Annotated in this window: 43 protein-coding genes (1 of these 43 running past the window's edge); 34 read left to right on the top strand and 9 right to left on the bottom strand. The window is 43.5% G+C overall.

What is annotated here, in order from left to right; genetic code table 11:
- On the top strand, positions 1-649 hold the 3' portion of the coding sequence (gene folE2 / locus Pas1_RS07585) for a GTP cyclohydrolase FolE2 (protein WP_112294941.1). It extends 179 nt beyond the left edge of the window; only the last 649 of its 828 coding nucleotides appear in the window; its start codon lies off the left edge, out of view; it ends in the stop codon at positions 647-649.
- Positions 650-653: 4 nt separating this feature from the next.
- Here the strand turns inward: folE2 and tsaD are convergent, their stop codons facing one another.
- Entirely contained in the window at positions 654-1,718 is a 1,065-nt protein-coding gene (gene tsaD, locus Pas1_RS07580) for a tRNA (adenosine(37)-N6)-threonylcarbamoyltransferase complex transferase subunit TsaD (protein ID WP_112294940.1), read from the bottom strand.
- Between the two features lie 76 nt (positions 1,719-1,794).
- On the opposite strand from tsaD, the gene rpsU reads away from it, so the two are divergent.
- From rpsU to rpoD, 4 genes are all read left to right on the top strand, one after another.
- Entirely contained in the window at positions 1,795-2,007 is a 213-nt protein-coding gene (gene rpsU / locus Pas1_RS07575; protein ID WP_011903537.1) for a 30S ribosomal protein S21, read from the top strand.
- Between the two features lie 135 nt (positions 2,008-2,142).
- Positions 2,143-2,589 (top strand): GatB/YqeY domain-containing protein, encoded by a 447-nt coding sequence (locus Pas1_RS07570; protein WP_112208467.1) that lies wholly within the window; start codon positions 2,143-2,145, stop codon positions 2,587-2,589.
- Between the two features lie 5 nt (positions 2,590-2,594).
- Positions 2,595-4,526: a DNA primase gene (dnaG, locus tag Pas1_RS07565; protein ID WP_112294939.1), complete on the top strand. Its 1,932-nt coding sequence runs from the start codon at positions 2,595-2,597 to the stop codon at positions 4,524-4,526.
- A gap of 203 nt (positions 4,527-4,729) precedes the next feature.
- Positions 4,730-7,138 carry an RNA polymerase sigma factor RpoD gene (rpoD, locus tag Pas1_RS07555; protein WP_225971604.1) on the top strand — a complete coding sequence of 803 codons (2,409 nt, stop codon included), beginning with the start codon at positions 4,730-4,732 and terminating at the stop codon, positions 7,136-7,138.
- A 615-nt stretch (positions 7,139-7,753) separates the two neighbouring features.
- Here the strand turns inward: rpoD and Pas1_RS07550 are convergent.
- Both Pas1_RS07550 and Pas1_RS07545 read right to left on the bottom strand, forming a co-directional pair.
- Positions 7,754-8,257 (bottom strand): HEPN domain-containing protein, encoded by a 504-nt coding sequence (locus Pas1_RS07550; RefSeq protein ID WP_112294937.1) that lies wholly within the window; start codon positions 8,255-8,257, stop codon positions 7,754-7,756.
- Positions 8,258-8,274: 17 nt separating this feature from the next.
- Positions 8,275-9,198, bottom strand: coding sequence for a PDDEXK family nuclease (locus Pas1_RS07545; RefSeq protein ID WP_136625609.1), 924 nt, complete (start codon positions 9,196-9,198; stop codon positions 8,275-8,277).
- Between the two features lie 454 nt (positions 9,199-9,652).
- On the opposite strand from Pas1_RS07545, the gene Pas1_RS07540 reads away from it, so the two are divergent.
- Complete coding sequence (locus Pas1_RS07540) at positions 9,653-10,999, top strand: tyrosine-type recombinase/integrase (protein ID WP_112294935.1); 1,347 nt, start codon at positions 9,653-9,655, stop codon at positions 10,997-10,999.
- An 89-nt stretch (positions 11,000-11,088) separates the two neighbouring features.
- Here the strand turns inward: Pas1_RS07540 and Pas1_RS07535 are convergent, their stop codons facing one another.
- The gene (locus tag Pas1_RS07535) at positions 11,089-11,733 is read right to left on the bottom strand and encodes a flagellar biosynthesis protein (protein WP_112294934.1); all 645 of its coding nucleotides are present in this window, start codon (positions 11,731-11,733) and stop codon (positions 11,089-11,091) included.
- Positions 11,734-11,874: 141 nt separating this feature from the next.
- Between Pas1_RS07535 and Pas1_RS07530 the strand changes: the two genes are divergently transcribed.
- From Pas1_RS07530 to fabG, 15 genes are read left to right on the top strand one after another with little or no spacing between them, the layout of a single operon-like run.
- Positions 11,875-12,114, top strand: coding sequence for an acyl carrier protein (locus Pas1_RS07530; RefSeq protein ID WP_112294933.1), 240 nt, complete (start codon positions 11,875-11,877; stop codon positions 12,112-12,114).
- Between the two features lie 18 nt (positions 12,115-12,132).
- Positions 12,133-13,374, top strand: coding sequence for a beta-ketoacyl-[acyl-carrier-protein] synthase family protein (locus Pas1_RS07525; protein WP_112294932.1), 1,242 nt, complete (start codon positions 12,133-12,135; stop codon positions 13,372-13,374).
- Between the two features lie 15 nt (positions 13,375-13,389).
- Complete coding sequence (locus Pas1_RS07520; protein WP_112294931.1) at positions 13,390-14,112, top strand: beta-ketoacyl synthase chain length factor; 723 nt, start codon at positions 13,390-13,392, stop codon at positions 14,110-14,112.
- Complete coding sequence (locus tag Pas1_RS07515; protein WP_158525998.1) at positions 14,085-14,885, top strand: lysophospholipid acyltransferase family protein; 801 nt, start codon at positions 14,085-14,087, stop codon at positions 14,883-14,885. Before Pas1_RS07520 ends, Pas1_RS07515 begins: the two co-directional genes overlap by 28 nt.
- Entirely contained in the window at positions 14,860-15,120 is a 261-nt protein-coding gene (locus Pas1_RS07510; RefSeq protein WP_112294929.1) for a phosphopantetheine-binding protein, read from the top strand. Before Pas1_RS07515 ends, Pas1_RS07510 begins: the two co-directional genes overlap by 26 nt.
- A gap of 26 nt (positions 15,121-15,146) precedes the next feature.
- On the top strand, positions 15,147-15,662 hold the full coding sequence (locus Pas1_RS07505) for a COG4648 family protein (protein WP_112294928.1): 516 nt from the start codon (positions 15,147-15,149) through the stop codon (positions 15,660-15,662).
- Positions 15,655-17,331: an AMP-binding protein gene (locus tag Pas1_RS07500; RefSeq protein WP_112294927.1), complete on the top strand. Its 1,677-nt coding sequence runs from the start codon at positions 15,655-15,657 to the stop codon at positions 17,329-17,331. The genes Pas1_RS07505 and Pas1_RS07500 overlap by 8 nt, the downstream gene beginning before the upstream one ends.
- Positions 17,328-18,062, top strand: a complete 735-nt coding sequence (locus tag Pas1_RS07495) for a glycosyltransferase family 2 protein (protein WP_112294926.1) — start codon at positions 17,328-17,330, stop codon at positions 18,060-18,062. Before Pas1_RS07500 ends, Pas1_RS07495 begins: the two co-directional genes overlap by 4 nt.
- A gap of 41 nt (positions 18,063-18,103) precedes the next feature.
- Complete coding sequence (locus tag Pas1_RS07490) at positions 18,104-18,976, top strand: LpxL/LpxP family acyltransferase (protein ID WP_112294925.1); 873 nt, start codon at positions 18,104-18,106, stop codon at positions 18,974-18,976.
- Complete coding sequence (locus Pas1_RS07485) at positions 18,966-19,574, top strand: LolA family protein (protein WP_112294924.1); 609 nt, start codon at positions 18,966-18,968, stop codon at positions 19,572-19,574. Before Pas1_RS07490 ends, Pas1_RS07485 begins: the two co-directional genes overlap by 11 nt.
- Positions 19,555-21,861 carry an MMPL family transporter gene (locus Pas1_RS07480; protein WP_112294923.1) on the top strand — a complete coding sequence of 769 codons (2,307 nt, stop codon included), beginning with the start codon at positions 19,555-19,557 and terminating at the stop codon, positions 21,859-21,861. Before Pas1_RS07485 ends, Pas1_RS07480 begins: the two co-directional genes overlap by 20 nt.
- A complete protein-coding gene (locus Pas1_RS07475) occupies positions 21,854-22,402 on the top strand; it encodes a DUF3261 domain-containing protein (RefSeq protein ID WP_112294922.1) in 549 nt (182 codons plus the stop codon). The genes Pas1_RS07480 and Pas1_RS07475 overlap by 8 nt, the downstream gene beginning before the upstream one ends.
- A complete protein-coding gene (locus Pas1_RS07470) occupies positions 22,399-23,559 on the top strand; it encodes a beta-ketoacyl-ACP synthase (RefSeq protein WP_112294921.1) in 1,161 nt (386 codons plus the stop codon). Before Pas1_RS07475 ends, Pas1_RS07470 begins: the two co-directional genes overlap by 4 nt.
- Complete coding sequence (locus Pas1_RS07465; RefSeq protein ID WP_112294920.1) at positions 23,556-23,999, top strand: ApeP family dehydratase; 444 nt, start codon at positions 23,556-23,558, stop codon at positions 23,997-23,999. Before Pas1_RS07470 ends, Pas1_RS07465 begins: the two co-directional genes overlap by 4 nt.
- The gene (fabG, locus tag Pas1_RS07460; RefSeq protein WP_112294919.1) at positions 23,996-24,730 is read left to right on the top strand and encodes a 3-oxoacyl-ACP reductase FabG; all 735 of its coding nucleotides are present in this window, start codon (positions 23,996-23,998) and stop codon (positions 24,728-24,730) included. Before Pas1_RS07465 ends, fabG begins: the two co-directional genes overlap by 4 nt.
- Before the next feature lie 62 nt (positions 24,731-24,792).
- On the opposite strand, the gene Pas1_RS07455 is transcribed toward fabG, so the two are convergent.
- Complete coding sequence (locus Pas1_RS07455; protein WP_112294918.1) at positions 24,793-25,161, bottom strand: hypothetical protein; 369 nt, start codon at positions 25,159-25,161, stop codon at positions 24,793-24,795.
- Positions 25,162-25,275: 114 nt separating this feature from the next.
- Here Pas1_RS07455 and galE point away from each other — a divergent pair, with 114 nt between their 5' ends.
- Entirely contained in the window at positions 25,276-26,307 is a 1,032-nt protein-coding gene (galE, locus tag Pas1_RS07450; protein WP_112294917.1) for a UDP-glucose 4-epimerase GalE, read from the top strand.
- A gap of 26 nt (positions 26,308-26,333) precedes the next feature.
- Here the strand turns inward: galE and Pas1_RS07445 are convergent, their stop codons facing one another.
- The 3 genes from Pas1_RS07445 to Pas1_RS07435 form a co-directional block, all read right to left on the bottom strand.
- On the bottom strand, positions 26,334-26,990 hold the full coding sequence (locus Pas1_RS07445; protein WP_112294916.1) for a putative quorum-sensing-regulated virulence factor: 657 nt from the start codon (positions 26,988-26,990) through the stop codon (positions 26,334-26,336).
- Positions 26,991-27,094: 104 nt separating this feature from the next.
- Positions 27,095-27,604, bottom strand: coding sequence for a hypothetical protein (locus Pas1_RS07440; RefSeq protein WP_158525996.1), 510 nt, complete (start codon positions 27,602-27,604; stop codon positions 27,095-27,097).
- Between the two features lie 36 nt (positions 27,605-27,640).
- Positions 27,641-28,084 (bottom strand): DUF6641 family protein, encoded by a 444-nt coding sequence (locus Pas1_RS07435; protein ID WP_112294914.1) that lies wholly within the window; start codon positions 28,082-28,084, stop codon positions 27,641-27,643.
- A gap of 154 nt (positions 28,085-28,238) precedes the next feature.
- Here Pas1_RS07435 and Pas1_RS07430 point away from each other — a divergent pair, with 154 nt between their 5' ends.
- From Pas1_RS07430 to Pas1_RS07420, 3 genes are all read left to right on the top strand, one after another.
- Complete coding sequence (locus Pas1_RS07430; protein WP_112294913.1) at positions 28,239-28,547, top strand: hypothetical protein; 309 nt, start codon at positions 28,239-28,241, stop codon at positions 28,545-28,547.
- Positions 28,548-29,018: 471 nt separating this feature from the next.
- Positions 29,019-29,741 (top strand): hypothetical protein, encoded by a 723-nt coding sequence (locus tag Pas1_RS07425; protein ID WP_112294912.1) that lies wholly within the window; start codon positions 29,019-29,021, stop codon positions 29,739-29,741.
- Positions 29,742-29,987: 246 nt separating this feature from the next.
- On the top strand, positions 29,988-30,560 hold the full coding sequence (locus Pas1_RS07420; protein ID WP_112294911.1) for a tyrosine-type recombinase/integrase: 573 nt from the start codon (positions 29,988-29,990) through the stop codon (positions 30,558-30,560).
- Here the strand turns inward: Pas1_RS07420 and Pas1_RS07415 are convergent.
- Positions 30,553-31,422, bottom strand: coding sequence for a hypothetical protein (locus Pas1_RS07415; protein WP_112294910.1), 870 nt, complete (start codon positions 31,420-31,422; stop codon positions 30,553-30,555). The genes Pas1_RS07420 and Pas1_RS07415 overlap by 8 nt on opposite strands.
- Before the next feature lie 110 nt (positions 31,423-31,532).
- Here Pas1_RS07415 and Pas1_RS07410 point away from each other — a divergent pair, with 110 nt between their 5' ends.
- The 9 genes from Pas1_RS07410 to Pas1_RS07370 all read left to right on the top strand — a co-directional run.
- Positions 31,533-32,168 (top strand): hypothetical protein, encoded by a 636-nt coding sequence (locus Pas1_RS07410; RefSeq protein WP_136625607.1) that lies wholly within the window; start codon positions 31,533-31,535, stop codon positions 32,166-32,168.
- Positions 32,169-32,230: 62 nt separating this feature from the next.
- Positions 32,231-33,067 carry a hypothetical protein gene (locus Pas1_RS07405; protein WP_112294908.1) on the top strand — a complete coding sequence of 279 codons (837 nt, stop codon included), beginning with the start codon at positions 32,231-32,233 and terminating at the stop codon, positions 33,065-33,067.
- A 46-nt stretch (positions 33,068-33,113) separates the two neighbouring features.
- The gene (locus Pas1_RS07400; RefSeq protein WP_112294907.1) at positions 33,114-34,310 is read left to right on the top strand and encodes a hypothetical protein; all 1,197 of its coding nucleotides are present in this window, start codon (positions 33,114-33,116) and stop codon (positions 34,308-34,310) included.
- A gap of 1,048 nt (positions 34,311-35,358) precedes the next feature.
- On the top strand, positions 35,359-36,039 hold the full coding sequence (locus Pas1_RS07395) for an outer membrane beta-barrel protein (RefSeq protein ID WP_112294906.1): 681 nt from the start codon (positions 35,359-35,361) through the stop codon (positions 36,037-36,039).
- 36 nt (positions 36,040-36,075) lie between these two features.
- Complete coding sequence (locus tag Pas1_RS07390) at positions 36,076-37,581, top strand: sensor histidine kinase (protein ID WP_112294905.1); 1,506 nt, start codon at positions 36,076-36,078, stop codon at positions 37,579-37,581.
- Between the two features lie 116 nt (positions 37,582-37,697).
- Positions 37,698-38,309, top strand: coding sequence for a response regulator transcription factor (locus tag Pas1_RS07385; RefSeq protein WP_112294904.1), 612 nt, complete (start codon positions 37,698-37,700; stop codon positions 38,307-38,309).
- Between the two features lie 191 nt (positions 38,310-38,500).
- The gene (locus Pas1_RS07380; RefSeq protein ID WP_112294903.1) at positions 38,501-40,240 is read left to right on the top strand and encodes a ShlB/FhaC/HecB family hemolysin secretion/activation protein; all 1,740 of its coding nucleotides are present in this window, start codon (positions 38,501-38,503) and stop codon (positions 40,238-40,240) included.
- 177 nt (positions 40,241-40,417) lie between these two features.
- A complete protein-coding gene (locus tag Pas1_RS07375) occupies positions 40,418-57,346 on the top strand; it encodes an autotransporter-associated beta strand repeat-containing protein (protein WP_112294902.1) in 16,929 nt (5,642 codons plus the stop codon).
- An 88-nt stretch (positions 57,347-57,434) separates the two neighbouring features.
- Positions 57,435-57,671: transposase (locus tag Pas1_RS07370; RefSeq protein ID WP_148666458.1), on the top strand; the 237-nt coding region annotated here is incomplete at its 3' end.

Here is a 57,671-nt window from a genome sequence, read left to right as displayed (position 1 = left end):
TTTACCGGCGCATGTTAAAGGCACGCATATGTCCCGCTTTATTGCACTCTTGCAAAAGCAAGAGGCTGCAGTCGACAGCACTACTGCAGTGACCCTGGTTCGTGAGATGTTGCCATTGCTTAATGCGACCGAAGGTAGTGTGCAATTTACTTACACACACTTCGTTAAGAAGTCTGCTCCCGTATCAGGAGTTGAGAGTCTGATGGACTATGAAGTGACTTGGACAGCCCAGGCTCGTCAGAATGTAAGTGGCACTCTTGAAGCCCAGTTGCATTTGCGTGCAGTTGTTCCCGTTATGAGTCTGTGCCCTTGTTCAAAAGAGATTTCTGAATTTGGTGCCCATAATCAACGTTCGCACGTTACGATGTCAGTGGTACTGGATCCTCAAACCAAAATGACTGTTGAGGATTTGGTCTCTGCCGCAGAGAGCGAAGCCTCAAGTGAGTTGTGGGGTTTACTCAAGCGCCCTGATGAAAAGTGGGTTACCGAACATTCTTATAGCAATCCAAAGTTTGTCGAAGACTTGGTACGTGATGTGGCTGGACGCTTACAACAAGATCAGCGCATCCAATCTTTAGTGGTTGAGGCTGAGAACTTTGAATCGATTCACAATCACAGTGCCTACGCCAAAATTAGTCTGACGAAGTAAGGCTCTAAGCGTTTACTAAGTCCCAGCGGGGCTTGACATCAAACGATCCGGATTGAGTTGCTGCATTATTTTTTTGCAGCATGCGCAGTGCCCCTGCAAATGCAATCATGACACCGTTATCCGTACACAGTGCTATTGGTGGGTAGTGAACTGAAAAGCCATGCTTGAGTGCACTCGCATTAAGCGCATTTCTGAGTTGCTTGTTTGCAGCAACGCCACCAGCTAAGACTAAATCTTGACAACCCGTTTGCTCAATTGCTTTTTCGGATTTGCGCAGTAGCACAGCAACCAGGGCCTCAACAAAACCTCGTGCAAGATCCGCATGAAATTGTGCAACTTCATCCGCATTAGTGATGTGCTTTGCTTCGAATTGTTTGACTTGATTTAGCACTGCAGTCTTGAGTCCCGAGAAAGAAAAATCAAAATCTCCAGAGTGCAGCATTGGTCTAGGTAAATCAAAGCGACCTGTTTGCCCTTTTTCTGCGAGCGCAGAAAGAGCAGCTCCACCGGGATAATCTAAGCCCAAGAGTTTGGCGGTTTTATCAAATGCTTCGCCCGCAGCGTCATCAACAGTTTCTCCGAGTAGTTCGTATTGCCCAATATCTTTTACCAACATCAGTTGGGTGTGTCCTCCTGAAACCAGTAGGGCAACAAAGGGAAATTGGGGCGCCGATGGGCCCAAGAGCGGGGAAAGGAGATGCCCCTCAAGGTGATGCACTCCGATCGTTGGAATCTTGAGTCCTTGGGCTAAAGATTTTGCAAAGGCGCTACCGACTAAAAGGGCGCCTGCCAAGCCTGGGCCTTGGGTATAGGCAACCGCATCGATATCACCTAACTTGAGGCTAGCCTCGGTTAAGCTTTGGTCTAAAAGGGGTAAAACCCGACGAATATGGTCTCGGGAAGCCAATTCTGGGACAACACCCCCATAATCTCGATGCATAGCGACTTGGGAGTGCAGTCCTTGCCCCAAAATACCTAAGGAGGCAGGTTGGCCGCTTTCCCAGGGGGCAGTGTTGTATAAAGCCACCCCGGTCTCGTCACAAGAGCTTTCTATCCCTAAAACAATCATTTTTGGCCTGGTCGTGCTAGAATCCGTGATTCAGTTAATTTTCGATATTTTTCGAGCATATACGAGTTAAACCAGTATGACTACAGTCCGCCTTCGCGAAAACGAACCATTTGAAGTGGCTTTACGCCGTTTCAAACGCACCATTGAGAAAAACGGCCTCTTGACAGACTTGCGCGCACGCGAGTTTTACGAGAAGCCAACAGCTGAGCGCAAGCGTAAAAAAGCTGCCGCTGCCAAACGCCATTACAAGCGTATTCGCAGCCAAATGTTGCCTAAGAAGCTCTACTAAGCAGCTTTTCAGAATACTAAAGCTCTCTTCACCGAGAGGCTTTGAACCCGCTGACGGTGAAACGCAGCGGGTTTTTGCATTTTTAATACCAGAGCATTTACGATAAGAATTCATTTCCATTTAACGGACTTATTTATGAGCCTCAAAGACCAAATTACCGAAGATATGAAAACCGCCATGCGCGCCAAAGAAGTGACGCGTCTTGGAACCATCCGCTTATTATTGGCAGCTATTAAACAGCGTGAGGTGGATGAGCGTGTGGTGGTGGATGACGCAGGCGTTCTAGCGATTGTTGAGAAACTCATCAAGCAGCGTAAAGACTCCATCGAGCAATTTGCGAAAGCTGGGCGCGATGATCTGGTAGCAGTAGAGCAAGCAGAGATGATCATTTTGCAAGACTACCTACCCGAGCAATTATCTGATGCGGAGATTGGTGCTGCAGTATCGGCGGCAGTGACTGCCAGCGGCGCATCTGGCCCACAAGATATGGGCAAGGTGATTGGGATACTCAAGCCTCAGTTAGCAGGTAAAGCAGATATGGGCAAAGTCTCTGGTTTAGTTAAGGCTGCTCTCGCAAAGTAAGTTTCATGGCGCTCATCCCTCAATCTTTCATTGCCGATCTTTTAAATCGGGTTGACATCATTGATGTGGTTGGACAGCATGTAAAGCTGAAAAAGGCTGGCGCAAACTACCAAGGTTTGTGCCCCTTTCATCAAGAGAAATCCCCTTCATTTTCTGTTTCACCTAATAAACAGTTCTATCACTGCTTTGGTTGCGGAGCGCATGGCTCTGCGATTAGTTTCCTGATGGAATATTCAGGCCTTGGTTATGTAGACGCAATTGAAGACCTAGCACGCTCTGCTGGACTCACAGTCCCGCGTGAGGAACGGACTATGCAAGATGTGGCGCGCCAGCAGCAGGCGATGGCTTTAAGTGAGGTGATGAGTTCTGCAGCGGATTGGTATCGCGCTCAGCTCAAGAATGCTCCTCGCGCCATTGACTATCTCAAAGGCCGTGGTTTGACTGGCGAGATTGCTAAGCGCTATTCATTAGGTTATGCGCCCGATGGTTGGCAAGGATTAGAGGCGGTCTTTGGCCCCTATAGCAATGATGAAGTAGCCAAGACTTTATTAGAAGGGGGCTTGTTAATTCAGAGTGAGGCAAGTGAAGGCAACCAAACAGTGCGTCGCTATGATCGCTTTCGAGATCGCATCATGTTCCCGATTCGCAATCCAAAAGGCCAAGTGATTGGATTTGGAGGGCGCATTCTCGATCAAGGCGAACCCAAATACCTCAACTCGCCAGAGACTCCTTTGTTTTCAAAAGGTAATACGCTCTATGGTTTGTTTGAAGCCCGCCAGGCAATTCGTGCACAAGAGTACGTATTGGTCTGTGAGGGGTATATGGATGTTGTGGCACTTGCACAGCTAGGATTCCCAAATGCGGTAGCAACACTGGGTACGGCGTGTACCGCAAATCACGTTCGTATGTTGCTACGTCAAACCGATCGTGTCGTATTTTCTTTTGATGGAGACTCTGCAGGTCAACGCGCTGCTCAAAGAGCGCTTGAGGCTTGTTTACCTTTGATGTCCGATGATAAAGAGATTCGTTTCTTATTTTTACCAACCGAACATGATCCTGATAGTTATGTACGTGCCTATGGGGCGCCTGCTTTCGAGAAAGTCATTAAAGAGGCTGCATCGCTTTCCACTTTTTTCTTTAGGGTTGTTAGTGAAGATCACAATCTCACTACTCCTGAAGGTAGAGCGCAAACGCATCATGCTGCCAAACCCCTATTACTCTCGATGCCACCAATCGCCTTACGCACACAAATCTTGCGCGAGCTGGCTATTCGGACAAACACTTCACCTGCAGAGTTAGAAGCCTTCTGCGGATTGACAGCCATTTCTGCAGCACCTTCTTCGCAGAGCAGAGTACAACCACGTACCGAGCAAGGTAACTTCCCCAATCGCATGCAAGGTGCGCCATGGCAAGCAGGTAAGGGTGCCTCCAAAAGAGTGGCGCAAAATATTCCTCCACCCCAAGCGCCAACCGATTTAGCCGAACAAATTCTGCGAGTAGTTTTGCAGTTTCCGCATTTAGGCAAAGCATTGGATTCAAGTCAGCGCACTTTAGCAATTGAAGCGGCAGAACAGCGCTCATCGAATGCAATGAGCATGATGCGAGACCTCTTGACTCAATGCGACAGTGTCGAACTGATCCCTAGTGAGAGTGGTGGGACTGGCGAAGTGGGCGCCGGGGCATTCGCGATGTTTCAAGAGCAATTAGCGCAGAGTGAATTGGCACCTCTATATGAGGTATTGCGCAAACGGGTCATGGAGTCCGATTTAGATCTGGCTGGTGCTAGCGCAGATCTTGAGGGTGCTTTTAAAAAGCTGCAGACAAATCAGCTCAAAAAGGAAATGACTGAAATCACCAAAAAGCTATCTGATAGCAGCGCTACAGAGCAGGACCGAGCTCGTTATCGAGAATTGGGCGAAAAACTGAAATTCTCATAAGAATTTTCTGAAATTCCCCCTTTATTTTGCTGAGGAGTGGGGGTAAAAATGTCGTAATCGACTATAATCCTCTATTCCCAGGAAAAAACCGATTTAATTCAGTCACTTGCGCATTATTTTGATGAAATTTGGGGCAAGTGGCAAACGGGGCTGTACTTAATCAGTCGATATCAATCACCAGTAATGTAAGTAAGTACTAACAAATGCCAACTACTAAGACAAAAAAACCCGCTGTGAAAGCCATCGCCAAAAAGCCAGTTGCTAAAAAAGCACCGGTCAAAGCTAAACCTGTAGCCAAAAAGCCAGTTGCTAAAAAAGCACCGGTCAAAGCTAAACCTGCAGCCAAAAAGCCAGTTGCTAAAAAAGCACCGGTCAAAGCCAAGCCAGTAGCTAAGAAACCCGTTGCAAAGAAGGCGCCAGTAAAAACACCGGTCAAAGCTAAACCTGTAGCGAAGAAACCCGTTGCAAAGAAGGTGCCAGCAAAAGCGCCTACTAAAGCAGTTAAGGCAGTTCCAGCCAAGGCAGCAAAAGCTGAGCCAGCGGCTAAGGGTAAAAAAGTAAAAGAAGTAGCGCTTCCTGTGGCAGAGGTGGTTGAAGAAAAGAAAACCCGTGGCCGTAAGCCAAAGGCAAAAACTGCGCCAGTTGAAGGTGGTGAAGTTGTTCTGACTGATCGTCAAAAAGCCCGCGAGCGTAAAGCAAAAGAAAAGGCCCTCTTAAAAGAATTTGCTGCACAGCAGTTGGGTTCTGAGGAGCAGCAAGAACTCCGCCGCGCCCGTTTGAAGACCCTGATCAAGATGGGTAAATCCAAGGGTTACTTAACCCATGGTGAGATGAATGACGTGATGTCTGATGAGTTGTCTGATGCGGATGCGTTAGAGACTTTGATTGGTCTGTTGAACGATATTGGCATTACTGTTTATGAACAAGCGCCTGATGCAGAAACATTGCTTCTGAGTGAGAACACTGCTGCAGCTACTTCTGAGGAAGAAGCTGAGGAAGAGGCTGAAGCTGCTTTATCTACTGTGGATTCAGAATTCGGCCGCACTACCGATCCTGTTCGCATGTACATGCGTGAAATGGGTACGGTTGATCTCTTGACTCGTGAGGGTGAGATTGTCATTGCCAAGAAGATTGAGGCTGGCTTAAAAGACATGGTGATGGCCTTATCTGCCTGCCCAGTCACCATTGCGGAGATTTTAGATAACGCTGCCAAGATTACTTCCGGTGAAATGGAAATTGATCAGTTTGTAGATGGCCTGGTTGATCCTAATGCAGAAGATATCAAGTTGGGACCAGAAGAGCCAGAGATTGATCCTGATGCCGAAGAGGGTGAAGAGGGCGAAGGCGAAGAAGGTGGCGGTGGCGGTGGCGCTGCCACAGCAAATGCCAAGCAATTAGAAGAGCTGAAGCAAATCTCTCTAGAGAAGTTTGCAGTGGTTCGTACTCAGGCTGACAAAATGCGCAGAGCCTTTGATAAGGATGGCTATAACTGCCCAGCCTATATTAAAGCGCAAGAAAATATTCGTAATGAGATGTTAGGTTTCCGTTTGACTGCGAAAAGTGTGGAGAAGTTATGCGACACCATGCGTTCACAAGTTGATCAGGTTTGGAAACTGGAGCGCGGTATTGTGAGCCTCTTAGTGGATAAGGTTGGCGTTAATCGCGGTGAAGTCTTGAAAGAATTCCCTAAGATGTCAATGAACTTAGGCTGGACTACCAAGCTTCTCAAAGAGAACAAGCCTTACTCAGCGCTTTTAGAGCGTAACGTTCCTGCGATTCAAGAGCTACAACAGAAGCTGATTGATATTCAGACGCGCATTGTATTGCCACTTCCTGAGTTAAAGGAAGTAAACAAGCAGATGATCGCTGGTGAGAAGCGCGCTCGTGAAGCTAAGCGTGAAATGACCGTAGCTAACTTACGCTTGGTAATCTCCATTGCTAAGAAATACACTAACCGTGGCTTGCAGTTCTTGGATTTGATCCAAGAGGGTAATATCGGTTTGATGAAGGCGGTAGATAAGTTTGAATACCGCCGTGGCTATAAGTTCTCTACTTATGCGACTTGGTGGATTCGTCAGGCTATTACGCGTTCGATCGCTGATCAAGCCCGAACGATCCGTATCCCTGTTCACATGATTGAGACGATCAACAAGATGAACCGTATCAGCCGTCAGATCTTGCAAGAGACTGGCCATGAGCCAGATGCTGCAACTTTAGCGCTGAAGATGGAAATTCCTGAGGATAAGATTCGTAAGATCATGAAGATTGCCAAAGAGCCTATCTCCATGGAGACTCCAATCGGTGATGATGAAGATTCTCATTTAGGTGACTTCATTGAAGACTCAAATACCTTAGCTCCGGCTGAAGCAGCTTTGCATGACTCGATGCGTGATGTAGTGAAAGATGTCTTGGACTCATTAACGCCGCGTGAGGCAAAAGTATTGCGTATGCGTTTCGGTGTCGAGATGAGCACAGACCACACTCTCGAAGAAGTGGGCAAGCAATTCGATGTCACCAGAGAGCGTATACGTCAGATCGAAGCAAAAGCACTCCGTAAAATGCGTCATCCAAGTCGTAGTGACAAGCTAAAAACTTTCCTAGAGGAAGATTGATCGAAGCATTTACGGGCCTATAGCTCAGTTGGTTAGAGCAGAGGACTCATAAGAAAGAAGCCCTAGGGGTCTAGCAGTAAAGACCTCAATGTATTTAAGAGGTTAGTGGTCGATTAGGTGGTCAAAATTGCTTACACACCGCTTACACACCAGGGCATTTTTCATGGTGTGTAGTAAATGCGGTTTTAGTTTGGTTTTGAAGTAAAAAACACCAGCAGCAAGGTGTGTAGTAAAAACAGTTTTAGGGCCCATAGCTCAGTTGGTTAGAGCAGAGGACTCATAGCGAAAGTTGTGCCTTATGCGTGGAAACTGCATAAGGGATGGTGTCAAATTCGGAGAAAGCTAAATGTAGCCAAAAGCTGCACAAGCTAACGCCGAGCGAAGCTTAGTAGAAATACTTTGAACGTGTAGAGACTAGACGGCACCCATCTAAGTTCAGATGTTAAGTTTGAATATGATGAAGGCATAGTCCAGGGAGTAGTGAAAGCTACACAAACCGGAATCCTTTGGTCCCAGGTTCAAGTCCTGGTGGGCCCACCAGAAAAGCAAACCCTCATCAGCAATGGTGAGGGTTTTGTCATTTGAGCGTTACTTTAAGTAACGGTTTTAGTAAGGTTATCTACTTGCTGCTTTTTTCTTTGCTGGAATTATTGGCTTCTTATAAAGCTTACGGTTGCCTTTAATAATGAATTCTTCATGCTGTTTAGGTCTAATTTCTTTTGGCATAACAGTAAGGGTAAATTTGATAAGGTGAAGAATTGGATCTAATGCCTCAGTACCTATTTCAATTGGGTTTAGTAGGTTGGGGTATCTAAGCAACTTGAATGTATTGATTAGCTTAATTGTGTTTTGAGCTTCTGTTGGCAACTCATCAAATTGAAAATCATTAATCCTATTGCAAATTTTTATCAAATCGTGACCATCTTGAATTTCCTTATCTTGCTCTAGCCACCACCCCTTTAATACACATTCATAACCAATGTGTATTAAATATCCTGCAGAGTCATAGTGCTCAGGACTCCCTTTAAATAAAGTTGCCCCAGCACTTAGATGGTCAAGTCCATAGTTCACCATTTCCTTCGGTGAGATTTCTTCATCAGTTTTATATATTCTTACCATACCAGGTATTGATTTGTTTATTTTCTATCTTTAATCATATGTGCAGTTGCTTCAGCAAGCCAACCTTTTCTATGTGCGATGGCATAAGCGCTTGATTCATTGGCTCGCCATTCAGCCTTCCTTACATATTGTTTGGCACTTTGAATAATGTTCTCTTTAGTCCATTTGCCATGTTCAGTAACAAAGGTCATGTGTCTTGTAGCTATATCGGCTAAGCCATGCGCTAAAGCAAATCTATAGGTTTTTGAAGAGCCTTTCATCCATTCAGAGCGAGTTTTGTATTTCTTCGCTTCCTCTAAAACAGCATCCTCATCAAAAGCTAGCCCACTTTGGACTTTCTTTAACTCTGCCTTTGTAAGCTCTCTTTGCTTTAATTCAAGTGATTGCTTAGTCTTCTTTGCAATGCTCATGAGTGTTTGTGTAATTAGTCTGCCAATTTCATCAGCTTTTTTAACTTCCCACACTCGGATTTCTAGGAAGTTAATTTTTTGATTCTTAGCCCAATCCTTTTTGATCTTGTCGTTAGCTTGAATTTCAACTTTGCTCTTGGCATCGTTTCTCCAGCCATTTTTATGTTGTCTGCCATGGTATTCAATGATTAGATTAAATTTTGGAAGATAAAAATCAAATGGTTTACTGGCGACCTCTGGGTGATCCTTGAACCTTTTCTCTGCCTCATATGCGATATCGTGACTCATTAAGAATTGATGAATGATTGAAGGACCTATTGGCATGGCTAGAGCATGCATATGTGCTGTAGCTTCTTTCATCCAGTTGTTCTTTTTGGCTTTGTTGTACGCAGTAACTTCAGCTGAATTCCAAGCGGCTATTGAAGGAAATTTTCTTGCACTTTCAAGAACCCTTTCCTTGGTCCAATAATGGTTTGGCATTTTTCCTAGGGCCATATGAGCACAGACTTGATCGAGCAAGCATTTAGTCATTGCAGTTTTATAGGCTGCCGGTTGCGCCTCTTTCCATTTGCCTCTAGTGGGGTAGGGTGCTGCATTGGCTTTAAGGGAATCAAGTGTCCAATTAATCTTGACTACCTTCATATGGCTTGCAGCTTCTTCAAGCCATTTTTCTCGTAAAGCGGCTTTATAGGAGCCTAGGGAATTTGATTTCCATTCGCTACGAGTTTGATATTTGCGTGCCTCAGCCAAGACAAGTGATTTTGTCCAATATTTGTTTGGTGCTGATTTAGTGGCCATATTCCTATTCTAAGTCCCAAGCGTTACTTAAAGTAACGCTCAGCTCCCCCTCCAGCATTCCGCCATATCCTCCCACAAACCCTCAAATAATCCCCACTCTTAGCCACACTTTATTTTGGCTAAATTGGCCCCAGTAATTCATCCAATTAGGTTGTCCTAGCCTATTGTCAGAAGCTAAAGTATGTGTATGGCAATTAAAAAAGAAAGTACACATCAACTCATACACCGTAACCTAACCCTCTATCAGCGCGAGCATAGTGCCGTATGGCAATGCCGCTATAAGGTAGATAACAAGTGGATACGGGCTACCACCAAAGAGACTCAACTTGATTTAGCGGTCAATAAAGCCAAAGAGCTATTAGTAGAAGCAGAAATACGCAAGCGCTCTGGCATCCCAGTCGTGACCAAACGATTTAAAGATATCGCCATGTTGGCTATTGATCGCATGGAGCGAGACTTAAAGGGCGGCTTAGGCAAATCAATCTACAAAGACTACATTCGCATCATCAATGAGCATTTCATTCCCAGTCTTGGGCAAAGGCTCATTACCAATATTGACTACGATGCCCTGCAGCACTACTACGATGACCGAGAAGCTAGGTATGGCTTGGCAATATCAAACAGTAATCGCAAAACTCAAAATGCTGCATTTAACAGAGTATTCGATGAGGCTATCGTACGAGGTTACTTAACCGAAAGTAATCGTCCCAAGCTAGATGGTAAAACTAAAGAGAGCGTTCGTCGCCCAGCATTTGAATTGCATGAGTTAAGAGCGCTATTAAAGCTATTGGGACCATACATAGAATCAGGTAGAACTAAGGACGTGCGTGAACGTCGTGAGATCCTTAGAGACTATGTGGAGATGTTGGTTGATACAGGTGCAAGACCCGGTACGGAACTATTAAATATGAAATGGAAACAAATCCGCTTCATGATGAATCCCATTAGTACGGTGACAGATCAATTGGATGAAGATGGTGAAGTCATTGAAGTTCATAGCTTGAATCGTAGTTGTGAGATGACTGTTAAAGGCAAAACTGGGCAAAGACAGATTATTGGACGCTTACCTAGCGTTAGAGTTCTAGAGCGTATTGCCCTTCGAAACTATGGAGTGGCTAGCTCAATTAAAGATCCCCTGGCTGAGTTGATTAAGCCTACCAATGATGACTACATCTTTAGAACCAAAGAAGGTAGGGATTTAAGTGATGTTCTTAATCACATGTTTGATGGGTTCTTAGCTGACCATGGTTTATTGATTGATCCCAAGACCAATCAAAAGCGGGTGTTCTATAGCCTACGACATACCTATGCCACCTTAGCACTTACTCACGATATGGTGCCAATACATACTTTAGCTAAACAGATGGGCACTAGCGTCTTAATGATTGAGCGTCACTATAGCCACTTACAGGTAATACAGGCTATTGAGCAATTGCGTGGGGCTAATACTAGAAAACTGATTGAGGCGGATAACAAGGCTGCGGACAACTATCCAAGTAAGAAGCAGGCTGAACGGGAGCTTCGGGCTGCTTAGTTAGCGGGGATGTAAGCGTTACTTTAAGTAACGGCCAACTTTTGGGAGTCAGTTCAATTCTCTGGTGGGTTTTTATTAAGCCAATTCTATTAATTTAATTTTGACTTCAAGTCATTTATATATAGCTGAATTGATTTTTGAATTATTTCCATCCAATTGCTTTCCGTTGCCACTTGATAGCCATCTGCTGCTTTAACCGATATCTGCTGATTGGTTGTTCCTTTGGATGATTTAATAATTACATCGGTAGAAATTTCACTGCTCAAGGTGATCTGCCAAAATCCAGGGTTCATCCACGCCCAAAATTTTTCAATATTTACATCAACGATGTAGGTGTCTTTTGTAACCCCATCTTTATTAGCGACGATGCTGTAACCTTTATCTTCAAATGCCTGCCTAATTGACTTATCAGTTAGCGACTGAACTGTTTCCCCATCTTTTAGGAGCATATCCCCCAGAGCCTTTCCAAATCCGTTGCGCTTGCGGCCAATAGCTCTCATTTTAATTTGCTCTGTTTGATCTTCCGATGGATCAAGGGAGGGGATATCTGGGTTAGGCGGGCTTACCTGAAATGAGCGCTTATCCACGATAGAGTTTATATACACCTGCTTGCCATTAGATTGGGATGGCTGCCCCTTGGGTAGCTGAATATCGAGCGTGCTTCTACTTGTAGCGCAGCCACCAATTGCTAGTGCACTAATAACGCAAATAATTAGTTTAGATGTGATATTCACAAAAATCTCCCCCCAGGTTTCTTATAAGTATTATAGGTATCTAACTATCTTAGTTTTAAAGTGTGGTTAGGGTATTCCTATATATACCCAGATGAATCCCACTAAGATTTATAATGAGAAAAATAATAATTTCGGGAAAATATGAGCAATATCGCATTAGAAACCATGCAAACCCTTCTTCAAGAGCGCCTTGGCATTGATAGAGATAAGGTCACTCTTGGCGCTTCTTTGGAGGATCTTGGCATTGATTCTTTAATGCAAATTGAGTTGCTGTTCGATTTTGAAGACAAATACAAAGTCAAAATACCCGATCTAACAGAAAAGCCAAAAACCATTGGTGAATTAATTGCCATCATTGAGCCATTTGTTCCAAAGTCTTAAGCCACAGAAATCTCCATCATGAAGAGACGGGTCGCTATTACTGGCGTTGGACTAGTTGATCCGTTAGGCGATTCTATCGGCAGTTTTTTTGATCGCACTATTCGTGGTGAGTCGTCAATTCGCCACTACTCCACAAACGATATTCCTGGATCTATTTCTATCCCCGCCGTTCATTGTGAAAACTTTAACGGCGATGCGATATTGGGTAAGCCAAGAACCATCTCTATGGATAAGTTCTCTCAGATGGGCTTAGTTGCCGCATTTGAAGCATGGACTAACGCGGGGTTTGATATTAACGATAAGTCTCATAAGCCTGATATTGGAGTGTCATGGGGTACAGCTTTAGGTGGTACTCGAATTTATGAGCAGGGTTTGAAGGAGATGTGGCTCAACGGCAGAGAGCGTTTACCACCTTTATCCGTTGTAATGGGAATGAATAACGCTTGCTCCTCTCATATTGCAATTCAATTAGGGCTAGGTAATTCATCGTTAAGTTATACGGTTGCTTGCTCATCGGCATCAGCGGCTATTGGGGAAGCCTACAGAAGGATTCGTGATGGCGAAGCTAACGTAATGGTTGCTGGCGGATCTGATACGCCGTTAATATATGGAGTAATACGTGCTTGGGATGGCATGCGAGTGCTCTCTCCGGGTGATGAGAAAACATCTCCTAATGCCTGCCGTCCATTTGATAAGAGTCGCTCAGGTCTTGTATTGGGCGAGGGCGCTGCAGCACTCATTCTTGAAGACTGGGAACATGCCGTTGCTAGAAATGCGCCAATTATTGGAGAGTTAGCAGGTTATGGGGCAAATTGCGATCATGCAAACTTAGTCAAGCCTGATTCAAATGGTCAGGTCGCTGCCATTTCGCTAGCCCTTAATGATGCTGGCGTTACGCCTGACGATGTTGGGTATATAAATGCTCACGGAACTGCAACTGTAGAGGGTGATCCTAGCGAGATAGAAGCACTTAGAAGAGTTTTTGGGAATCAAGCCAAGGATTTGGCTGTGAGTTCCACTAAATCGACGCATGGACACCTGATGGGGGCATCTGGAGCTATAGAGGCTGTTATAACAATTCTCTCCATTAGGAATGGAGTGGTTCCCCCTACGGCTAATTTAAAGGATGTTGATCCAGCTTGCGAAGGGGTTCGTCACATTAAGGTTGGGGATAACAACAAATTAAATCTCAAAGCTGCAATATCAAACTCATTTGCCTTTGGTGGCAGTAATGCAGTTTTAGTATTTAAGTCAGTCTAATAGATCAGTAACTTTATGAATCCGTCTAATAACTTTGGGATTGAAGCTTGGTCAGCTTGGAGCTCATCCCTAAGAACCCAAGAAGAATGGTTAGCATGGGCTAAAAATCCCTTTACTCCGAATGGCGAAGATAAGCCAAAGGTAGAAGGAATGCAGCCAATAAATCGAAGAAGATTGAAGCGTCTTGGTAGTATGGCTTTAGAGACTGCTTATAGTTTGCCGGAAATAAGTTCACCAATAATTTTTTGTAGCAAGCTGGGTGAGTCTGAGAGATGTTACGAGTTACTTAAAGAGTTAGCTGAAACTGGGGCTCTGTCACCGCAGTCTTTTAGTTTGGCTGTTCATAATGCAATCCCCAGTTTGTACACGATAGATAAGAAGATAAACTCAAATGTTCTTGCCATTTCTTCTGAGGCAGGGGTATTCTCAGCCATCATTGAGGCGCTAGGATTGTTTGCTTGCGGTGAACAAAGGGTGCGCATCATTGTCGCTGAAGAGTTTGTGCCTAAAGAGTACAGACAGTATTGCGACTTTACCGATGAATGTTATGCGTATGCTATTGATCTTGTTCCAACTGGAGACATGTCACTCTCATTTTTTGGTAGTGAGAAGCATAGTCTAAATTCTGCGGAGCTATCCAGTAGTCTCCAGGCTTTTCGATTCCTGATAACGCAGGATCATTTGTGTCAATGCGACATTGGTGCAACCTCTTGGATGTTAAAGAGGGAAAGGCTTTGAATCGATACTGGCGTATTTTCGCGACCGGTCTTTTATTTGCCATATTTGGGTTGGGTGGCATATTACTTACTTGCGCTTCAATTCCTATTTTGATACTTACAAGTGACAGTGAGACCCGGAGAAAATACGGAAAGAGATTACTCAGAAAATCATTTCAAAGTTTTTTGTGGGGGATGCAACTTCTAGGTGTTATGAATTTACAAATAAAAAATATCGACCGCTTGAAATCAGGCGGACGTTTAGTTTTAGCAAATCATCCTAGTTTGATCGATGCAGTTGTATTAATTGCACTAATAGAAAACCCTAATGGGATTATTAAATCCAGCTTATTCAACAACCCAAGTATGTACGGTTTGGCGAAGTTAGCCGGGCTAATTCGTAATGTTGAAGGTCCAGAGCTAATTAGGAAATCTATAGAATCTATAACCACTGGTGATAATTTGATAGTATTCCCTGAGGGAACTAGAACAAAGGTTTTGGGAGAGGTTGTCTTTAAGCGGGGAGCTGCTTATATAGCGATTAAAGGTGGCTTTGATATAACGCCATTATTGATGCTTACTTCTGAGCCATTTCTGAAAAAAGATGATAGCTGGTACAAAGTTCCTTTGAATAAGCCTTTATTAACCGTTTACGTGATGGAAGAGATAAAGATTGCAACCAAGATTAGGGCTGGGGGCGATATTATCTTATCAACTGAAGAATTAACTGAGTACCTAGAAGAATACTACTTGCACGAACTAAGGGAATATGAGCGATCTGGAATTAGAGATTAAAAAATTAATCATTAGCAGTTTGAATTTAGAAGACTATAAACCAGAGGATATTAGCTCTGAGGAATCCCTCTTTGCTGATGGCCTTGGCTTAGATTCTATAGATGCCTTGGAGTTGGGGGTTGCTCTTCAGAAAAACTATGGACTTGAGATAACAAGCGTAACAAAAACTGAAGGTAAGCATTTTTATTCCGTTGCAACTTTAGCTAAGTTTGTTGCTGAAAATAGAACCAAGTAAGTTTTTAAATTGATAAATGGGGCTAAATGGAATTTCTGCTGGCAATCTTGCTGCCAATATCGATCTGGGTATTCAAGTTTTTCGGAGTACCGTTCTGGGTAGCCGGCATATTTCTTATACCCCTCATTTTTCTTAAGAAAAATCCATACTGGGGTAAAGCGCTCGCACTTGTAGCTTTCGTTCTTGGTGGCGCCTCTTTATTACTAAGAGCCCCTAATTTTGTTTACTTCTATCCAGTAATGGTTAATGCAGTTCTGTTCTCTGTATTTGTTTCAAGCTTATATAGACCGCAGACTATCGTAGAGAAGATTGCTCGATTAAAAGACCCAAGATTTTCTGATCTAGAGATTCCTTACGCAAGGAAAGTTACGCTTGCCTGGGCATTATTTTTTGCCATCAACGGCTGCGTAGCATTTGCAACTGTTTTGTTGGAAGATAAGTTATATTGGTCTATATACAATGGTGCAATTTCTTATGCACTTATGGGGCTAATGTTCGCTGGAGAGTTTTATTGCCGTAAAAGGTATATAAAAAGTGCTTAGCTATAAATTATCTACCTTGCTATTAAATGGGCATGATGAGTCCCTGATAACAGATGATGGTGTAACCTTTGCCAAACTAAAAGATGATGTATCAAAAGCAAGGGGATCTATTAAATCCCTACCCAATGAGGAAATTGCTTTATTTCATTCTGATGCTTACATCTTTCTGGTTTGGTTGCTTGCGGCTTGGCAAGAGGGGCGAAAAGTCCTGGTTCCGGTTGATAAAAATATCGCCTTAAGCCCAAGATTTTCCAGCTGGTTTAAGGTTGGTGAGTTTGACGCACCGGATTTAACTGGGTGGGATGCAGGCAATAAAGTTGCCAATAAAGTTTTCAGCGAAGTCGATTCTAACTTTGAGGCATTAGGAATTTTTACCTCGGGATCTACTGGTGAGCCCGTATGCATCGATAAAACCATTCGACAACTTGAGAATGAGGTCGATGCTCTCGAGTTCACTTTTGGTCAAGAGATAACAAAAAACGTTGTGTTTTATAGGACGGTCAGCCATCAACATTTTTTTGGTATGCCTTTTGGGGTCTATTGGCCACTTTCACGTGGTTCGCTCCTATCAAGGCTTGCAATCAGAGGTGGACATGAGTGGCATACGTCAAATCCACAAGTATTAATTACTAGCCCATCCTTCTTAAAGAGTATTGCAGATACCACTTCACAGCATAAGAATATTGGCTCTGGGATTCAGTCGATTTTTAGTGCCGGTGGAATCCTTGAGAATACGATTTTTTCCACAATCAATTCCATTGCAAAAACTAGAGTAGTTGACGTATACGGCAGTTCTGAAACGGGTCACATTGCATGGAGGAGCTCCCCCGAAATGTCTTGGCAAGTTCAGGAGGGAGTGGAGTTTAAGAAGCCAGTAAAAGATGTGCTGGAAATTAAATCCAAGTTTTGCCCCAGCGATGACTGGTTCTCAACATCTGATTTAGCTCGTCTAAGTGGAAATTCATTTGAAATACTCGGAAGAGCTGATCGAATCGTCAAAATAGAAGGTACCAGAGTTTCTTTAAGTCAGCTTATGGGGTCCATAAACGAATCTAACTTAGTGGAAGATTGCGCTATTAGTGACATAGAGAATGGGAGGAGGGCTCAATTAGGTGCAGTATTAAGGCTAAGCCCTTTAGGTCTTAAAGTTCTTGAAGTCAATGGAAGATTGCAATTGATTAATAGCCTGAAAGAGTCATTGCGAGGTAAAGTCAACTTAATTGCAATACCAAGAAGGTGGAGATTTGTAGAGGAGTTCCCAGTAAATGCTCTGGGTAAAGTTTTGAAAGTAAATTTAGATAGTTTATTCCTGGAGAGATTAAAAACTCCTATCATCGTAAGCCGTAAAGCTGAAGAAAATTCCATTGAATTGGTTTTGGATATGCTCAAAAGTCTAGATTGTTTTAATGGACACTTTGATGATTTCCCAGTTGTCCCAGGCGTGGCATTAATCGAATGGGCAATGAGATCTGCAGAAGTTCATTTAATCAAAAATCATATCTTTTCTGGGATGTCTCAAATTAAGTTTCAAAAATTTATTCAACCAAATCAAATTATTCGTCTAAGGTTAGACTTCAATCCTGAATCAATGAATCTAAAATATCAATATCACAATGCAGATGCCATTTATTCCAGCGGTATTTTGAAATTTAGGAGCGATAAAGGATGAAGTTGTGCGTGGTAATACCTTTCTATAACCATCCTGATGCAATCGGATCGGTGGTAAATCAATTATTACCCTATGACCTCAATATCATCATCGTAGATGATGGAAGTGGTGCTCAAGCCAAACAAAGTCTTCTGCCGTTACTTCAGCCACCCAAAGTTACGTTGGCGACTCGCTTTTTAAATGGGGGGAAGGGGGCTGCAGTTATCACTGGTATGAGAGAGGCTCTAAAGGAGGGGTACACACATGTGTTGCAGGTGGATGCTGATGGGCAGCATGATTTAAAAAAAATTCCAGACCTTATTAAGTTATCAGAGCAATATCCAAAAAGAATTATTTCAGGGATGCCTGTGTATGACAAATCAGTACCAACCAGTAGAAAGTTATGGAGGTATGCGACGCATATATTGGTATGGATCCATACACTTTCTCTTGAGATCAAGGATTCAATGTGTGGATTCCGAATCTACCCTTTACAGGAAACCTTAGGGGTTATAGATGCTCGCGAGCAATTCGGGCAGCGTATGGATTTTGACATTGAAATACTGGTAAGGGCGCATTGGGCTGATTTGCATACTATTCAGCTACCTGTTGGAGTAAGGTATCCACTTGATGGGATATCGCATTTTCAACTCTTTAACGATAATTTTCTAATTACCAAACTTCACATTAGATTATTCTTCGGAATGCTGGTGAACTCACCAAAGTTAATGCTTAGAAGGGCTCTAGCTTGATTCATTGGGCGGACATAAATGAGGTCTCAGCCTCCTTTGGAATGAAAATCTTATTTCTTATATATAGGATTTTTGGCAGGCTACCTGTATTAATTATTCTGTACCCCGTTATTTTGTGGTTTTTTGTAGTTAGCAAAATTGCTAGAGAATCATCTCGAGATTATTTACAAAGACTTTATCTGTATAGCGGGGGCACCTCTCCAGAGCCAACCTCATTGAATATCTTTAGGCATTTATATGCATTTGGAGAGTGCATTCTAGATAAGCTGATTATCTGGAGCGGTCGAATTGATGACCTTGATTATTCATTAGAGGGTCTAGAGGAATTCCATTCTCACGCAGGCGCAGGGCTTGGTGCCGTTGTTGCTGTTTCTCATTTGGGAAACTTGGATTTTTGTAGGGCCATTGGACAGCTATATCCCGATATTAATTTGACTGTTCTTGTGCATACAAGTCATGCCGTCAAGTTCAATCATCTTTTAAAGTCTATTAACCCTGAGAGCGCTCTAAATATTATTCAGGTATCTAAATTTTCGATGCATGATGCAATGCTTTTATCTGAAAAGATTCAAAAAGGTGGTTTGATAGCTATTGCAGGTGATCGAGTCCCTCTGTTGTGGGGAAATACAGTTCCTGTAAATTTCTTAGGCTCTACGGCTGACTTCCCTATAGGTGCATATATGCTATCTAAAACTCTTGGTTGCCCTTTATTTTCGCTTACGTCAATTAAGGTTGGGGGTAGTTACCAGCTATCTTGTCGGAAAATTTCTGAATTCGGTATTGGCGGGGAATCAGGATCGATTGAAGAGGCTGCCCAAGCTTTTGCCAATAGATTAGAAGAGGGCTGCTTAAAGTCTCCCTTTCAATGGTTTAATTTCTATCCTTTTTGGCAGCGTTGCATCAATGATGAATAGCATTTTTAAAAGGTTAATAGCTCTTATTCTGTTTCTGATTGCTGGCTCTGTTTGCGCTAATTCGCTAGTAAGTCAAATAGAGGGCCTAGTTAGTTCAGCTCCTACTGTGCGTGGAAAGTTTACCCAAAGTAAAACACTTTCAGGAGTGAGTAAAAAACTAAACTCTGAGGGATTCTTCATCGTTGATAAGGGTAAGGGGATTATATGGATTACGGAAAAACCTATCTACCAAACTCTAAAAGTATCTGACTCGGGGATTCGCATAGGGAATAAGAGTGGTGTCTTAATGAATATGGATGCTCGAAGCGAGCCATCCATTAAGTATATTAACGAATTAGTTCTAGCCATTTTTTCTGGCGACATGAGTGCACTGGAGAAGTTATTTAATTACTCTGGTGATGTGACAGCCAAGGGTTGGAATCTTGAACTGACGCCTAAAAATACAGCCTCAACTTTTTTTAAGAAAATTACGATTGTAGGCAGCTCTGCAATCAATCGTATTAGCTTCATTTCAAAAGATGGCGACTTAACTGAGGTTGTTTTCTCTGATGTGCGTTTGGCTCCAGTCTTGAGTAAAGATGAAATTCTTCAATTCTAGTAAGACCCTATCGGTTCTTTTTCTATCTGCGACCCTTGGGCTCACTATTTGGACGGCCCTTAATTTTCATGTTGTTTCCACTCGCCTTGATAACAATGTGTTTTCCTTGCTTCCGAAATCAGAGCGAAATGTAGTCGCTGAAGAGTTTATTGACCGTGTAGCCAAAAAGGGCGAAAGATCAATAGTTGTATTGTTGAGTGCAGGCAGTCTTGAGGCATCTTTAGAGGCAGAGAAAACATTTAAGTCTTTAATCAAGAGTCTAGATATCAAGAGCACGCAGTCGCAAGATGGTTATGCAGAATATGTATCTAAGCTTCTAGTTCATAAGTCTGGGTTGGTTACCTCGGAAGATATTTCGCTATTAGATAGTCAGCCAGCAGCTTTTTGGGTTGATAAATCAAATGCGATAGCCTATTCCATGGGTAGCTCACCTATTCCCTGGAGGGATGATCCTTTCGGGCTCTTGAGTAATTGGCTATATAGCCTTGGTGGCATCACTAAGGTGCGACCTTATGGTGATAGCTTGGTTGTTGAGAGGGCGGGAGTTTCGTACGTCGCATTGCCTATGGAGATTAATACCTCTGTGGAATCATTGTCTGCTCAGGTCGTTCTTGCCGATGCGATTAATGCGGCTATTAGTGAAACTAAGCTTAAGCATCAAGGTGTAGAAATTATTAAGACGGGGGTTATTTTCTTTGCCGCTGATACTTCAAGGTTAATCGAAAACGATATTTCTTTAATTGGATTAATTTCCGGCATCTCTGCATTGCTTCTCGTGATTTATATCTTTAGAAGTCTTTATGCGGTTGCTATTGTGCTGCTGACAGTAGCAATTGGATTTCTGTATGCTTTACTGGCATGTTTTTTTATCTTCCCAAAAATCTATATCTTGACTCTTGCATTCGGCACGAGTTTGATAGGCATGTCAGTTGACTACTGCTTGTATTGGCTGACCGCTTCGATCGACGATATTAAAAATCCACTTGAGAGAAGGCGATATCTGCTGCCTGGAATGTTCCTAGCTTTGATTACAACGGCAACGGGCTACTTTTTGATGGCAATTACACCATTTCCAGTGTTATCCCAGATGGCAGTTTTTTCCATAGCTGGCATATCAGCTGCTTGGTTGACTGTAGTTCTGATTTTTCCGCATATTAATAAATTACGTTTTAATGCAAATAGTTCCTTGACGTTGGTTAATTACATTCAACCTATAAATCATCGCATTTCGGTTCCGGCTCGAAAAGTCATTATTGCTGCAATGATTCTGGTATCCCTTTATGGAGTTCTTTCTTTTCGCTCCAATGACAATATTAGGTTATTAGCAAGTTTTGACAAAGAATTGATAGCTCAGCAAATAAAAACTTCAGAGATTCTCAATTTGCCAAGCCCATCTCAATTCTTTATTGTTAGCGGCTCTACCGAGGAGGAGGTTCTCTCTAGGGCTGAAGACCTCACTAACAACCTAGATAAATTAGTTTCTGAAGGGATGATTAGTGGTTATCAGTCAATAACTAAGTTTATCCCATCAATGACCACGCAAACAATAGCAAGCAAGGCATATTCATCCCAAGCCAAAGAAAATGCTACAAAGCAGATTGCTAAAGAATTTGGTATGAGTGCAGCCTGGGTACAAAGTCAAGGTCAAGTAAATAAGCCGCTAACAGTTGATGAGATAAAAGAAACCCACTTTTATGAAAAGTTGTCGTATCTTTGGTTCGCATCGGATTCTTCGACAATTAAATCAACTGCTGTTTTACTGACTGGGGTTAATGGTTTGGAGGCGGTTAGTAAGCTTTCTCAATTGGCGGGTGCAGATATTTCTTGGATTGATAAACCGCAAGAGATTTCAGATGTATTTTCAAGGTACAGAACTCTTTTTTCCTATGTGATTTCAATGGGCTATCTACTCACATTTGTGGCAATTTATATAAAGTACAGAAGGAGCGCCTGGAGAGCTGTGCTACCGCCGATTCTTGCAACTTGCATGACTTTAGCCATCCTGAGTCTAGCTGGCGAAACCATTACATTAATGACGGTTATTGCATTTGCTTTGCTTCTTGGTATTGGTACTGATTATGGAATTTTCTTACTCCAGTATCCTGCCGATAAGAGGGTGCTGCTATCTATATCAATAGCAGCCTTGATGACATTAATTTCCTTTGGCAGCCTTGCTTTGAGTTCAGTGCCAGCAATACATAGTTTTGGAATTGCACTACTTTTTGGTGTTCTGCTCTCTTGGTTACTAACTCTGTTTTTTGCTAAAAGAGTTGATATAGATGAGTAATAGTTTAATCATTCGTTTGCTGGGAATGCTAATCATTACTCTCGCATTGAGCTCATGCTCCACTGTATTTCTAAATGACTCTGATGGTACAAGTCTCAATGCATTAGGTGAGCCACGTGTGCTTGAGATGCAAATGCATTTAACAAGGGGGTCTGATTCCTCCACAATGGATCTTGTAGTTGAGGTGCGTAAACAGGGCTTGACAGTCATTGGATCCTCATTTGGTATTCGGATCTTTACTCTTTCATATAACGGTAACCTAATAGCAGAAGGTACTGGGACTGGGTTGCCATTCTATGTGCCCAATAAACTGATTGTGGATGACGTTATCTTAGCCCTATCATCAAGGTCTGCTTTGGAGGGTAAATTGCCTAAAAACTGCAAACTAGTAAGAGTTGGTGAGGTTGGGAAGATATACTGTGACGAGAGGCTATTGGTGAATGTTGAGCACCAAAAGACTGCTGATAAAAACGAACTTGTTTTGGTGGAGAGATTTCAGCCGGAATACAAAGTTAATTTCGTTATAAGTGAAGTTAAGTGACTATTTATATCAATAATTATTCGATTGTTAGCCCGCTGGGTTATGGGGTTTCTGAAACTCGAAAAAACCTTTTTTCTGGCGTTAGTCCAGGGATGATCAAAACAGAACAATATAGTCCCGGAAGATCGCTTTCCTTGGGATTGGTTCGTGATCAGTTGCCTGATCTAAGTTTGACACCTATAAAGCATCGCTCAAGGAATAACCAATTACTCTTGGCAGTCTTTCAGGGTCTTGAAGATAACTTTTATTCTCTCTCTAGCCATGTTGATAAAAGTCGTATAGCTATTGTTATTGGCTCTAGCACCTCAGGGATATCTGGGGAAGAAGAGGCTTTCCCATATTTGATGGCAAACAATAAATTTCCAAAGTCTTTTGATTTATCGCAGCGACTATTTTGTTCGCCTGCTAATTTTCTTGCTGATAGATTGGGTATTACTGGGATTGTGCATGGAATATCAACGGCATGTACATCAAGCTCTAAAGCAATTATCAGCGGCGCAAGACTATTAAAGTCAGGCATGGTGGATTTGGTGATAGTCGGCGGCGTAGATACGCTATGCAAGTTTACTGTTGCTGGATTTACTGCAATTGAGTCTGTATCTGCTGATCGCTGTAACCCCTTGTCGCTCAATAGGTCTGGAATAAATATTGGGGAGGGTGGTGCATTGTTTTTAATGAGTCGTCAGCCCGGAAATATCTCCCTCTCTGGATGGGGGGAGAGTTCTGATGGTTATCACATCTCGGCACCAGATCCAAGTGGGTTGGGGGCGGCATTGGCAGTGAATGATGCTCTAAAGATGTCTGCCAGAAGAGTTGATCAGGTTGAGTATATAAACTTACATGGTACGGCTACACGACACAACGATGCAATGGAATCTCAACTTATTAACAAATTGGGATTTGAATGCCCGGTTAGCTCCACAAAACCGCTCACGGGGCACACTCTCGGAGCTGCTGGTGCAATTGAGACTGCGATTTCTTGTCTTGCCCTTGAGGGCGATGGGCGGCTGCCTCCTCATTTGTGGGATCAGGCGCAAGATCCTGAGTTGCCAAAATTAAATATTGCTGCTCAGTTGGAAAGCGCCCCTAAAGTGGTTATGACTAATAATTTTGCATTTGGTGGAAATAATACTTCTCTAATATTGGAGAGCGTGTGAATTCTGAACTGATTGGGTTGCTACCTCACGCCTCATCAATGCTTCTGGTTGATAGACTAATTTCCAGAAATGATTGCTCTGTTGTTATTGAAGCAACGATTAAAAATGATTATCCTTTTTCTGATGGCGGAACTGGCTCTTGGATTGGGCTTGAATTGATGGCTCAATCAGCAGCAGTGATATCTAGACTTAGGGATTCTGAGAAGTCAGCAAAGCCTTCTCTAGGGTTTTTGTTGGGTAGTAGAAGTTTTGTTGCACATGTCCCAGAATTTACTCCTGGACAAAAGGTCACGATAGAGGTTCAAATTGATCCCGAGTCTCTGACGCAGCCTACCATTTCTGCTTCAGGCATCATAAAGGACGATTCTGGGCGCCCACTCTGCGAAGGGACTCTGACGCTATTCGAGCCTAATGATGATGCTTTATATTTGTCTAAATGAAACTTAATAAAACTGTTCTTATTACTGGCGCTAGCAAAGGCATTGGCAAGGCTATTGCCTGCAAGCTAGCAGCTGAAGGCTACGATCTAGCGCTTCACTGCAGGTCTAGCATTGGCGAATTGAAATTGTTAGCGGATTCGCTTCAAAAAGAATTCAATACTGATTCACATCTTTTGCAGTTTGATGTTTCAGATAGGGTCGCATCTAAGGATTCCCTGGAGGATTATCTGGCTAAAGCTGGAGCACCTTATGGCATTGTTTGTAACGCAGGCATTACTGCCGATAATTCATTCCCTGCGATGCTTGGTGAAGAGTGGGATAGTGTTATTAATACAAATTTAGGTTCTTTTTATAACGTTCTTCATCCTTTGGTTATGCCCATGGTGACAGCCAGGAAGCCAGGCAGAATCATTACCATGTCATCCGTTTCGGGCGTAATGGGTAATAGAGGGCAAGTGAATTACAGCGCTTCCAAGGCTGGAATTATTGGTGCAACCAAGGCTTTGGCTATTGAGCTGGCTAAACGGAATATTACCGTTAACTGCCTGGCGCCAGGTCTAATAGAGACCGATATGGTTTCTCAGGAAATTATTGATGTAGTTTTACAAGGAGTGCCAGCTCAAAGAATGGGCAAGCCGGAAGAGGTTGCTGCAACGGTTAGTTTTTTGATGAGTGAAGGCGCTGCATATATTACAAGACAGGTAATTTCTGTTAACGGTGGAATGATCTAGTTTTTTTTAGGGCATTAGGAGGGGCAAGCCCTCCTAACCTAAAAGATAAGCTTACTTAATTACTATTGACTAGCAGCTTTCTTGGCATCTTTCTTTTCATCCTTTTGGATTTCTTTCATTACTTTCTTTCCAAAATCAGAATTAACAGCACCTTTACATCTGAAATCTAGATCAATGATGCCCATATTGGGTGAGGCTGGATCGGCTCTTAAGTCTTCCTTGGCTACCTCAATTCCATTGGCACTCTTCTCGGCGCAGAATTTCTCGGCATGTTGATAGGCGCGTAACTTAACCTTTGCTGTATCACCGCGAGAAACATTGATTGTATAAAGCCCATCACCTTTTGGCAAAACGCCAGTTGTGGTGGCGCACGCAGCAAGAATTAAACCTACTGAGACTATTGAAATGATTTTATGTGTGGATATATTCATTTTGACCCCTTTGAGATCTGGTTTTACTTGTACTTACTCTTTGATAAGAGCTTTTATGATTGTATGTTAGATTCCTCTTAATTTTTATATATAAATAAGGCAGCTTCAGAAGCTATGATTCTTCTAACTGGCGCCACTGGATACATTGGCTCGCATACCTGGATTGAGCTTTTAGAAGGCTCTTTTCAAGTTGTTGGGGTTGATAATCTCTCAAATTCAAGTCTTGATAGACTTGGTGAAGTATCAACGATTTCCAAGGGAGGCCCGATCTTTATCGAAGGAGATATTAGAGATAAGGGGTTGTTAACTAATATTTTCTCCAAATACCCCATAACCCATGTGATCCATCTTGCGGGACTTAAAGATGTTAGGGAATCCATGGTGAATGAGAAGCAGTATTTTGATGTAAATGTTGAAGGTCTCCGAAACTTACTCGAAGTTATGAGAGCCCATAATTGCTTCAAAATTATATTCAGCTCTTCTGCGGCTGTATATGGTCAGAGCGCCACATCCCCAATATCTGAAAAATCTATACCTGTTCCAACAAACTACTATGGAGAAACGAAGCTAGATGGGGAGAGATTGCTTGCTGAGGAATTTAATAAGATACCTGCAATAAATTCTGTAAGCTTGAGATATTTCAATGTTGCTGGAAGTCATCCATCTGGTTTGCTTTTTGATAGCGTGCTGACAACATCACATTCCTTGTTTTCTGAGATTGCAAAAGTTCTGATTGGTGAAAAGAGCTCATTATGTATATATGGAGATGATTGGGATACCAAGGATGGCACATGCATTAGAGATTATTTACATGTAGTTGATTTGGTGAAAGGACATTTGGCTGCCATGAAGCTTTTGGATAGTAGCGATGGGCTGTTTACAATAAATCTTGGATTAGGACATGGCCAAAGTGTCCGAGATGTAATTTCAAGTTATGAGCATGTTGTTGGAAAAAAAATACCTCAATGTATTGCCTCTAAAAGAATGGGTGATGTCGGGGTTAGTTTTGCTGATATTGATAGCGCTATTCAGCTCATTGAGTGGAGACCAACACATTCATTATCTGATATGTGTTTAGATAGTTATAGGGTATTAATGACGAGCGTTGAACTCACTAAAAGCACAAAAGCAATCAAGAGGAGTTAAATCTTAAGCGTTACTTTAAGTAACGCTTAGCCCCCTAAAGCCTTCCGCAAATAAGGATCAATATCCCCTTGAGTCAGTAGCCACTGCTTGTAGTCGCTAGGTACATCTGATAACAACATACCCTTATGTTTACCAAACGGCATGGTTGTTGGGGTTCTAGCCTTTTCAGACTCAGCATATAAATCTTCTACAGTTTGAATACCTAGCTCTTGGCAAATGTGATCAAGAATCACAGCGCAAATACCCACATCTGCAATAGCTGAATGAGCATTACGCAATTGCTCACGTGCTGTATCGCGTTCTAAGTAATACATAAGCGCACTTTGATTATGACTATCTAAGTCAGGCCAAAGCTTGCGAGCTAGGGCTAGCGTACAAATACGTTTGATTTCAGGTTTGCCGATAACTTCCCAGTCAAAGTCCACGTTATGCCCAATGATGTAGTCCACATGACCGGGCAATGTAAAGCTAGCTGCGGGTGGGCAATCTACCAATTCTTCATCCATGATGTGATGAGTAGCTAGTGCACCAAGGGTAATGGGTTTACCAGGGTTATAACGCTGTACAAATGGGTTGGTAACAGTAAAGGGCTCAATGGATTCAAGCTCAACCCAAGCAGCTTCTATTAATACGGGTTCTTTAATACCTGTAGCTTCGGTATCGAAAATAATGGTTTTGGACATGGGTAATTAGGGTTAGTAGTTATAGGTGTAATTATGAGCGTTACTTAAAGTAACGCTTAGAAAGTATCAGTATTGCGGCTCGCATAGTGCGTTTGTCTGACGAATTAATAAAGTTGGTTCTTATGGCTTAAATGGGGTTCTGAACCGCTAGCCCGGTTTTGCTCTCCTTGGCGTCTAGCAAAATCTAGCTTTTTCTCTAATTCGGGATCTCCGCTCCCAATAGGGCTAATGATGTTGCCTGGTAGAGGCTGTAGTGATTTTGGCATTGGCTTTACTGGAGCTTTAGCTAAAGTCTTTTGGACTGTCTTTGCATATTCCTGCTGACTCTTTTGTTGCTGGTTTTTTACTTGTATTGGAGATGGGGTCAATGGCTTAGGCTTTGGTAGTGGTTTTGGAGCTGCGGCATAAGGAGCTTTTTTAGGCTTGGGGATGGCTTTAGGCTTACTCACAGATTTAGCTTTGGGGATAGTTTTAGTAATCAGCTTAGGTTGATATGTAGGCTGTTGCCTCAACTGAATTTCAGCTTGCTGCCTAATCGTATGTAGAGCGCTATTAAGGATGTTCTGCAGTAGTGCTAGCTGATCCTCAGGGTCAATAATTTCATTCATTCTCACGCTATTCTCCTATTCATATATTTAGCGTGAGCGGACTTACTTATGAAAGTTATTTTTGGTATAGCTACTAACCTTTGCAATAGCAAGATCTAACTCTCCATCAAGAACTGCCACTTTCAATGTCTTTAGTGCTTGTACTAGAGCATCCTTATTAGCGCAAACAATGGCGTTACTGCCATCAGCCGCTAAGGGTAATACTTTGGAGCCGTATTTGACAGATAAATGAATAAGTCCATCAGGCGTAGTCCAGTGCCATTCTTTAATGCGTTTTACGCCTTCCACAGTCATGCGCTCACCAGTTTGTTTATTAATATAGGTGCGTAGTTTTTTGGGTGCATAAAGTTGCCCATTCATTTTTGCTTCACAAAGCTCTAGTTGTTCATGAATTTTGGCCACTAACTTATTACGTCTATGAACTATGGGGCTAGCTTTTAAAGACTTCTTACTATTAACTAGCTGTAAGCTACTAAGCGCTGTCATCTCTTACTCCTGTAGTGTTTGTATAGTTATTACAGTAACTTCAGAGATGAGAAATTCCTACCGAAAAAGGCCACAAAATAGGCCATATAAACCATTGAAATCCATGAAGAAATAAAAGATCGTTGGCGATTCATTGGTATAACTAAATAACTGTATGAAAAATTACACAAACTACAGAGCAGAAAGCGCTACCAACAAATGGCTCAAAACGCAGGGTATTAATCCTACTCGTTTTGTAAACCAAGATGTGCTGGTGTTGCAAGCACAGGCTAGGGCGAACAATTTATTAGGTGAACAGCTCCAGTATCTAAATACCGAGCAGATTAAAGGGCTAGAGCAATTTATCTATGCCGTAAATCACCCTAAAACGCATGTAAGCGTAAATCGGGATTTATGTTGCGTAGTGCTCAATTTAGGCAAGAAGGTAAACCGCAAGGCAATGAAGGCGCGCAGTACACAATAGGCTAGCAGTAATAAAACATAGGCAAGAACAGAGACCAGCCAACTCTTATAAAAAAGGTTAAAACACTGGGGGGTAATATGACGGCTAATGACCCCAGCCTTGGCATTGCTGCTCTAAAGGTGATGCATAACAAGGTGGCCGCAGGCTTCCTACCAGGCAAATCAATGCCAAAGTAGGTTCGAAGTTTCAATACATCAGTCTTCGGGAAAGTCTTTTAGAGTCGTGTTGCAAAGGTTCTCATCAGACCAATCTACACGCAGCGGCGGCGAATAGTACTTTTTTAAGTACTATAGCCGTCGTTTGACTTCAGGATCTATAGCCCAATCAAGTCATAAAACAAATAGATGCAGTCATGATTTTTTAGTAATATAGAACAAAGAAATGTGATGAGCGCGAGCGAAGAGCAGGCGAATGTAGTTCGCCTTATATTAACCAATAAGTTAACTACTTTAATAAGTATTAAATCAATCAATGATCAAACTCGATATTGCAATTAAAGCCCTTAAAAATTTAGATACATCCGCTTTTATGGAAATAGTTGCGTATCTAAATAAAGAACAAATCCAAGATTTAGCTTTGAAATGTAAAGCTATTTCTGCCAATATTTATATGAGTGGATCTTGGGTTGAGAAATCTAAGGCTGATTTAATTGATCCAGCAATTGGCTCGCTTATATATCAAGATGTGCCATATGAAAGCGAATTCGAAGGGGAACTTATTCAGCAGTACATCACTGAAAGTTTGCATTTAGCTTCGATAGTTTGCTTAGATCAAAATATTCAATATGATTTTGATGAAGACTATTTTGAATCAGGCAGTATGAAATTTGGACTTGATTATGAATACCCTGCAGACTTAGTTAAGATTAAGTCAACTTGTAAATATCAAAAATTATCCCTAAAAGATGATGAGATAGAAGAAGCAGGCCTTAGTGAATTTAAGTACACTCTGGATCAAGGCAAACATCCTAGTGAACTTTCAAGTGCCTCAATATTTGCAAATAGCATAGAAATACTATTCGACCATAAGAAGTCGATGAGATTCCCGCTCAAGGGTTCAAACTATTCATTGATATGGTTTTTATTTTCAGTTCTCTTTATGTCATCCAACAAAACTGTAGCTGAAATAAGTTTTGCAAATGGTAAAACTATCAAAGATTTTATTTGGGACAATTTTGGTATTTTTATTGAATGAGTATTTTTTCATTCGTTTTCCATATCCCACTTTCTATTACATTAGTGATTTACACCATGGTCTTTTATGAAAATTCCATAAGATAAAAAACCTCACAAAATTATAGAAATCATTAGTTCAGCTTGTAACCCTTTGAAATCCTAGAGATCAATAGCTCTGTGGCATTTTGACACTCTCGGTTGTCCATTCAATACATCAGGAAATATGCTTATAGATAAGTAATTAATACTTTTAGGAGCTATCTATATGGCGCAAGCAAAAACATTTAAATTCGAAGAATTACAACAAGTACTCAATTACGTGGAGTATTCAAAGCACGCACAGCGTAATCGCGCAATGTTTCTGCTTACGCATTGGGCTGGACTTAGAGTGGGTGAAGTTGCTGCGCTACGCATGTGCGACGTTTTAGACGCCAATTTGACGGTGAAAAGCGAGATTCGCTTAAGTGCTGAGCAGACTAAAGGTGCGATGGCTCGCACTGTATTTGTGAATGAGAAGCTCAGGGTTGAATTACAGGGTTATGCAGATACTCTAAAAACCAGAGATCCCCAGTGGGCCTTCTTTCCAACCCAGAAGTTTCCACGTAGAGGCTTTACTGCTAATACATTAACTCAGCATATGAATAGCATCTATAGGCAATGCCAAATAGCAGGGGCAACAAGTCACAGTGGACGTAGAAGCTTTATTACCAACCTAGCCAGTAAAGGCATCGGGGTAAGGGTGCTGATGAGTTTAGCGGGTCATCGCAATATCAGCACAACGCAAGCATATATCGATGTCAATGACGATATGAAGCGCAGAGCGGTAGAGCTCATTTAGTTTTGGCGGGTCTTCCCGCTTTACGGGTTGTAGATTCAAACTTAATGGCATGCCTACAAGGAGTATCAGTAGGGAAGAGCCCACGTGCGGCATTTTCAGCAATCAGCTCTGCTTTGTTAATGAGCTTGCTAGCCAGTATCCCCAATCGAACTTTCTTTTCAGATAAACTCAATTCATCTTTAATTGGGTTACCTTCATCGTCTAGCTCAATATGGTGGGCTGGCGACAGGGCCAACTGATTACCAATCAACCAAAGCGGATATCCCTTTTGGTGCATCTTTAGCGCTATAGTACCCAGCTTAACAGTAGGCTCACGCAACTTAGAGCGAACGAGTTCGTATGAAGGCTTCACTAATTTTGGTTTTGAGCCAACGAAGGTATTAGCCCTAACAATGGCGCTGATTTGTTTTAGTGCCATTTGTTTTGTTTGATTGGTTGGTATAGCTAGTACCAGACACTCTGGCTTACCCATGTCTTGCCACGTCTTTTGTGATTGAACAGCTGTCTTGCTATTAATAAGAGCGGAGTCATCAGAATTACCCGCGATAAATGTCTGGGGTTTAGCAGCTTTAATACCAAATAGCGCTACTCCACGACTGTTCCACCAGCGGCTTTCTGGAATACGCCAAACATCTCCAAAATCATCAAATGTTTTAACTATTTTGTTCCAGTCTTTAGGCGCATTGTTTGGAGTAACTTTTGAGCCTTTTCTAGCCAATTCGCAAACTAGCTTATAGCTAGGACTGAGCTTAAGGTAATCCACTAAAGCTTCATATCGCCAATCGCTAGCTGCAAATAAACCACTTTCTTCCCAGCTGCTGCCCTGAAGTTCAAAACGAGGTAATTTTTGTCTATTTGCCATATTTAAATATTACCAGAATAGTGTTTTATATACATGGTAATTTTTAATAAAGGTAATAAAGAATAAGCTACTTACATAGCAAATTCGCTATGTTTAAGGAGGAGTTAAAAATGCAATTAAGACAAGAAAACGTAAAAATTAATAAGCTGGTTGACTACTTTAGTGGGCAAAACTTACTGGATGTGAATACAACAATTATTAATTCTTTGGACAAGCGCGAAATACATATATATTCGCGTGCCATTGGAAAGGTTTTGAACAAAGAAACATTAAACAGAGATGATTTAAAGGTGCTGGATAAGATTGATGAACTTACTTACAAAAAGCATGATATGTGCTTAAAAGATTCTGCAGTAACAAAAGCACGTATTAAGGCTTGTAAAAAGTATGGCATGCAATTTATTGATCGAGATAGCTTGGCTAAGCATATGAATTTGATGAGTGACGGGCTTGTGTGCGATGAGGCAGAGTCTAAAAAACGTGAAAACAATGAAAAGCTGGGTTATTTTTTGTTAGATCGTTTAGGTGTCGATCGATTTAAGACGTTTGCTAATGCTATAGCTGCATTAACTATTTATAGGGCGTTAAGCAGGCAAGACATAGAAGTTCTCGCTGAGGCTGAGTCCATTGTGAAAAAAGAGCTTAATTGCTCAATATTGAGTGAGCCCGTGATGAACGCAATTGATGAGGCATGTAAGCGCCTAAAAGTTAGTTTTACATATTTCAGCAAGCAAACGATGCACTAACAGCAAATACAGCAAGCGTTACAACTTGTAACGCTTGCTTTTCTCACATAAGGAAAAATAAAATGAATACAACATTAATTGAAGCAGAAGTACGGCCTGCGACCAAATTGGTTATTTCTAAGACTTTAGTAGCGCAAGCAGATGACTTGGCCCTTGAGCACGAGCAATTTACTACGCACTATGTTATCGGTGGTCGATTGGCTTTATATGAGTTATTGTCAAAAATATTTGTCCTGTATAAATCTTTGGCAGTTGCTCCTGATAGAAAGGATTTATTGGGAAAGATGAAGCACAAGATGCTTCACACTTACAGAATTCGGGTTCAATCTAATAGCTCTGATGCAGGGATATTGGTTCGTTACATAACCCGTACAGATCGTAAAACAGCACATGTCTATGCCCGTGTAATCGAGGCAGCTATAGCTAATGAAATTTCAGTGGATGAATTTTGTGACTATATTCAACAAAGTGGTGGAATTGAGCAAATGCGTTCAATTGGGGCTGATCCAGTAGCAAGCGCGAAGAGGGAGCAGCTGGCTAAAGATAGTTTGGATATGGCATGGAAGTATTGTCAAGCGCGTGAAGAGTTACCTCTTGCACAGTTTGTTCTTAACAAGGACTTGTGCTACGAGAAAGATAGGCAAGTGACCTTTGAATATTTCGCCTGTATAAAGCAAAATGGAAGGCGCTATGTTCTTGCAAAGATTCCTGCTGATGCAGCATTTGAAGATCGCGCAATTAGGTTATTGGGTGATTATTTCAGCCTAAACTTTGATAAAGCAAAAGAGCAAATAACAAAATTTATTGATAAGTCTAAGGCAGCTCATAAGGAGCGAATTGCTAAAGAGATGCCTGGCTTAGCAAAGATTTTGGAGGGAAAGCAGAAAAAAATAAGTTAGCGATGTAGTACCAGTTGAGTAAAGCTTGAAACCTAGGAGACATTCTATGGAAAAAGACCGCTACACAAGAACTGAGATTTACGAAATGCTTTGGGTTGAGCCCACGACAAAAGTAGCTCAGTTACTGGGTATATCAGATGTGGGGCTCGGAAAGTGGTGCAAAGCCTATGGGGTGCCAAAACCTAAGCTTGGGTATTGGGCAAAAGTGCAGCATGGGGTGGAGGTTCCTGAAAGGGAACCTCTAGAGCCCTGGTGGAATGAACATGAACCATCGTTCACCGTAAATGCCATTGAGAAGGCAAAAATACTTGCTAGGGCCAATTTAGAAAAGTCAGCAACGCCTATTTGGGAGATATATAAAGGCAATAGATTTGATGCTGCTGTAGATAAAACATTTGAGAACTTTAATGTTGATAGTGTTTCTAAATTTGGTCGAACAGCATCTAAACAAGGCTTTGCTGTAGATGTATCACCTAAAAGTATAGGAAGGGTGAAAAGGGTCTTGCAAACCTTGGTAACTGAGCTTAAGAAGAGCGGTTATGACACGTTTGAATACAAGCGATATTCAAACCCAGAAGTCACTGGATTTATCAAAGATGATGAGAAGTATTCTGTCTCTTTATACGAAGCAAGTACAAAGCTTGATAAGCCAATTAAAAAGAAGAAAACTTGGTCTCACAACGGTACTAGTCATGACTACTATGAAACTATTGAATATGGATCAGGTGGAAAGTTAGAGCTTCATCTATCCCATGATGATCTTTACGGAAGAAGAACGATTAAAGATACATCTAGGGCTAGCTTAGAAAGTCAGCTAGGAAAGACTTTAGTTATTTTTGGCGAAATGGCTGTTGAAGCAAGGGCCGCCAGAGAGGAGCGAGAAAAGCGCGAACTTGAGCAGAAGATTCGAACTCAAAAAAGACTAGACAGAGCTTGGGCTATTAAAGTCAAAGAATGGAAGTGGGAGCAGTTAAGTGCTATTTCTCAAGAATGGGATCAATTGCAAAAGATTAGAAGATTCATTGTAGAGGTTCAATCTAATGAGAGTATTCGCAAGGCAAATGAAGACCATGAGAGTTGGTTAGCATGGGCAAAAGAGGAGGTCGATCAAAGAGACGCAATTAAGATGGCGGAGGAGGGTGAGCCTCTACCCGGGCAAGGTGAACCAGATCGGGAAGGTTTTAAAGTTGCCTATGACTGGGTTGATGAGTATGACGATGAAGAGGGTGAAGACGATGATTAGTAGCTCTAAACCACTTTGGAGCAACGAAGTGTTGGATGGTTGCTCCAAAAATCCTGTGGTTTCGAAAACCAAAGAGTGAGAAAGTGTTTGTTGTGATCTTGTTAATCTAGTCACACAAAAGCTCACACACCGATATTTAAGAGACGTAACCTCTTGAAATGCTAGAGGTTTTCTTTGGATATCTGCTCTCATAAGAAAGAAGCCCTAGGGGTCTTGTAACAAAGACCTCAATAGATTCAAGAGCTTAGTGGTGGATTAGGTAGTTAAAATTGCTTACACACCGCTTACACACCAGAGCAAAAACCGAGGTGTGTAGTAAATGCGGTTTTAGTGTGGTTTTGAAGTGGTAAACACCAGCAGTAAGGTGTGTAGTAAACGTAAAGTTTTAGGGCCTATAGCTCAGTTGGTTAGAGCAGAGGACTCATAGCGAAAGTTGTGCCTTATGCGTGGAAACTGCATAAGGGATGGTGTCAAATTCGGAGAAAGCTAAATGCAGCCAAAAGCTGCACAAGCTAACGCCGAGCCAAGCTTCAGCGTGAAAGTGCTGTTGAAGGTGTAGAGACTAGACGGCACCCATCTAAGTCGAGCAATCGATATGATGAAGGCATAGTCCAGGGAGTAGTGAAAGCTACACAAACCGGAATCCTTTGGTCCCAGGTTCAAGTCCTGGTGGGCCCACCAGAAAAGCAAACCCTCATCAGCAATGATGGGGGTTTTGTCTTTTAAGCGTTACCTTAAGTAACGCTCGCCTACTCTCATAACCAGAGAACCTAAACAGGACCTAAACGTCACAAAAGTTAGCTTTTGAGGCTAAAGGTGTGATTTGGTCATTTAAGCGTTACTTAAAGTAACGGTTGGTGTGCCAAAAAGTGTGTAGGCGATTACTGCACATTACCTATAGTGATGCTTTTGGATTCACACCAACAATGAGTTACTTGTAGAGGTTTATTAGAAAGATTTAATCTATATACCCTACGATCGTAGGGTATTAAATACAAGCCTCCTTCCTCAGACTAGAGGCTTACTCATTTAGTGTTTATATTCAAGAATGCGTAGAATTTGGTCTACTCCTTTCTTATTATTGATGGCGGTAGTTTGCCTACCAGTTGCCGCTAAGGGGCAAGACCAAACACGCTCTAAATTTGAAGGTTTTTATACTGATTTAGGCCTTGGATATCGCGATGTCAACACATCTTCTAGTTCTTCGTTGACGCTCAATGGGGCAGTGATTCCATCTAGCGTTAGTTCAGGTGGATCCAGTCATACTCTGGCAGTTCTCACTGCAGGTTATAACTTCAATATTGCGCAGAACTACTATTTTGGAATTGGCGCCAATATTTCTCCTTCTAATGGCCTCACACAACAACTCCAAATTCAGGCTTTAAATAAAAATACTACTGTGAGTGGAGTAACGTCCCTATATAACTACGGATTTTTTATTTCCCCTGGCCTTCAAATTGAGGATGGCTTGCTATACCTCAAGGTGGGCAAGCAGACGCAAGTAAATAATTCGAATACAGGCCCTAACTTCAGCGGCTACTTATTGGGCCTTGGTTATAAGCAGTTTGTATATGATTCAATTTATCTGTTTGGCGAGGCCAATTATTCGTCCTATGATGCTCAGACTACGACAAGAACGATTGTCTCTTCAGGTCGCACAATCAATGCATCTGTAACGACATCGGCGCAAACTACTAGGTTGCTTTTGGGTCTGGGGTATCAATTCTGATGCTTTATTCAAAAATTCATATAGACAAGTCTTAGAATGTCTCAGTACCTATCTTTCTATTACGCCTCACTAGCATTGATTCTGCTGTCAATGTTGATTTCAGGAATTCAGCTATCCAAAGGGGTTGAGCGAAACCAGAGTTTTTATTTCATGTCTATTGCCAGTTTTATTGGTTTTATAGGCGCAGGTTTAGTTGTCGTAGCCTATATATTCTTTGGCAATAATTTAGATCCGTATCGCTTTTTCGAAGAACTCCCACCCTCGCTTTTTAAGAAATTATTATTTTTAGGCTACTTTACCTTTGGCCTAGCAATGCTGTGTCAGCCCCTTTACTTTATGGCACTTCGAAAAAGAGTGTCAAAGAGGATTATCCTGGCTAGCGTAGGATGTGTAATCCTATTTTTCCTTACTTTTTTAGTTGTTGGACAAGGTGGAAACTATTTGGACCGCTCACTTGGTGCTCATATATTCATTCTTTGTCTTTTGGGCTGGATAGTGATAGAAGCTACCGCTAGTAGCAAAATATTTCCAACGATATGGCTCAATCTGATCCGCTCTGGAAGTGTCATATTCATTACTATTTTTCTTATGTGGATGGCATTTATCTTTGCGGTTAATCGCCAAGGTGTATTTTTGGGATTTACGATTGCTGAGATTTCACAGTTTGATGTTTCTGCTCGCTTTTTAAGAGGCGCTCTGTTTGTGTTTCTCCAGTTATTAATCCTAATGCACTGGATGGAGAATTTTTCCCATAACGCAATGAAGGTGAAGGCTAGGGATGCGCAGATTCAAAATCTACTTCAAGAAAAAGATATCTTGATTGAAAATTTATCTAATAAAAACGCTTTAGTAGAGACGGGCGCCTTATCGGCAGGCTTAGCCCATGAGTTCAATCAATTTTTGGCTAGAATCGAGCTCAATAGTGATGAGGTGATTGATAAAATAAATCGCCCCGATGTCAATCTAGAGGACCTGAAGTCTTCCATGAATAACATTCTCAAGGCTAATCATTCTGCAGCTAATCTTATTATTAGCCTAAAAAAACTATTTCAGTCTGGCAAGGATGCTGCTGCATCTATTAATTTAGATAAGCTCGTTGAGGACGTAGCATCTCTTTATGCCGACCGAGCTAGAAAATCGAAGATTCTGATCGAGTTAGATCTGCGCGCCTCAGAGCCTATCATCGTGTGGGACTCCTTGATGCGCCAAGTGGTGGCTAACCTAATCTCGAATGCAATTGAAGCGCTCGATTCGTTAGATAAAGAGAGAAAAATGATTCATATTGAAAGTAGATATGACGAGAAAGGGCGGTATCAACTTTGCGTTACCGATAATGGCTTGGGAATCAGGCTAGAACAGGCAGATAAATTGTTTAGCTTATTTGCAAGCTCTAAATCTTCTGGAACGGGGATTGGGCTTTGGTTGTCTCACTATATTGCCGAGCGCCATCAAGGCTCTTTGACATTTGAGAATCTGCCAAATCATGGCGGTGTCACTTTTTCCCTGGATATTCCTCCTGGTGAAAAGTCAGTTAGGGGGTAATGGAAGCGTGATGGCAATCTAACGCTATACCTTCCCTTCGTTCGCAGGGTATGTGCAACCGGGTTCATTGGTCATAATGTATTTCAATAGGTTCAAATGAATTAATCAAGCAGAAAATGAATTCGAAAAAATACATCTTTTTGGTGGAAGACGATGATGAGTTACGCTCTGATCTGGAGCGAGCTTTGCAGTTTTGCGGCTATACCATTTTCTCTTTTGCTAGTCCTGAACAATTTTTACTAGAATTTAAGCCTCTAGTGCCAGCAGTATTAATCACTGATATGCGCATGCCAAAGCAATCAGGCATTCAATTGCAGGCAGAGCTCATTGATAAAGGGCACAAGATCCCGATTATTTTTATTAGCGGTGAAAGCTCAGATGAGCAAATTGTCAAAGCCTTTAAAAATGGCGCGTTTGATTTCTTGCTAAAGCCCTTTAGCCGGGAAGCTTTCTTAAGTACGGTCGCTAGAGCCATCGAGCAAGATACCAATGCGATGCAGGAACTGATTCGCAAGTCTCAACTCACTGAGGCTCTCAAAACGCTATCACCGCGTGAACGTCAAGTCTTTGAGCTGTTGGCAAAAGGGTATGGCAATAAAGAGCTGGTAGATGAGTTAGGAATTTCACTACCAACCGTCAAAGAATACAAATCTGAAGTGATGTATAAGTTACGCCTTCGCTCACTTGCAGAGCTCATTGCGCTTAATACCAGTCTTTTGCATAGCTAAGAAGACAGTCTCGCGATATCTATATAGTTATATCGCCCCTTAATTCTTTGACTTCCCCCAAATCCCTACTTTCGTAGGGTTATCAAGATCACCTCTTGCAGAAATAATTCAATTCAGCGATGCCCACAGCAAGTAATTGCAAGGGCATCGACGTTCTGATAACGATTGAATAACCTGAGTCTCTAAATTAGATGAAGCCATTTCCACTTTGTATCCAAGCACTACTAAGAGCTTTCATTGCGTTGGTTGGTGTGGGGCTTAGCTCATGGGTATTGGCTCAGGCTGCTCCCGATGCAGGCGCACTACAAAACCAACTCGATTTGCAATTGCAGCGTGAGTCACAGGCTCCTTTGGTTCAGCCACCCAAGCCAGAGCAGACTCCGGTAGAAAAGAAAGGGCAGCAAATTGCAGTGTCACGTTTTGTCTTTGAAGGCAATACGCTATTCACTGCATCTGCGCTAGATCAAGTTGTAAAGCCTTGGACTGGTAAATCTGTCTATATTGGTGAGCTACAAGATGCTGCAGTAGCAGTTCAAGATTTTTATGCTGCTAAAGGTAGGATCGCCCAGGCAACATTACCCCCTCAAGAAATTAAAGATGGCGTAGTGCTGATCAAAATCTTAGAAGGTAAGATGGGTTCAGTGATTGTGGAGCCTGTCGACACTGCTGGTAAAACAAGGTCTCGTTTTTCAGAAGATCGCGCCAAAGCCTATATCACCCATGGTGTTGCCGGCGAAGTCTATATCAATACCAAACCGATTGAGCGTGCCATGTTGTTGCTAAATGAGACCCCGGGAGTTTCTGCAACCGGCGCTTTCGAGACTGGGAGTGATGCTGGTCTGAGTAATTTCAAGGTCAAGCTATCAGACACTCCTTGGTTTAGTGGGCAAGCAGCGCTCAGTAATTATGGCTCTGCTAGTACCGGCGCTACGCAAGCCCTTGCCAGTTTGAGTTTGAATAACCTATCAGGCATTGGTGATCAAGTGAACTTAAATGTGATTCAATCTCAAGGCTCTGGTTATGTGGTGGGTAACTATATTGCCCCCATTGGATATGATGGCTGGAAAGTGGGTGTGCAAAGTTCATATCTTCAATACATGACAGTGCCCAATTGGACTTCAACACCATCGGCAGGTTCTGCAGCGACATTCCAAGCAAATGCTACGTATGCATTACAGCGTAGTCAAGGCGGAAACTCGACAGCCAAGCTGAGCATTGAGAATCGCTCATACAACAACGTACAGACTAATCCCGTTAGTACGCTCAGTAGTTATCAAGTTACAGCCTCAAATGCCAGTATCAATGGTGATTTGGCGATGAGCGATGGTTCGATTGTTAATTATTCAGCCGGATATGTATTTGGCAATTTAGGTATTCGTGATTTAAGTCAGTCGCAAGCAGATCAAAATGGCGTAGGAACAGCAGGGCCCTATTCCAAGTGGACTTTTAGCTTGAGCCATGCGCAAGACCTCTCATTTTTGCCAGAAACTACGTGGACTAATTCAGTGTATGGGCAATTGGCCAGTAAGAACCTCAATTCCTCAGAGCAAATCTATCTAGGTGGTGCTTATGGAGTGCGCGCCTACCCTACATCCCAAGGTGGCGGCTCCCAAGGAGCAATTTTTTCAACAGAACTCATGCACCGTATTAATGAGAGCTGGCAAGTAGGAGCCTTTGGTGATTTAGGAATAGTGCAGCAGTACGTTAACCTTTATAAGGGCTGGCAAGGATTGACTAATGCCAATAACAATTACCAGCTAGGTGATGCAGGTTTTTCTGCTAAGTATTTTTATGAGAGGGCAGTAGTCAGTGCCTCTTTGGCCTTCAGGGTGGGTAACAACCCCTTATATAACTCGAGTGGTCAGCAGCTAAACGTCGATAACTCCTATAAAACAATGCAGGCCTGGGTCAGGGCAAGCATTCCGTTTTAAAAAATCACCCTCATACTATTGCGCATCAGCAATGCTGTCATGAGAGCAAAAGAAAAATTTCAACTCAGCACAAAAAATATTAAAAATATTTAGCAAAACCCTCCGATCGGAGGGTTGAGGCTTATTGCCAACCCCTAAATAATCCATTCATATCAATTTAATTTGGGGCTACTGCTTTTGTCGAATACCTCCCGCAATTTGGGGATTTCTTTCTTGTTGAGTAAGAAGCATGCACATCGCAATGATGGGCATGGGGTGAGTGTTCGCAAAACGGTCATGGCTAGCGTATTTCTGAGTGCAACACTGCTAACAGTACCTAGTGCTTTTGCCGCCCCAGCTACCAATGCATTACCGACCAATGGTCAAGTGGTCGCAGGACAGGCCAACATTAGCCAAACCGGCAATGTCATGAACATCAATCAGAGTACTCAACGTGCTGTGATTAATTGGGATAGTTTTAATGTGGGCAAAAATGCCACGGTGAACTTTAATCAACCCAACAGTAGTGCCTCAACACTCAATCGTGTTAATGGCGCTAGTCAATCGATGATCAATGGTGCCGTGAATGCAAATGGTCAAGTGATCTTTGTTAATCCAAACGGAGTAGTGTTTGGAAAAGGTGCTGAGGTGAATACTGGTGGTTTAGTTGCGACCACCATGAATATTAAAGATTCTGATTACATGTCTGGGAAAATGAGTTTCTCAGGCGGCGAATCTGGAAAAGTCATTAATAAAGGCACAATTACTGCTAATGGTGTTAATGGCTATATTGCATTAATGGCGCCTGAAGTTAAAAATCAAGGTGTATTAATTGCTAATATTTCTAGCGGTAATACGGTTGCATTAGTTTCTGGCACAAAAGTAACATTATCTTTTAATGGCTCTCAATTAACCGATATCACAGTCGATGCATCAGCGATTAATAGTTTAATCAGCAATAAAAATGCAATTAAAACTGAAGGTGGTCAAATTATTATTGCTGCTAATGCAGCTTCTAATTTAAAAGCCTCGGTGATTAATAATACTGGCACGATTAGCGCTGATACTGTTTCTACAGTAGGTGGAAAAGTATTTTTAACCGCTGGCACAGTGAATCAAAGTGGTACTGTGAGTGCCAATTCAGCACAAGCTGATGGTGGCAATATCACGATTTCTGGCAATCAAGTGAACCTCAATACCGCATCAAAAACGACTGCTACTGGTGCTACTGCTGGTGGTCAAATTTTGATTGGTAAGACCACTCAAAACGCTTCGCAAAGCCAAGTCAATGCTAGCAATGTGACAGTTTCACAAGGCGCTTTAGTAGATGCTTCGGCAACGCAAAATGGTAACGGCGGATCAATTCAGGTTTGGTCAACTATCAGCACCTCTGTAGCAGGCCTCTTTAAAGCCAATGGCGGTGCAATTGCGGGTAACGGTGGCAACATTGATACAAGCTCTGCTGGCACAGTCATCTATGGCAAAGGTTTGGTAGTTGATACCACTGCGCCTAAGGGTAAAACCGGCAATTGGTTAACAGACCCTCTGTCAATCATCATTGATAGTACTGCGGCCACAATTCTGTCTAATGCCTTAATGACTACCAATGTCACATTAGATGCAACGGCATCAAGCTGCGCTGGTATTGGCAATTGCACTACGAGCTCTGTACCCCTCATTCAATTTTTGGCTGGTACGAGCGTGTATTCCACTGCCGATACTGCATTGACATTAAATGCCTCAGGTGGAACGATCACGATGGATGGCAGCATTGCAGTAGGCCAGGTCTATGCCGTAGCGCAAACTATTAATGTCAATGGATCTCTTAACACTACTACCGGCTCTAACGGTTCAATCTATTTAGCCGGCGCCATTATTAATATTTTAGGTAATATTAATTCCAACGGTAATAGTAGTAATAATTCGAGCTCAAGCAATTTAACTTCAGCCAATATGATTACTGCTAATAACCGTCGTAACGGAGTTAATAGAAGCAATAGTCAGAGTAATTCAACTTCTGCATTAAATGCGGATGACACAACTTACACTTCAAATGGTGGCGCTATTAATATCATCGCTAGCGGTGATATTAATATTGGTAGTAGCTCAATAAGTAGTGCCACCAATAACAGCACTTATATTTCTGCTAATGGTCAAAGTGGTGGGACGATCAATATTGTTTCGGTTAATGGCAACATTAATAACCAAGGTATTGTCGATGCACTGGGTAAAACTAGTATCGGTGGCACGGTCATTATTGCTGCTAAAAATACCAATACCTTTACTGGTGGATTAATTTCTAGTGATGGATATAGTCAAGCTGGAGTGATTCAAATTGGTGTAGCTAACGGTATTGGTTCTGGTTCAACCTTGGCGCCACCCTCGATCAACTCCCAAGTTGCTACCTTGTTGGCAGCAGTCAATTTCACACCTTCAAGCAGTAGTAGTCCAAATTCAGGCAACATTCTTTCTAGCAACACCGCATTAGATAGCACCTCTCTCATCACTGCCAACGCGGCAGCAAGCACCTCCCAAGTAACACTCAATTCTCAAGCCGGCCAAATTTACATCGCTGGTAACACCACACTCAATACTGCAGCAACGATTCAAGCCAATGCCGATACTGGCGGTTTGATCATCCTGAGCTCCCCAGCAGGCGCCTATCAAAATACGGGATACATCCAGACGAACGGTGGGGCTGGTTTAGGCGGAACGATTGCGCAATCCGGTCTTATTAGCACAACTCTCATTGGTGCCACAGTGGAAGCAAACGGCACACTCGGCGGCGGTAACATCATCATCGGTCGCGACTTCCAAGCAAGTCCACTCTCAGGTAGTGCAACCCAAGATGCGCTCCTGCCTACTCTCTCATCAGTCATTGCACTGCCTACTTCAGCAAGCACTACGATTGATGCTAATAGCACTATGACTGCTAACAGCACGATTAGTGGTGATGGCGGTAATGTGCTGGTTTGGGGTGACGGAAATTTAGTAGCAGGTGCTTTATCTGCACAAGCATTAGGTGCTAGTGGTAACGGCGGCTTTATTGAGACTTCCGGTCAAACATTGAATGTCGCTAACAGCGCAAATATCTCATCAGCAAGTTTCAATGGTTTAGCAGGAACTTGGCTGATAGATCCCTATGATTTTTATGTTGCCTCATCGGGTGGAAATATTACTGGCGATGCCTTAACAGCCGCTTTAGTAAATAACTCGGTGACTATTACCGCTGCTAATACTTGCACTAATGCAAGCTGTACAGCAACTTCATCGGGTACAGCTGGCAATATCTATATCAACGATGCAGTTAGATGGTCAGCCAATACCTTGACCTTGAACTCGGGTTACAACATTTATGTAGGAACATCAACTACCACGGGATCAATGACAGTTTATTCGACTGGTTCTTTGGCGCTTAATCCTAGCTCAAGCTCTGTTACTGGTTATGCATCAGGGGGATTAGTACTGATGGGTATGGCAAGCAGTCCAACTGGGGGCTTAACTACTGGTTATTTAGTTAGCAACTCTTTCTATTCCTCTGGCACAACTTTAAATACAGGTGCTGCTACTGGTTTTAATGGTCAGATCAATGCTAATACAAGCGGAACGATCACTATCGGGGGAAGTACTTACACCGTTATTAATTCTGAAGCTGCATTTACTGGCATTTCAGGAGGTACTAATTATATTTTAGGAGGAAACCTCACCTTTACGGGGAGCTATAGCGCTGCACCCGTTGCAAGTAGTTCTGGAATTTGGGGCAATATTAATGGTTTGGGGCATAAAGTTTCAGGCCTATCAATTAGCGACAGTGCTACAAACAAATATGATGGTCTTATTGGATATATGAGTGGCGGTTCGCTCAGTAATATTGGAGTGGCTGGAACCATTTCGACAAGCACGACTTATGCCGCAGGCGGCTTAGTTGGCAAAATGTATCCTAACAATACTGCAACTGTAAACCTCAATAATTCCTATTCTTCTGTGGCTATTTCAGGAGTAGCGGCCTCTTATGTTGGTGGCGTCGTGGGGCAATTTTATGGGACAAGTACTACAAATAATATTTATGCGACTGGTAATATTACGTTTATCAACGGTTCCACTTATATTGGCGGGCTGATCGGTTTATCGGTCAATCAAGGCTCTTCCGTAATAACTAATGCTTTTGCTACTGGAAATGTTACTGTTGGCAGTAATTCTAGTGGGGTTGGGGGTCTCATTGGCGATCTTGGCTATTCTATTAGTAGTAATGCCTGTGATTCCTGTACACATACCCTAACGAATGCTTACGCTACAGGAAACGTTACTACTGGAGCTAGCGCCTTTAGAGTCGGCGGTTTAATCGGGCGTGACTGGGGTAATAAGATTAGTAATGTTTATTATTCTGGAACATTTTCTCCGGGCACAGGATCGAGTGCAGTTGGTGTTGTAGCTGGCCTTATGAATGCTTTTGTATCAGTAAATTCCTACTTTAATAATGGCTTTTATGATATTACTAAAAATCCTACTATTGCTGCATTCGGTTACACTTCTGGCAGCGGTACGTGGCCGGTGGGATTAACTACAGCTCAGTTATCTACCAGCAGTAATTTAACTAATTTTACATTCTCGTCTTCAGCTTGGGGGTATGCAGCAGTATCAAACGCCCCCCCAGTACTATGTAATTTTGGAGGTTGCAGTTCTTATACACGCTATGTTGTTGATGCTACTTATATAGGAGCAAGTGGAGGAACTTGGTCAACGGGGACTTGGAGTCTAGGTTATGCTCCGACTTCAAGTAATACTAGTGATATCGGAGCAATTATTATTCCTACTGGAATTACAATTTATTTCGATACTGCAAATGTTGGATCATTAGGTAATGCAATCTCTAATGCAGGCATCGTTTCATTCTCGGGTTCTAGCAGCCTTACATTGTCAGGTGTCATTTCTGGAGTAGGATCTATCACCCAAGCAGGTAGCGGAAATATTACGCTCTCAGGCGCAAATACTTACACTGGCACGACAACAGTTAGTAGTGGAACAATCACTGCAGGTGTTGCCACAACAGGTAGTACTGGTGCCTTTGGTTATGGAAGCAACGTGACTGTAAATGGCGGCACATTAGCCCTTAGCTCTTATAACCAGACCGTTGGGAGTGCTACTGTCGGAAACAGTGGCGGTTCAATTACTGGTTCGGGAACATTAACTGCCACTTCTTATACTTTTACCAATACTAGTGGCAACGCAGCAACTATCTCAGCAAAGTTAGGAGGTTCAGGAGTTGCGCTCACGCAATCTGGATCTGGCACTACAACCCTCTCCGGCGTCAACACCTACACCGGCGGCACTACCATCTCCGCAGGCACTTTAGTAGCCTCTACTTCAGCTTCTGCCTTAGGTTCTAGTACGGTAACTTTAGGCGCTTCTAGTGGTAATACAAGTGCAACTCTACAAGTAGCCACTACTGGTTTGACCTTTAGCAATGCCATTGTGCTGTCCTCTGGTACCTCTGGAACATTAACCATTGGTAATACCGGAACTGCGATCTCTACTACCTTTAGTGGTGGTGTGACTGGTACCAATAACTTAGTCATTAGTGAAGGTGCTTCGAGCGGTACGATTACCTTTGCTACAGGCTCCCTTAACAACACCGGTACGATTACCAACTCAGGTTCTGGCTCAGGGACGACCACCATTAGCGCGGCAGTTGGCTCTAACGTGACTGGTATTGCTGAATCGAGTAGTAATTCTGCTTTAACGCTGAGTGGTGCGATTACCACCGCAGGCACTACCTTTACCAATAGTGGCAACAATACCCTGACTATATCGGGTGGTATCAGTGGCACTGGTACTGGTAACGTCATATTCAATAACAATAGCTCAGGAACAATTACGGTATCGACCACTAGTATTAACAACACCGGTACGATCACCAACTCAGGTTCTGGCACAGGCACCACGACCATTAGCGCAGCAGTTGGCTCTAACGTGACTGGCGTAATAGAAAACGGAACTTCACCACTAACGCTATCTGGTAGTAACGGCTCCTTTACCGGTGGCACTACGATTACTGCTGGCACCATCAACGCTGGTAGTGGCAATGCCCTAGGTACTGGGGCAGTAGGTATCGGATCCTCAGGAATACTCAATCTGACTTATAGCGGCACAGTTACTTTAGGCTCAACCCTATCGATGAGCACCGGTGCCTCGATTACTAACAGTACTAATACAGCCAACTTGTATGTCACTGGCACAAGTACTTTGAATGGCTCTGTTACTACGACCGGCACCCAAACCTATACCGGTGCAGTTACCTTGGGTGCTAATGCAGCGCTTACTACTACCAATAACAACATCACCTTTAGCTCTACTGTAGACAGTACTGCGGGTAGTTACTATGGCCTATCGATTACCAACGGTACAGGTACGACTGCCTTTGGTGGAGTAGTCGGCGCTAACAGCGCTACTAGTGCACTAGGATACTTATGTATTAACTCTACTGGATGCTCCGCATCTGCTGTAGGCACTACTACTGGTACTGGTACTACTACGCTTGCAGGTAATGTGACGACCAGTGGTAATCAGACTTATGGTGGCAACCTCACATTAGGGGCTGATACTGCACTAACTTCAACTGCTAATAGTGGTAATGGAGTAGTGACGATAGCGGGGGCAGTGAATTCGAGCACTATTACAGGGTCAGGAATACTGAAGTTTTTGGGAGGAGGCTATTGGGAGATTAGTGCTGATGGTGGAAGTACTTGGGCTTATTACATCAGTGACAGCAGCGGTAGTTCTTATCAAGCTACTGGCTCTAATGCTGGCGTCAGTTTCAATTCTTCTGCATCTTCGCTGGCAAGCCCACCTTCAATTGCCTACAGCACCGGAAGCCCTGGATCGTATTCTTGGACGCCGAGCTCTACATCTATCAATGTCAATCTATTAATTGTTGGTGGTGGTGGTTCCGGAGGTCAAGGTGAATATGCTGGCGGTGGCGGTGGTGGTGGAGCTGGCGGTGTCATTATTGCAAACTCAAAAGGCCTTAATTCTTTCCTTGTATCTAATGCGGTAAGTATTAGTGTAGGTTCTGGTGGTGCAGCACTTAATTCCAATACTGGAACTTGTTGCGTTGGAAATAATGGACAAAGTTCTACAGTCGGACCTCTAACTGCTCTAGGCGGCGGTGGTGGTGGCAGCTTCCTTTATCCCGCCACTACGGGTGCGGCATCTGGTGGTTCTGGTGGCGGTGGTCAGGGATCCAATATCGGAAATAATCAAGGTGCTATCGCTAGTGGTTCAACCACTATTGGCACGTACTATGCCAATGCGGGTGGTAATGGTGGGTCTAACAGTCTCTATTTGGGTGGCGGCGGCGGTGGCGCAGGAGGTGCGGGTGGAAATACAGGAACTACAAACGCTGGCGCTGGCGGCTCAGGCCTTGCTATAGCAATATCAAATAGTTCTATTACTGTAAATAGCGGTTCAACCTATTTCGCAGCGGGCGGAGGCGGTTCGGTTGGGCAGGGCACCTGCACAAGCTGCATAGGTTTAGGGGGAAGTGGTATTGGAGGTGGTGGTTCAGATGGGTCTTCTTACACTACAGTTCTTGCAAGTTCCGGCGCTGCTAATACTGGCAGTGGTGGTGGTGGATCTGTTACAGGCGGTACTACTGCAGCCCAGGCTTCAGCAAAGCCATCTGGGGCTGGCGGCTCAGGAATTGTTGTAATTTCATGGAATGCTGTTACCCAAAACTCCTACGCCCTCACCATCAACTCCGGTACAGGTGCGGCAAAGATTGGTGGTTCCGTTTCTAATGTGTCTACGCTAACGATTAACTCTACTGCTGCTACTAGTGCAGTTACTGGTGCCATTGGTGGCTCTACTGCAGTGGCTTACAACACGGCTACTGGATATACCGGATCAAATGGTGCAGCTGGTGTACTTAGCCTAGCTGGTACTAATACTTACACGGGTGGCACTACCATTACGGGCGGTACGCTTCAAGCTGGCAATGCCGCTGCCTTTGGTGGAGCTGCTAGTGCCATTACTGTTAACAGTGGTGCAGCACTAGACCTCAATGGCAAAACATTGACCTATGCAAATGCCTTAACCTTAAACGGTACTGGTATCTCTAGTGCAGGAGCACTGACTAATAGTTCAGCTACAGGTGGTACTTATGCAGGCGCCATTACTTTAGGCTCGGACTCTACAATGGGCAGCACAGCGGGCGCTATTACTGTGAGTGGTGCTATTGCCTCCAGTGGAAGCGCTTATAACTTAGCGCTTGTTGGCAGTAAAGCAATTACCTTGAGTAGCGCTACCAATACGCTGTCAACGATTGCTTCAGGATCAGGTCTTGGAGCACTCTCCATTACTAATAACCAGGCGCTGACCATTGGGTCGATGACGATTGGTGGCACAGCTTACTCAGGCCTGTCATCAACCGGAACGATCTTAGTACAAACGATCACTGGTAACTTAACGGTGAACAATGCTGTTACAACATCTAGCACATCATCAAGCACTTCAACGCCAGCGATTAAATTAGCCGCAGGCTTTAACGATGCAACTTCTAGCACCACTAACAATATTATTTTAGGTAGTAGTTCATCGAGCTTGATTACCGCAGGTAGCGGTGCGATCATTGCCTTGTATTCTGGTGCTCCTTTATCTAGTACTAACCTAAGTGCATTTGTAGCTGGTCAATCTTCTTACAGCATCAGTTATGGCAAGACAACGTCTGACCTACCTTCATCAGGCGCTGGTTACTATGCTCTATACCGTGGCACGCAACCTACCTTGTATGTGATTTATGGATCTTCTGATACGCCAACATATGGCTCAGCACCAACAATTACTTACAGATTTGATACGCTGGCTAATGGAACTGGCACTTCATACCTTTCTTCTGATACAGCGACTGTCAATGCGACAGGCACAGCCTTATTTAAGGGTACCAATTCGACAACGAGTGCTACCAACGTTTCACTAAACTCCTCGGCTAATGCTGGTAGCTATACGACGGTGACTTATTTGAGTGGTTTGAGTTCGCCAATCTATGCATTATCTGCAGGCTCTAGTACGGGAACGCTGACGGTTAATCAACTAGCATCGGTGACTTACACCGGTAGTGCAGGGGGCTTATGGTCTACCGGTGCAAACTGGACGACCACTAGCACCATTGGAACAACAAACATCACGGGTGTTGCCCCAACCTTGGGTAACGTTGCAACAGTGATTATTCCAACGGGCACAACCGTAGGTTATAGCAATACGATGGCAGGATTAGCGCCAACTTCGGCAGTAGCCATTACCAATAATGGTACGCTAAACTTTACCAATACGAGTGCAGCTACTTTACCGGCAATCATCAGCGGTTCTGGCACGATCAGTATGAGCGGCGCAGCAACAACTACTTTATCCGGAGCCAATACGAGCTTTACCGGAATAACTTCCATAGCTTCTGGATCTACCTTGCAGTTGGGTAATGCCAATGCTATAGGCTCATCCGCGGTAACAGTAAATGGTACTTTAGATGTTTATGGCTACTCACCAACAGTTTCTTCCATTACTGGAACTACTGGCACTATTACCAATAGTTCATCAGGAACAACTTCTACTTTAACTGCTGGAGGGGATAACACTTCGACTACCTATTCTGGGCTAGTTCAAAATGGCTCGGGTACTGTTGCATTAGTCAAAAGTGGGACTGGCACCTTAACCCTCTCCGGCACCAACTCCTACAGCGGTGGCACTACCATCTCTGCCGGCACCTTATCGGTAGGCTCTAATACAAATTTAGGAAACACTTCCGGCGCTATTAACCTTAATGGCGGCACTCTTAATATCTCTACTGGCGCTGCCTTTAGTAGTGCTCGCACCATGAACGTATTAGCGAGCAGCACCATTAACAATGCCGATACCTCGGGTGTTACCTTTACAGGCAATGTCACTGGCCCTACAGTAACTGGCACTCCAGTCACACTCACCTTAACAGGCGCTAATGCCACTACCTTTAGTACAGGTGCAATTACCAATGGAACCGGCACTTCTACAGTAGCGCTTGTCCAAAACACCACTGGCACTACAACCCTCTCCGGCAGCAATAGTTACACCGGTGGTACTACGATCTCTGCAGGCACCATCAACGCGGGTAGTGGCAATGCGCTAGGTACTGGGGCAGTAGGTATCGGATCCTCAGGAATACTCAATCTTACTTATGGCGGCACAGTTACTCTAGGATCAACCTTATCGATGAGTACCGGTGCCTCGATTACCAACAGTACCAATACTGCAAACTTGTATGTCACTGGCACAAGTACTTTAAGTGGCTCTATTGCTACTACTGGTACGCAAACCTACACCAGTGCAGTTACCTTGGGTGCTAATGCAGCACTCACTGCCACTAATAGCAACATTACTTTTGGTTCTACTGTAGACAGTACAGCCGGTAGTTACTATGGCCTATCAATAACAAACGGTACTGGCACCACAGCTTTTGGTGGAATCATTGGTGCTAATAGTGGAACAAGCGCTCTGGGTTACTTATGTATTAATTCAGCAGGATGTTCTGCGTCTGCAGTGGGAACAACTACCGGTACCGGTACTACTACGCTTGCAGGTAATGTGACTACCAGTGGCAATCAAACCTATGGTGGCAATCTCACACTAGGCGCTAACACTGCTCTTACCTCAACTGCTAACAGTGGTAATGGAGTAGTGACGATAGCGGGGGCGGTGAATAGCTCAACTTCATCTTTAGGTCCGTTGATTATTGAATTTATGGGTTCAGGTCTATGGCAAGTTAGTGTCAATAGTGGTAGCTCATGGAATACCTATACAGCAATTGCCCCTATTAGCGGGGTAACTAGTAGCAATACCAACGGAAGCAGTGGCGCGAGCACTTTAGAAATTTCTTATAGTTCCGGAGCTTATATTTGGAATGCTACAGCTGGAAACTATCAGTATCTGTTGATAGGTGGAGGAGGTTCTGGTGGTGGCGGTAGCGGTGGCGGAGGTGGAGCTGGTGGTGTATTGACCTCAACTAGCATACTTACCTCAGCTGCCTATAGCATCACCGTTGGTAGTGGCGGAGCACAAGCCTCATCCAATGTCGCAACCGGTAATAACGGCGGAAATACAATGGCATTAGGTCTCATAGCCTATGGCGGTGGCGGTGGCGGTGCTAATCAGAACTACTTCACCCATACAGCAGGTAACAATGGTGGATCTGGTGGTGGATCTTCTGCCAACGGACCCAATCAAGATGGCTATTACACCAATGGCAGCGTAACTTGCGGAGTTAGTGTATCAACATGCGGTCTAGGCACTTCCGGACAAGGTAATAACGGAGGGGGTTGGACTAACTGGAGTGGTGGTTACGGTGCTGGCGGAGGTGGTGGTGCAGGCGGTGTTGGTGGCAATGGCACTTCTACGTTAGCTGGTAATGGTGGCGTCGGTATTCTCAATCCAATCACCGGTTCGAATATTGGTGTTTCAGGTACCTTAAACAGTGTTGCTGGTTTATATGTTGCTGGTGGCGGTTATGGTGGTAGTTCTGGTGCAACGAGGGCTACAACTGGTGGTATTGGCGGCGGTGGCTACAGCACTGGAACAACTTCAACTGCTGGCGGTGTTACTAATACAGGCGGCGGCGGCGGCGGATCGATCAACAATGGTAATAACGGTGGTGTTGGTGGATCTGGTGCAGCTATATTTTCTGCAGCCAGCACCCAAAACTCCTACGCCCTCACCATCAACTCCGGAACCGGTAAAGCCTCCATTGGCGGAACGGTTTCTAATGTCACTACATTAACAATTAACTCTAAATCCCCTCTAAGTGCAGTCAGTGGTGCAATTGGTGGTTCTACTGCAGTGGCTTACAACACAGCTAGTGGATATACTGCCGCGGGTGGTAATACCTCTGGAGTACTTAGCCTAGCTGGCACTAATACCTACACGGGTGGCACTACCATTACGGGCGGTACGCTTCAAGCTGGCAATGCCGCTGCCTTTGGTGGAGCTGCTAGTGCCATTACTGTTAACAGTGGTGCAGCACTAGACCTCAATGGCAAAACATTGACCTATGCAAATGCCTTAACCTTAAACGGTACTGGTATCTCTAGTGCAGGAGCACTGACTAATAGTTCAGCTACAGGTGGTACTTATGCAGGCGCCATTACTTTAGGCTCGGACTCTACAATGGGCAGCACAGCGGGCGCTATTACTGTGAGTGGTGCTATTGCCTCCAGTGGAAGCGCTTATAACTTAGCGCTTGTTGGCAGTAAAGCAATTACCTTGAGTAGCGCTACCAATACGCTGTCAACGATTGCTTCAGGATCAGGTCTTGGAGCACTCTCCATTACTAATAACCAGGCGCTGACCATTGGGTCGATGACCATTGGTGGCACAGCTTACTCAGGCCTGTCATCAACCGGAACGATCTTAGTACAAACGATTACTGGTAACTTAACGGTTAATAATGCCGTTACAACTACCAGTACTTCAGCTGTCACCTCAGCACCAGCGATTAAATTAGCTGCAGGGTTTAATGATGCAACTTCTAGCACTGCTAACAACATTGTTTTGGCTAGTAGTGCTTCAAGTTTGATTACTGCAGGTAGCGGTGCGATCATTGCCTTGTATTCTGGTGCCCCTTTATCTAGTACTAACCTAAGTTCATTTGTAGCCGGTCAATCTTCTTACAACATCAGTTACGGCAAGACAACGTCTGACCTACCTTCATCAGGCGCTGGTTACTACGCTCTATACCGCGGCACACAGCCTACGATGTATGTCATCTTTGGCTCTTCCGATACGCCAACGTATGGCTCAGCACCAACAATTACTTACTCCTTTAATACGCTGGCTAATGGAACTGGCACTTCATACCTTTCTTCTGATACAGCGACTGTCAATGCGACAGGCACAGCCTTATTTAAAGGTACCAACTCGACAACGAGTGCTACCAACGTTTCACTAAACTCCTCGGCTAATGCTGGTAGCTATACGACGGTGACTTATTTGAGTGGTTTGAGTTCGCCAATCTATGCATTATCTGCAGGCTCTAGTACGGGAACGCTGACGATTGATAAAGCCCAAGCCTATGTGATTGTTACCTCTGGTCAGTCAAGTACTTATGGCGCTACACCAGCGATCAACTACACCTTTAATACCAATAGTGCTGGTACAGGATCAGCGATCTCGGCATCGCCTACTGGACTATCGGGCATAGCGACTATTACCAATGCGCCGACATCCTCATCAAATGCGGGGACGTATAGCCTGACTTACGCCAGCGGTCTGTCATCTACGAACTATGCCTTTAATGCAGCAGCTAGTTCTGTATCTTATGCAGTGAATCAAGCCCAAGCCTATGTGATTGTTACCTCTGGTCAGTCCAGTACTTATGGCGCTACACCAGCGATCAACTACACCTTTAATACCAATAGTGCTGGTACAGGATCAGCGATCTCGGCATCGCCTACTGGACTATCGGGCATAGCGACTATTACCAATGCGCCGACATCCTCATCAAATGCGGGGACGTATAGCCTGACTTACGCCAGCGGTCTGTCATCTACTAACTATGCATTTAATGCAGCGGCAAGTTCACGGTCTTATACCGTAAACCCAGCAGTCTTAAATATCGCCGCCATCTCAAAAACCTATGATGGTACGACAGCATTTACCAATGCCAATACCTACACCTTAAGTGGCACACGGTATAACGGTGATGCCATGCCTACCATTAGTAGTGGTTCGGCAACGAGCTCTAGCGCCAATGCTGCGGCTTACACCAGCTTTGCTAGCAATGGTTTGACGCTAAGTAATGCTAATTACACCCTTACTGGCGGCACAGTAGCGGCAACGATTGATAAGGCACCCCTCGGGATTGTAATTAGTGGGGTGTATTCAGGTTCAACGACGATTGCACCAACTTCCTACACAGTTACTGGTTTAGTTAGCGTTAGCGGTACCGCCCAAACTTTGGTGCCAACCAGTGTTACGGTAAATGATGCCAATGTCTCTACAAATGGTGCTAACTATGTGACCGCAATTAATAGCAAAACCGGTACAGCGAACCTGAGTAACTATGCGATTACTACAGCCTATAACGGCACTTCAGGTACAACTACAACCAACGCTGTTGCCTTGACTGGTGCTCCTTTAGGCCTTACCGTGACCGGTATCTATAACGGCCTGTATTCGATAACACCTAACTCGGTACTGCCGACTGGACTGCTTAATAGTCAGACTTTAACGGGCTTAAGTAGTGTTACTTTAAGCTCTAAAGATGTGGCTAGCAATGGAAGTAACTACGTCATAAGTGCTTCTGGCGTAACCGGAACAGCCAACCTGGCAAACTATGTGATTACTGCTGCCTATAACAGTGCGAGTACTTCAACGCAAAACGTAGCAACCCTCAGTGCAGCGCCATTGGGTATTTCAGTAACTGGAAGTTATAGCGGAAGCACAGTGATTGCGCCAACTTCAGTTGCAGCAACCGGTTTAGTTAATGGTGAGACCTTGACTGGACTCACGAGTGCTACTTTAAGTAGTGCCAACGTATCAGCGAATGGTAGTAACTATGTGAGTGCTATTAGTGGTCCTACAGGAACAGCGACCTTATCTAACTATAGTATTACAACTGCCTATAACGCGAGTGCAGGAACTTCACTAAATACCGCTACGGTTACTCCGGCAGTTCTGACGGTAACCGCCGTGCCATCACAAAAGTTTGTGACTGAGTCTGATCCCACTGGTTACGGTGGCGTGATTTATAGTGGCTGGGTAGCTGGACAGGGCACTTCTGTACTCAATACTACTGGGCTGACGATTTCTCGTAGTACGCCTTCGGTCAACACTGCTGGAAGCAATTACACCTTAACTCCAGGTGGAATTGCAGCTAACGGTGGTAACTACACGTTTAGTTACCAAGCTGGAAATTTCACAATTGTGCCGGCTGACACTTTGGCCATAGTGGTTGCCAATAATGCAACCAGTTACGGCACTGCGCCTAGTTACTCCATTACTTCAGCTAGATATTTGAACTCAGCCAATAACACCATTTACACCTTATCTCCAACTGTCACCGGTAGCGTGGTAACGATGAGTGACGGCTCCGGTGGAAGCGTTGCATTTACTTTAACCCCAGTCTCTACTACTGGCACGAGCACCATTACCAGTGGCTCTGGTAATTACAAAGTTGACTCTTACACCTTGAGCGCCACCAATAAAACGATCGTCAGCAATAACTTTAGTAATTCGATTACGGTATCTGGTGCTCTAACCGTCTCTTCCTTGGGAATTAACCCAAGCAATATTACGGTAGCTGGCTTAAGCAAAACCTATGATGGCACGACCAACGTTTCTGGTTTGACATTAAATGCCTCCTCTACCAGCTTTAAAACCGGAGATACTGTTAGCGTTACGGGATCGGGTAATTTTGCTGATACCAATGTAGGAACTGGTAAATCTATTACGATCACTCCAGCATTAACTGGCGCTGATTCCGCAAACTACTACCTTACCGGTAGTGGGACTATTAATACAACTGGCGCCATTCTTCAGCTAGCTTCAGTAACGTATACCGGTGCCTCAGGAGGTAGTTGGTCTAACAGTGCCAACTGGGCTGGCGGTGCTATTCCGACACTCAGCAACGTAGCCACTGTAATTATTCCAACCACTAAGACAGTAGTCTATGACGCTGCCAATTTAACTTCCCTCACACCAACTTCTGCCATCACCGCTAATGGCACACTGAGCTTTACTGGATCAACTGCAACTACTTTTGCCAATACTGTTTCTGGTACTGGATCTATTAGCCAATCTGGCACAGGTGCATTAACACTTACTGGCGGTAATAGCTATAGCGGCGGCACTAGCTTGGGGTCAGGATCTAACTTGATTGCTGGCTCAAGCTCTGCATTAGGTACTGGCGCGCTCAATTCTTCTGGAGGAACCTTTAGTACTTCAGGCGTCACTCTGCCTAACCTGACGGTAAATGGTGCAGTGGTTTTAGCTAGCAATATTACAAGCTCTGGTAATCAGGCCTATAACGGCGCTGTGACAATTAACAACTCTACTAACAGTACGACCTTAAAGTCATTCGCGGGTAACATTACATTTGCTAGCACGCTAAATGCTGGCACTACGAATCAATCCCTAGAGCTCAGCGCTACAGCTGGTCAAGTAACGTTCAATGGCCAAGTGGGAGTTGCTACCCAGACATACAACACAGGCACACAAAGCTATAGCCCAACTACCTATGCTAGCTATCAATCGCAATCAAGTAACAATTTGTCTAACTTAACAGTCAGTGCCAATACGATTAATCTAAATGCGGATATCAGCACTCGCTTAACTCAAATCTATAACGGCAGTTTATTGGTAGGGGATAACGGTAGTAACGGCCCAACCCGCGTTTTGTTATCAGAAGATCCAGCGATCACCTTTAACGGTACGATTAACGATACCGTCGCTGGCACACATAATTTATTTGTAAAGGCAGTGACCATAGCCAATGAGGCCCCCAGCATTATCTTTAATGATGTGGTGGGTGGGATTGCTGCCCTTAAGAGCCTAACTGCTTCTACCGGCGCTCAAGATGCTGCCACTGGTGCGCTGTATAGCGCCATTGATACGACTCCAGCCAATTTGGTGGGCACAGTAACCATTAAGGAAAATGTCTCTACTACAGGTGATCAAACCTATACTGCCAAAGGCTTTACCTTAGGTAATGGCACTGCAAATCAAACCTTAAGCTTGACGACTCAAACGGGTAATATTGCTTTTAATGCTGGCAGCTCTGGTGGTAGCGGCTTTACTCCAGCAGGTAGCGGTCTCATCGTTAGCATCTTTAATAGTGGCGGTACAGTGTCTGGATTATCTGGATCAGGGTTGAATTACAGCGTGACCGATACAACGGCTAGTGCGTCATCTAGTAGTACGACAAGTACGAGTAATTTAACATCTGCTCAATATAGTACTGGTGGAGCATTACAAAATTCATTTAATAATGAATTTACTCAGCTAGCCTCTGAAATTATGTACGATCAATCTGGCGGATCAGTTACCGTTGGATCTCCTAGTGAAGCATGCGTCCTGCGCTATGAGGCGAGTTACCTAAGCTGTGTGCAGTAAAAAATGCAGACTTGAACTGACCTGATTTTTAGTACCACTCCAATAGAGAGGATTTTTGATAATCTTCTACCTTAAAGGAGTGCTAAATATGGCTAAAGGTCAGCGTCTCAAACCCGAGCAAATCGTCACCTTATTGCGTCAAATCGATGTTTTAACCACCAATGGCAAAACCTTAGCTCAAGCTTGTAAAGAAGTGGGAACGGTGGAGCAAAGTTACTATCGCTGGCGCAAGATCTACGGCGGCATGAAAGTCGATCAGGCTCGTAAGTACAAAGATCTAGAGCTGGAAAATACCCGGCTTAAGAAACTCGTAGCGGACTTATCG

The organism is Polynucleobacter paneuropaeus (assembly GCF_003261235.1).
GTDB classification, from domain to species: domain Bacteria; phylum Pseudomonadota; class Gammaproteobacteria; order Burkholderiales; family Burkholderiaceae; genus Polynucleobacter; species Polynucleobacter paneuropaeus.
This window is presented reverse-complemented; position numbering and strand designations above follow the sequence as displayed.

Excerpts from the sequence above, each read along its gene's own strand:
- tsaD (WP_112294940.1), bottom strand. The coding sequence starts at position 1,718 with ATGATTGTTTTAGGGATAGAAAGCTCTTGTGACGAGACCGGGGTGGCT.
- rpsU (WP_011903537.1), top strand. The coding sequence starts at position 1,795 with ATGACTACAGTCCGCCTTCGCGAAAACGAACCATTTGAAGTGGCTTTA.
- Pas1_RS07570 (WP_112208467.1), top strand. The coding sequence starts at position 2,143 with ATGAGCCTCAAAGACCAAATTACCGAAGATATGAAAACCGCCATGCGC.
- dnaG (WP_112294939.1), top strand. The coding sequence starts at position 2,595 with ATGGCGCTCATCCCTCAATCTTTCATTGCCGATCTTTTAAATCGGGTT.
- rpoD (WP_225971604.1), top strand. The coding sequence starts at position 4,730 with ATGCCAACTACTAAGACAAAAAAACCCGCTGTGAAAGCCATCGCCAAA.
- Pas1_RS07550 (WP_112294937.1), bottom strand. The coding sequence starts at position 8,257 with ATGGTAAGAATATATAAAACTGATGAAGAAATCTCACCGAAGGAAATG.
- Pas1_RS07545 (WP_136625609.1), bottom strand. The coding sequence starts at position 9,198 with ATGACTAAATGCTTGCTCGATCAAGTCTGTGCTCATATGGCCCTAGGA.
- Pas1_RS07540 (WP_112294935.1), top strand. The coding sequence starts at position 9,653 with ATGGCAATTAAAAAAGAAAGTACACATCAACTCATACACCGTAACCTA.
- Pas1_RS07530 (WP_112294933.1), top strand. The coding sequence starts at position 11,875 with ATGAGCAATATCGCATTAGAAACCATGCAAACCCTTCTTCAAGAGCGC.
- Pas1_RS07525 (WP_112294932.1), top strand. The coding sequence starts at position 12,133 with ATGAAGAGACGGGTCGCTATTACTGGCGTTGGACTAGTTGATCCGTTA.
- Pas1_RS07520 (WP_112294931.1), top strand. The coding sequence starts at position 13,390 with ATGAATCCGTCTAATAACTTTGGGATTGAAGCTTGGTCAGCTTGGAGC.
- Pas1_RS07510 (WP_112294929.1), top strand. The coding sequence starts at position 14,860 with ATGAGCGATCTGGAATTAGAGATTAAAAAATTAATCATTAGCAGTTTG.
- Pas1_RS07505 (WP_112294928.1), top strand. The coding sequence starts at position 15,147 with ATGGAATTTCTGCTGGCAATCTTGCTGCCAATATCGATCTGGGTATTC.
- Pas1_RS07495 (WP_112294926.1), top strand. The coding sequence starts at position 17,328 with ATGAAGTTGTGCGTGGTAATACCTTTCTATAACCATCCTGATGCAATC.
- Pas1_RS07490 (WP_112294925.1), top strand. The coding sequence starts at position 18,104 with ATGAAAATCTTATTTCTTATATATAGGATTTTTGGCAGGCTACCTGTA.
- Pas1_RS07485 (WP_112294924.1), top strand. The coding sequence starts at position 18,966 with ATGATGAATAGCATTTTTAAAAGGTTAATAGCTCTTATTCTGTTTCTG.
- Pas1_RS07480 (WP_112294923.1), top strand. The coding sequence starts at position 19,555 with ATGAAATTCTTCAATTCTAGTAAGACCCTATCGGTTCTTTTTCTATCT.
- Pas1_RS07475 (WP_112294922.1), top strand. The coding sequence starts at position 21,854 with ATGAGTAATAGTTTAATCATTCGTTTGCTGGGAATGCTAATCATTACT.
- fabG (WP_112294919.1), top strand. The coding sequence starts at position 23,996 with ATGAAACTTAATAAAACTGTTCTTATTACTGGCGCTAGCAAAGGCATT.
- Pas1_RS07455 (WP_112294918.1), bottom strand. The coding sequence starts at position 25,161 with ATGAATATATCCACACATAAAATCATTTCAATAGTCTCAGTAGGTTTA.
- galE (WP_112294917.1), top strand. The coding sequence starts at position 25,276 with ATGATTCTTCTAACTGGCGCCACTGGATACATTGGCTCGCATACCTGG.
- Pas1_RS07445 (WP_112294916.1), bottom strand. The coding sequence starts at position 26,990 with ATGTCCAAAACCATTATTTTCGATACCGAAGCTACAGGTATTAAAGAA.
- Pas1_RS07435 (WP_112294914.1), bottom strand. The coding sequence starts at position 28,084 with ATGACAGCGCTTAGTAGCTTACAGCTAGTTAATAGTAAGAAGTCTTTA.
- Pas1_RS07430 (WP_112294913.1), top strand. The coding sequence starts at position 28,239 with ATGAAAAATTACACAAACTACAGAGCAGAAAGCGCTACCAACAAATGG.
- Pas1_RS07425 (WP_112294912.1), top strand. The coding sequence starts at position 29,019 with ATGATCAAACTCGATATTGCAATTAAAGCCCTTAAAAATTTAGATACA.
- Pas1_RS07420 (WP_112294911.1), top strand. The coding sequence starts at position 29,988 with ATGGCGCAAGCAAAAACATTTAAATTCGAAGAATTACAACAAGTACTC.
- Pas1_RS07415 (WP_112294910.1), bottom strand. The coding sequence starts at position 31,422 with ATGGCAAATAGACAAAAATTACCTCGTTTTGAACTTCAGGGCAGCAGC.
- Pas1_RS07410 (WP_136625607.1), top strand. The coding sequence starts at position 31,533 with ATGCAATTAAGACAAGAAAACGTAAAAATTAATAAGCTGGTTGACTAC.
- Pas1_RS07405 (WP_112294908.1), top strand. The coding sequence starts at position 32,231 with ATGAATACAACATTAATTGAAGCAGAAGTACGGCCTGCGACCAAATTG.
- Pas1_RS07400 (WP_112294907.1), top strand. The coding sequence starts at position 33,114 with ATGGAAAAAGACCGCTACACAAGAACTGAGATTTACGAAATGCTTTGG.
- Pas1_RS07395 (WP_112294906.1), top strand. The coding sequence starts at position 35,359 with ATGCGTAGAATTTGGTCTACTCCTTTCTTATTATTGATGGCGGTAGTT.
- Pas1_RS07390 (WP_112294905.1), top strand. The coding sequence starts at position 36,076 with ATGTCTCAGTACCTATCTTTCTATTACGCCTCACTAGCATTGATTCTG.
- Pas1_RS07385 (WP_112294904.1), top strand. The coding sequence starts at position 37,698 with ATGAATTCGAAAAAATACATCTTTTTGGTGGAAGACGATGATGAGTTA.
- Pas1_RS07380 (WP_112294903.1), top strand. The coding sequence starts at position 38,501 with ATGAAGCCATTTCCACTTTGTATCCAAGCACTACTAAGAGCTTTCATT.